Genomic DNA, 57,671 nt, shown 5'->3' on the forward strand with positions numbered 1-57,671 from the left:
ATAATCCTCAGAAGAATCAGCGATCAGCTCCGTCAGGCCCACATGGGTGAGGATGCTTTGACCGACCCGTGACACATGGTGATCGCCGGCAAGGGCGATAACCGGGACGCCCATCCAAAGGGCCTCACAGGTGGTCGTGGTGCCGTTGTAGGGAAAGGTGTCCAGGGCGATGTCCACGCTGCCGTAGAGCAGAAAATGCTCTTTCAGGGTGACCCGGTATCCTTCGAACCAGATGCGTTCGGACGGGATGCCGTGGTCTTCGAACCCTTCAAGAACGGCCTTGCGGGTTTCGAAATCACCGAGAGACCGGGCCTTGAGCTTCAGCCTCGATCCGGGCACACGTTTGAGTATGGCGGCCCAGGTCGCGATGACCTTCGGGGCAATTTTCGAGTTGTTGTTGAATGACCCGAAGGTCACCCCCCCCGCATGGGCCATGGGAAGTCCGGACACCGGGTAGAACTCCCCGGCAGGACGGTAGCAGAGAAATCCCTGGGGCAGCCGGATCAGGGTTTCCGAATGGCGCTGATCGGCTTCGCCAACCGGGTCGGCGACGGCGTCGGTGAGCCGGTAATCCATGGCCGAAAGCCCGGTGGTGTCGGGATACCCCAGCCAGGTCACTTGAATCGGTGCGGGTCTGCGGGCACATACCAAAAGCCGGTTGTTCCGGGTATGACCGGCCAGATCCACCAGAATGTCGATCCGGTCCTTTCGGATCAGCTCCGCCGCGTCGGCATCGGACAGGGTTTTGATGTCCCGAAAGTGATCGGCCAGTTCACGGAACCGTTGGGTGTAATCGTCGGCCGCGGGGGTATTGGAATAGCAGAAAACCGTCACCTTGTTTCTGTCATGATGGGACAGCACCTCCTCGATGAAAAACGCCACCGAATGGGTGCAGAAATCCGGGGAAAGATATCCGATATTGAGTTTCCGGTCCGGATCGGGATCCGACGGTTCCACGGCACCGCCCCGCCCCCCCTGCTCTTCCACGCGGCGCGCCCAGCTCTGATGCTCACGCCAGATGTCCTGCGGGGTATAGGTGTCTGTAAAATGCAGGGTGTAGAGCAGGTTGGAATGGGCCTCAAAAAAATCCGGATTGATGGCCAGAGCTTTTTGGTAGGCAGCGACGGCGGCGGGAATCCTGCCCTGATCGCACAGGACCGTTCCAAGATTGTAGTAGGCCACCGAAAAACCGGTATTGAGCCTGACGGCGGTTTCAAAACAGCGGATTGCTCCCGTGAGGTCGATCTTGTCCTTGAGAAGCGTCCCCAGGTTGTTGTGGGCCTCGGGGTAATCAGGATCGATCTCAAGAGCTTTTCGGTACGCCGTCACAGCCTCGTCACGCTGTCCCTTTTTCAGGAGTACCGTCCCCAGGTTATTATAATAAGGTGCGGCTTTGGGATAAACACGGATGGCCCGGGTAATCAGGCTGAGTGCCGTATCGAACTGCTCCCGCTCAAGGGCGATGAGGCCCGCCAGATGAAGGGCGTCCGGATGATTCGGCTGTCTTCCCAGAATCATTCGGTACAACCGGTCGGCCTCGTCTGTCCGCCCGCGACGATGGAGATCGTAGGCCTTGTCGAACTCGTTTTCGATGGGCTCATGCCCCGGGTGTTTCTTGTTTTTTTTCTTTTTCGGCTTGGATTTTGTCCCCATGGTCCGCCTTATCGTTTATGGCTTTGGGTCATTGTTCGGAAAAGTGCCGGGGATGCCTACGATTTGATGGCCTGAAGAACAAACACAAAGGTCTTGTCCTTGATCTCACTGTACACCAGCTTGAAATGAGCCTTGTAAATATACCTGAAATCACTCATGCGTGTCTTTCCCACCTGGGCCTTGTATTCGTCCTGATCAAGATAAACGAAATTCTCGGCCTGGATCAGCCTCTTATGAGACGGATCACCCCATGCCCATTCCGAATGCCTGGCCGGACTCGATCCCAGAAAAAAACCCCGGTCCTTGAGTATTCGAAAGTATTCCGAAAATTCCGCGAAAAAAAATTCGTAATCCCCCTGATAAGCCAGGTGTTCCAGGACCTCATAGGCGTGAATCTCATTGAAGCTGTTATCGTCGAACGGAAGCGGGTGCCGTGTCAAATCCCAGACCACGTCGGGGTGATGTTCCGGATTATTGTCAAGACGAATCAGGTTCGAAAATTCCCTGCGTTCCCCGATAAACAAATCTTTTACCGTTCGGGAACCACACCCCATCAACAGTTCCGTATACTCATCCTTCAATTGCGCCCTCCCCTTCTATGACGATCGTATCGGGGGACCGACCCTCAACGAACCGGTTCCACATGACGGTGTACGCCTTCTCGATATTCTGTGCAAAACGGGCGGTATCGAACAGCGCGGACCGGGTCCTTTGGGTCCACACCTTCTGCCGCAGCCGATGAAGGGCCTCTCTGTTTCGGGCCAGCTCCACGGCAAGGGACACATAGGAGCCACGATCCGGAACGACCAGTTCGGGGAGCCCCGCAGCACGCAGGATCGATGCCGACACCCGTGACGCGAAATGGTTGCCGATCATGGAGATCACAGGCACACCGGCCCACAGGGAGTCACTGGTGGTGGTGTGCCCCGTATAGATCCGTGTATCCAGAGCAAGGTCGGCCAGCCGGATGCGTTTGAGATGGCGTTCCTTGCTCATGTGTTCCGCAAAGACAAGGCGATTGGACCGAACACCCCGCACTTCGGCCTCCCGGCAAAGGTTTTCGACCAGACAATCGCTGTCTTTCAACAACCAGAGAACACTTTCCGGCACCTGTTTCAGGATATCCATCCAGCAATCGAACATCACGGAGTCGATTTTGTAGGAGGTGTTGAACGAACAAAACACGCATCCCTGTTCGGGCAGCCCAAGATCCTTTCGCAAAAACAATTCATCGGAAACGGGTTGGCTCCGATTGGTCACCTGGTAACAATCCGGCATGAAAACAATGTGCTCGGAAAAATATGGCCTGTGCTCATCCGGAACGACCGTGGAGTCGGCGATCAGATAATCGAAAAAATCCGCCCCGGATGATCCCGGAAAACCCAGATAGACAACCTGGACCGGTGACGGCCTCATGGCGCAGACGCCCATCCGGTGTCCGGCGGTCTGTCCCCGGAGATCCACGAGAATATCCACGCCGTCCGTGTGGATGAGATCCGCAGCGGAACGATCGTCAAGCCCCCTGACATCCCGGAACAGATCGCATCCTTCCTCGGCTTTTTTTCTGAAATAGCTCCGGTCGTCCTGGCCGTATGAATAACAGATCACGCGAAAACGTTCGCGATTGTGGTATTCGAAAAGACCTGCGATCAGATGGCCTCCGGGGTGGTTCCTGAACGTGTTGGAAAAATACCCGATGGTGATTGTTTCCCTGGGATGTCGCAAATGGCTGTAGCTGCGTGCGAATGTCGAAACGCGCTTTTCAATGGCAGTGCTCCAGGCCCGAGCCACACGGAAGGCCCGCTCGGGGTCGTCACTCAGGCTCAGGGAATGATGGGCTGTTTCATCGACATCAGAGCCTGTCTCCAGAGCCTTCTGCGTCAAGGCCATAACCTGATCGATACGGATTCGCGCCTTGTCCCAGTCGCACACCCTCTGCAGAACATAGGCAAGCTGATCACAGGCTGCACCATAGTCAGGGTTTCGCTCAAGGGCTTTTTCATAATAGGATATCGCCGTCTGGTAATCCCCGGACTCCCGCGCCGTTTCACCCAGATAATAGTACGCATGGGGCAGGTTCGGATTCAGTTCCAGTGCACGATGATATTGCTCGGCGGCTTTTTCCGCATCGCCCATTTTTTTGTAAAGCGTTCCCTTGTTCAAGAATACATTGGGGTTTTCGAGGTGGAGGTCAATGGCTTTGTCATAGCATTCCAGCGCATTGTCCAGATCGTTCAACTCCATGTACAACAGGCCCAGGTTGGAATAGGCCTCGGCATAGCCCGGACAATACTCAATGGCCTTCAGATAGCAGAATTCGGCATCGACAAACAGATTCATCGCCCTGAAAATATTCCCGGAATTGTTGAATGCGCCGGGATGCTCCGGATTGATTGACAGGCAACGGTTATAGTATTTGGAGGCTTCTTCAAAATCACCCTTTTCATGATGAACCAGGCCCTTTAACAAAAACAAATCCGCATTTTCGGGGTCGATCGCCATGGCTTCGTCGATCACCGTTTCCGCGGTTTCGAAATCGCCCCGGCCCAGGCAGACATTGACGAGATGCTTATGAATATCGATGCATGCGGGGTGACGTTCCTTTGCCCGGTTTCCATGATAAAAGGCCTCATCGGGTTTTCCCGTTCGCCACAGGGCGATGGACAGGTTCAGCCGGGCCTCCGCACACTCGGGTTCGATGGAAAGAGCCCGTTCAAAATACGATAGGGCTTCCCGGGCCCGACCCTCGCTGAGCAGCACCTGACCCATGTTGTTCATCGTGAGATAAAACCGGGGATCAAGGCTCAGGGCTTTTTCGAAGTATGAGACGGCCCGGGCGCAATCCCCCCTGTCACGACAAAGCAGTCCCAGATTGTTATAAGGATGGGGATCGGCGGGATTGATCTCGATCTCCTTTAAAAAGCATGACTCGGCATGATCGTAGTCCTTCAAGCCCTGAAGGGCCAGTCCGAGCGTGTTCTGCACGCCCCTGGCCGAAGGCGAAAGAGACAGGACCTTACGGAAACAGGCTGCCGCCTCTTTGTAATTCCGGTTTTCCAGGTGAATCTGTCCCAGAAGGTTATGGCAATCAGGGCTGTCGTCCCCGACGGAAATGGCCGCACGGCATCGCTCGGCAGCTTTCCCGGGGTTTCCCGACTGATAGAGGGCAAGGGCCCAGAGGTACAGGTAGTCACTTTGATTCGGAGCGTTTGCGGCAAGACGTTCATAGGCGGCAACGGCGTCGTCGTACCGTCCCTGCCGGTGCAGGGCGAGGGCTTGGTCAAGGTCGCGCCGTTTCTGTCCTCCGACTGTTTTTCCTTCGTGAGATTTCTTCTTTTTCATCACTGTGTATAAAACGACCGACCGGTTCGTGTCGGCAACGGAAAAAAGCGGCATGACCGATTCGGCCCGCCCCTCGTCAAGACGGTTTTTTACCGCATGCCGCATGGATAAAAAAAATGAAACCCGGAATAAAATATTCTCAAGCCCGAGGGATGGCCGTCCGAAAAGATAACCGGTTATAACAGGATAACGGGTTCTTTGCCAGTATTGATTTATTTTCAACTATTTTCTCAAGGAATATGGAAACGATCCGATATGTAAATCAAGAACGAAAACAATAAGCCCATAAAGGAGGTGATGGTTTAACAAAGACAGGTAATTGAACTCCCAAACAATTTGATTGATGCTTTAAAAAACAGCAAGGATGCTGTAATTTTTACAACCAAGGAGGTACTTCATGGCCATTTCCGTTAACACCAACGTCGCTTCCCTCACCGCCCAGCGCAACCTGATGGGCACCAGCACCAAAATGAACACCGCACTCCAGAGACTGTCTTCGGGCTACCGAATCAACTCGGCGAAAGACGATGCCGCCGGTCTTGCCATCACCGACCGTATGACGTCCCAGATCCGCGGTCTGACCCAGGCCGCCCGGAACGCCAACGACGGTATTTCACTGGCCCAGACCGCAGAAGGCGCGCTCCAGGAAACCACCAACCTGCTCCAGCGCATGAGGGAACTGGCCGTTCAGTCGGCCAACGACACCAACAGCGACTCCGACCGTCAGTCCATCCAGGATGAAATCACCAACCTGAAGGCTGAAATCAACCGGATCGCCGAAACCACGTCATTCAACAACAGAAAACTTCTGGACGGCTCCTTCGGCAGCGCCAAGTTCCATGTCGGTTCCGAATCCGACCAGACCATCACCGTAACCACCGGTAACGCTTCCGGTACCAACCTGGGGTCGAACCGCGTGACCCTGAGATCCGAATTTGATGTCGCCACCGACGCCGCCACCTCCGTGACCGGGTACACCGGCACCAACATGGTGGTCAACGGTTCCGTGGGCAGCTCAACCGTGACTGTGGCCACCGGCGCCAGCGCCAAAGACGTGGCCAATGCCGTCAACGGCGCCACGGTGGACACGGGTGTAACCGCCAGCGCCTATACCAAGGCTGAAATAACGGTTTCAGCGACCGGCAACTACACCTTCAGCCTGGGAACCACCAGCGGCACCGCCACCATCTCTGCCAGCGTGACCGACACCAGCGACCTGTCGGACATGGTTGATGCCATCAACGATCAATCCGCAACCACGGGCGTTGTGGCAACCCTCAACGATTCCGGCGACACCGTTATCCTTGAAGATGCCGACGGCGATACCATTGCGATGACAAGGACCGACTCGGAAGCGGGGAACTTCAACGTTCGTTCAATGAACCAGGACGGCACCGCCGGTATTGACGGCGGCGTGACGGCCGTCACAGGGACAAGCACGGCGGCAACCGTTCATGCGGAATTCAAGGGCTACACCATGATGGAATCCGACAAGGCGTTCTCCATCGGAAGCACGGCCGGAACCATCGGTGCAACGTCAACGGATTTCCAGAGCGACGCGGTGACCTCAGACCTTGAGGCGGTCAGCGACATCGACCTGAAAACCCAGACCGGTGCCAACGACGCCCTGTCCGTCATCGACAAGGCCATTGCCAAGATCGACAGCATCCGAGGCAAGCTGGGTGCCGTACAGAACCGGTTCGAGTCCACCATCACCAACCTGACCAACGTTGCAGAAAACATCTCCGCATCACGGTCACGGATCCTTGACGCGGACTTCGCCAAGGAAACCGCTGAACTGACCAAGTATCAGATTATCCAGCAGGCAGGCCTGTCCATGCTGTCTCAGGCAAACCAGCTGCCTCAGGCGGCCCTGTCACTGCTCCAGTAGTCTGAAAAACCCGACTGACCTTCCGGGGGGCTCCGGGCCCCCCGGAAGTGTCGGTCACTCTTCGTAACGGAGGTGGACCATGGGTATTGCATCCAGTGTCGGATTGATATCCGGGCTTGAAACAGAATCGATCATCACGGCCATCATGAATGTCGAGAGGGCCCCGATCACCCAGCTTCAGCAGAAGCAGGCCGTGTTCCAGGCAAAAATCTCGTCATACGGCATGGTGAAAAGCGCCCTGTCCGGCATGAGCAGTTCCATATCCGCCCTGACCAAAACCGATACCTTCGAAGCCGGTCATACGTCGGCCTCAAGCAACAAGGATCTTCTCGGCGTCTCCATATCCGATTCGGATGCGGTTTCCGCCGGAACTTATAAAATCAAGGTCAATCAACTGGCCACTGCGGCCCAGATGACCAGCCGTTCTTTTACCGAAAACGACAGCACCGTGGGTGCCGGAACCCTTCATTTCCAGGTGGGGGACGGGGAAAAACAGTCCGTTTCGATCGATCCTTCCGCGACCTCTCTGTCCGAAATCGCCGGCGCCATCAATGATGCGGGTTTAGGTGTTTCCGCATCGGTCATCCGGGTGGCCGACAACGATTACCGCCTGGCGCTGACCGCCAACGACACAGGCAGGGACATCAGTTACACCTTCCAGGAAGAAGGGTTCACCTTCGAAACCACCACCCAGGCGGGAAGCACCACCGGCGAAACCATACAAAGCCAGAGTTTTTCAAGCGATTCCAACGCGCTTAACCTGACCGGCACCCTTTCCGTCAACGGAACCGACATCGCCCTCACCGGAACGGAAACCCTGAATGATATCCAGGCCTCCGTGGACGCCCTGGCCGATGTGACGGCCCGGGTCATCTTCGATGCCGAGTCCGGCACCTACAGCCTGGAGATCGAAAACGATACGGCCGAAGGCCGTGTGGATCTGACCTATTCCGACGCCGATGGCGGCACCGGACTGTCAAACCTGATGGATCCTGCGTCCTCCGTGGCGGCTAAAAAAGCACTGGTCACCATCAACAATATCGATGTGGAACGGGACAGCAACACCATCGACGATCTGGTCGAGGGCCTGACTCTTTCCCTTAACGATGAGGATCCCGCGGAAACCCTGACTGTTTCCGTAAGCGAAAACTACAATAACGCGAAAGGCCAGATCGAAAGCTTCGTCAAGGCATTCAACAGTGCCTTCGACACGCTTGACACCCTCCAGAGTTATAACAGTGACTCCGGAGCTGCGGGTGAACTTCTTGGTGACAGCACGACCAACATTTTAAGATCGGGTATGCGACGCATGATCTTCGCCTCGGTCAGCGGAGTCTCAAGCGACCTGAACGCTCTGAGCCGTCTGGGCATCGAAGTCGAAGAAACGGGAAAACTCAGCTTCGACAGCAGTGTTTTTACAGCGGCCATGAAAGAAAGCGCCGATGACGTGACAACCTTTTTCACCCGAAATGAAAGCGGCTCCAAGGGATTCGCGGTCCAGTTCGATGCTTTCCTTGATGGCTATCTGGACAGCACCGACGGTATTCTTGCTGCAAAAATCGACGGGTACACGAACTCATCGTCCAAAATCGATGACAACATCACGGCCATCGAAAACCGGCTGACCACCCGGGAAAATACCCTGAGGAGCCAGTACGCCGCCCTGGAACAGGTGATATCCACGTATTCAAGTACGGCGTCGTATCTGACAAGTCAGCTTTCGGTCATCTCGAACATGACCAGCAATTTTTATTCGAAATAGCCCCTATCATCGGGCTTGACGATACTGTTACAACACACAGACAGGAACTGGAGTCAATCATGGTACAGACAGGTCATCATGCATACAGACAAAACGCAAGCGTAACGGTGATGAGTCAGGAACAGTTGCTCTTCAAACTCTACGATGGTGCCGTCAACTTCACACGCCTGGCCAAACGGGGCATGGAAGAAAAAAACCCCAGGGTCAAAGGTGAGAACATTTCAAAGGTCATCGCCATTGTCAGCGAACTCGACTGCGCCCTGGACCGTCAGGTCGGCGGGGATATCGCGGCCAACCTTTCCTCTCTGTATCAGCATATCATCTTCAGGCTGGTCGATGCCAATCTGAAAAACGACCTGCCCGGTCTCGATGAGGTGGAAAGCATTCTCGTCAAGCTCAAGGAAGGTTTTTTCGAAGCGGCAAAAATCAACCGGACCGAACAGCTTGAAGCCCGGTGCGCCCAACCGACTGGCGTCGAACACAAGGGAGGAATGTGCCTTGCGATCTGATGAGACCATCATGCTTTATGAAAAAATGGCGACCATCGCCGATGACATGGCCCGTGCCCTGTCGGCCAATGATTTTGAAAAAATCGCAGGCCTGTTATCGGCACACACGGAGGTGTTAAAAACCCTCACGGCCTCAGGCATCTCTCCCGGGGTCGAGATGAAATCGGCCATTGAAGAAGCGGATCATAAGGTCCGATCGGTGATTACGACGATTCAGGGAATGCAGCTCGACATCAAACATCAGTTGTCGACCATGAACAACAAACGGCGGATTCATTCAGCCTACAACGTGTAAACACGGACAAGGAGGTCCGTATGGTACAGCCCATTGCAAACACAACCATTCCGAGACAGGCCTACGGAGCGGGCGCAAACAGAAATGCCAAGGCGACACCGGCCGGTCCAAAGCCCCTGCCGGATGATATCGTGACCCTGTCGATGGAGAAAGGGACATCCGCGGCCTACACGAAAAGGTCCGCTGCGGCCTATTCCTCCGACCCCGAATTCGACAGCCTGAAACGCATCGTTCAATCCCTGCTCGAACGTCAGGGCGTCACCTTTTCCGAGGCCATGGACGGCCGTGAGGTGGCCGTTGACGAGGAAGCCCGCCGGGAGGCCCTTGACCTGATTTCCGAAAACGGGTATTGGGGCGTGGAACAGACGTCCGAGAGGATTTTTCAATTTGCCGTGAACAGTGCGGGCGGTGATGTGTCCCGGCTTGAAGAGATCCGGGGCGCGATTGAAAAAGGCTTTCAGATGGCGCTGGACGCGTTTGGAGGCGAACTGCCCGACATTTCGTACCAGACCCACCAGGCCGTGATGGACAAGCTCGATGCCTGGGCCGAAAAAGCCGGCTCATCTGAAGCTTGATGGGTACAGAACAGATGCGATAAAACCCGAAACAGAGGGGTAAAACATATGATAAACCAGGTCAGCTCTGCCGTGATGCAGAATACGGAAGTCAAAAATGCGACGGTGGTTCCGTTCCGGGGGCCCTCATCGGACGGTGAGGAAAACGTTCAGGGTCGAAAAACGACCGAAAAAGCCATCGAAGACCAGAAACAGGCCGAGGCCCTGAAAAAAGCCCGGGAAAAGACGCCGCTCGAAGAAAAAAAGGAAAAGGATCAGGAAGTCAGCCAGCAGATGCTGGACGAGCTCTCCATGGATTTTGAAATCCTGCACAGCGTGGGGTTGAGTTTCTCCAAGCATGAGGAAACCGGTCGCACCTTCGTCAAAGTGATCAACAAGGACACCGATGAACTGATTCGCGAAATCCCTGCGGAAAAGGTTCTGGATATGGCGGCCAAGCTGGATGAGATGATCGGCATTCTGTTCGACGCCAAGGTTTGATCACACGTCGAACCTGATTTTTGCATGTGTAAATCGCCCTCCCCGACCGGGCACACCTGATTGTCGCCCGCTCCCTCTTTCTGTTTCATTTCTGGGAATCTGAATTTTTTTCATTAAAAATCAAATATTTACTTGAATACTGACGGTCATTGACCATCATCTGAACGCCCTGATTTTTTTTGACGTTGATCAGAAGGGGGCCCATCAGATTGGCTGTCATCTTTCGCGGGTCGGGATCCGCGGCGTTGATGATCACATACAGGTACAGGTCATCGACGGAGTCGTCCTCCCAGGCCATCTCCTTGAGATAGGGATCGATATCCACGGCATAATCACCCTTGAACAGAAAGGGATCCATGATGATGAACGAAAGTTCTTCCAGATCCACGCACTGAAACGAATGAAAGGGTCGGATATCATCATGATCCAGAATGATGAACCGTTTTGCATTCGAAAAGCCCGGAATGCCGCCAGGCATGGTGATGATTTTTGCTTCATCGATCTGAACCTTTCCAAACTGTCTGGTCAAAAGTTCCACAATGCCTACTCCTTCATCCCTTTGTTCTTCATCATATCCGCAGCCCTGAAGAGACCCGAAATACCGCCCTGGGCCGATTCGATGTTCTCTTCCCTGACACGTTCATAGACCTCCTCCCGGAGGATGGTGACGTCCGCAGGCGCGTCTATGCCCAATCGGACAAACCCCTTGCTGATCTCCATCACATGAAGCGTGATCTGATCACCGATTTTGATTACTTCGCCAACTTTTCGCGATAATATCAGCATTAATTGTTCACCATTTGAATAGTCGATCCATTGTGGTGGGTGATGGGCACGCGTTGCTTTGCCCATCCTACAAACCGCCGTCACCCGTAGGATGGGCAAAGCGCAGCGTGCCCATCAATCCACGAAATCACAAATAATCCATAAGACTCATGTTGATGATTTTGGCCGTGGCGCTCATGGCGGCGTTGTATGCGAATTCTTTCTGATCGAGTTTGGTAATTTCCGTGATCATATCCGCATCTTCGAGTCTCATCTTAGTGGTTTCATAGCTGATGTTCAAGTCGGAAATAATATTGTCGCGCACATCCAGGCGGTTTCCCCGGATACCGATCTGGGAAACGACCGAACCGATGTAGTCGAAATCGGCGGAAAGCCTGGAGATGGAGCGGTTGATGCCGTCTGCGTTGCCGGATTCCAGAAAGCCCTGAAGCTCGATGAGAGTTCGAAAAATACCCCATTCCACCCCCTCGTCACTTTCATGGGTCAGGCCGTCTGCAGGACCGGTCAGATCGGCGGAGGCATCGAATCCCATATCCATGCCGATACTCGACGCCGCGTTACTTCCCGTATCCCACATCAATTGCAGGTTATCCAAGACAGGACCTCCTGTTTGCGAAATGGTGTATTTTCGGGAACCGTCGTTATAATTCACCGAATAGACCACATCATTTCCGCCGTCGGCAGGATCGGTGATATCGAAGGTCACCACATCACCGTCGTTTGCAGGCGTGCCCAGACGCACCGTCACATCGGCAGTCTGATCGCCGGTAAAGTCCAGATCGATCAAATCGGAATCGCTGGTCAGTGTCAGGCTGTTCAGATTGGGATAGCCCGCGTTGTTGGCCACCGTCCAGGTGCCCGTCGCCGCTGAATAGGTCAGTTGAACAGCCGCAGCGGCCACGGTCAGGGCATCGTAATTGTCGACCGAAAAAATCGCATCATCCCGGGAGACGTTCACTATTTCAGCCTGGCCCACGGCCGCTGAACGGGTTGTCATCACCGTCTGCAAGGTGACGGCAAGTTCACTGGGGCTGTATCGGCCCACCGGGATTTCAGCCGTCAGTTCGGCGCCGTAGGTCCCTGCTGTTTCTTCCCGAAAATCGATTTTGTTGTTGGTGGTGTCGATGACCAAATACGGCGTCTGAAACACGTCGTTTCCACAATAGCCGACCTCGATATTCGAAAGCTCGGCCATTTTGACGCTGAACATGTCCGATCCGCCCTGGTACACCATGCGGGTGGGATTGTCCGGATCATCCGGCATAAATGACCTGATGTTTGTTTTCGTTCCGGAAAAGATATATTGTCCGTTGACCTGGGTATTGGCCAGATTGAGAATATGCTCCCGAATGCCCTCGATGGTGTCGGCGCCGGAAACATAATCTTCCGCGCTGATGATGCCGTTGAGCATCCCGATGGACGTGACCTTGGCTTCGGTGATCAGACTGGTGACGTTCGACAACGCCGTTTCACCACCCTCCAGCCACTGACGGCCCGTGGCGATATTGGCGCTGTACTGGGTCACGCTGGCGATGGAGGATTTGAGATTGAGGATGGGCGCAACAGCCACCGGATCATCGGACAGGGTGTTGACCTTTTTGCCGGTAGCCACCCGGGTGTTGGTTTCCAGAAGATCGTATTTCACCCGGTTGAGCCTGCTGGTGGATACGTTGTAAAGGGTATTTGAAGCGACTCTCATAGGTATTCCTCCGTTTCACACAGGACAAAGGCGGCATGCCGCCTGTTAGACCGTATGGTTATTTGACCGCCATCAGGGTCTGAAGCATCTCATCCACGGTACGGATCAGTTTGGATGCCGCCGTGTAGGATTGCTGATAGGCAATGAGCTTGACCATTTCCTCATCGATGGACACACCGGAGATCGTGTCCCGCTGCTGGGTGAGCTGTTCGACCATGATATCACCGAAGGCCACGCTCTGGGTCAGGGCCGCCCCCTTGACCCCCAGGCCGGACAGCATATCCTGATAAGCGCCCTCGATATGGGTGTTCACCGTATCGGAATAGTTGTCCTGCCCACGGGTGTAATTCCATTTGGCCATCTGAAGGTCGGTGTATTGTATTTCAGACAGCCGAAGCGAGTTGGCATTGTCATTGACTCCGTAATCCCCAAAAGGAGGCAGGTAGACCTTGTTTTCAGGCTTGAAACCCAATGCGTCCGCCGTGGTCGCGTTCTCGTTCCAGAAGATTTCGAGATTCTCCAGATTGGAGCCGTCGCCCTCTGAAATCACGATCTGATTGATATTGTCATCATAAATCACCTTAAACGTAGCAGGCGGCCCCAGGGTCGAGGCGAGATTCATGTGTTCCTGGATGTTGGCGGCCAGACTGTGAAGGTCCGTGGCCGAGGAATAGACCGCCGCATCGAGGGTCACGGTATGGGACTGCCCGTTTTCTTCGAATCGGAAAGTGTCGTTCACCCCAACGGCGATGGTCAGGGGCGTCACCGACGGATCGGGAATCTCCGCGTCGCCGATCATGCCGTTGGATTCGCCGCCGTCGATCCTCGCCGCCGCAATGTAATCCACAAATTCAAGTGTGTCTTTGACCCTAATGCTGCTGGCATCATCACCGACAAAAAACGTGTTCATGCCCAAGGCCGCCATTAAACCGGAATCCTCGGCGGTGTCATCGGAAAACGCGTAACTGTAACCGTAATCCGGCACGAATCTAAGACTGCCGTCATTGTTGGTATAGGCCGTGACATGGGCACCGGCGGCGGTGGACTGCACATTGAACTGATCGGTGAACGATTCCACGGTCCAATGCCATTCAGACGACGTCTCAATGGAAAAGGCCCCGGTATCATCGAGCTGGAAACCATGCTCATCGGTGGTGATGGAAAACACATCATCGTTAAACAGATAGCCCGCGTTGAAAGTCAGTTCCATGCCGTCCACCTCCACGACGGCAAGACCCGAAATCGGGTCAACCTCGTCCAGGGTGACGGTACTGATCTCATGACTGTTTTGCCACTCAATGACCATGGGACTGGCGGCACTTACCGCCGTTACGTCCCCACCGCCGGAAAGAACCCGGAACACATAATTGTCGAGCACACTGTTTGCCCTTCTGAGGGGGTCGTTGGTCACAGAAAGCGGGTTGGCCGTTCCGATTCCGTCCGTATTGATCGTATACGTATTGCCGGCCACAAGATATCCCGGATCGATATTGAAGGTCATCCCGTCGATAACGAAATTGCCCGTATCTCCAATGGTAGCCGTGGCGCCGCCCCCGGGAAGACCCGGCGGCGCGGTGCTGTGATCCGCCCGCTGCCAGGTGATGACGGGGTTGTCCGCCCCCGGTCCCACGGTGCCGGCCGTGGTCACGGTCAGATAGTATTTGCTCTGGGCCGTTCCCGCACCCCCCACATAGGTGACCGCAGCGTCCGAGATCCCCATGTCCACCTCGACGGACACGGCGTTTGGGGGATTGTCACTGTCTTTGGTCCACATCTTGAAATCTTTGGAATAATCGATCTTATGCCCGTAGGACAGGGTGGACAGCACGCCGCCCTCACTTCGGATCGGACCGTAGCTTCCGTTCTGTTCCGTGGACAAATAGGAGACCCCCACCCCCTGAGAATGGATGTAATTGACCTGCCAGATCAATTCCTTGGCCACGGTATCGACCTGGGTCCGCATTTTGACGATCTCTTCTTCCTTGATATCGAGCCAGCCGCTGATCTTGCCTCCCTGGATTTTGTCGGAGATGTCTATGATTCCACCACTGGACGTGGGCCAGAGAACGCGGCCATGATCTGTTTCAAGATGATAGGATTCATTGTCGATGACCATGGGATAACCACCGTCCGAAAGGATGGTCAGAAATCCGTTTGTCTGCTCGACCGTATTGACGCTCATCAACTCCTGAAGTTTCGTGACCAGAGTATCCCGGGAATCCCGTTGATCGTTGGCTGTTTTACCCAGGTTCTGCTGAAGATTGATCTCCACATTAAGCAGAGCGATTTTATCAAGGATATCGTTGACCTGCCCCACACCCGTATCGATTTCCTGATTGATGTGATCTTCAAGCTGGAGAAGGTCTTCATTAAGGATGTTCAGGCGTTCGGAAAGCTGGTTCCCATACTCGTAAACCACCGCCCGCTCCGAGACCCCCGAGGGGTTGTTGCTCAGGTCATGCCAGGTGTTCCAGAACTCAGCGATCATGGACCCGATTTCATTGTCGGATTGAATGTCAAACAGGGTTTCCAGGTTGTCCACGTAAAGCTGGGCCTGTTCGTCGGCCGCCAGAATGGATTTCTGTTCACGCAGGCGTTCGGCCAGCAGATCGTTGGCCTGACGCTGAACCGATTCCATGGTCACCCCGCGACCGAACTGAAGCCCTCCGATGCTCATGGGGTCGGAGGCCGCAAGGGAAGCGGTCTGCCGGCTGTACCCCTCGGTACTGACGTTGGAGATATTGTGGCCGGTGATCGCCAGGTTGTTCTGGGCCGCGCCCAGAGCGCCTTTGGCGATATCCAGGGTGACTCGGTATCCGCTCATCTCAGGCCTCCCCCCGGACCAGGGCGGCACGGGGTGCTGAACCCTGACGCAGGTAGCGATCCCGCCCGTAGCGTTCGTCCCGTTCGCAGTTCCGGATGATAATCTGAACCAGGTCCTCGACGGTTTTCATACTTTCTTCGAGAAACCGCCGGTTTTCACGGGCCATGGCGACGATGGTGTTTTTGATGGTATAAAGGGCCGAGCGGTAGTGCAACAGATTGGCTTTGCCGGAACCGGGAATCGCGGCGATCAGCCGGGAGAAGCTGTATGTTCCGGCCTGGCCCTCCTCAAGCAGCCCCCCGGACACGGCCGTTTCCATGATGTTGTTCCGAATGGCCTCGATGGCGTCCGCCAGTTCCTGTTTCCGCCGTGTAAAGGTCCACAACGACCCGATATCGGCCCTGATGATGGTTTCCCGCTCATCACGGACCACCGAAAGAACCTCGTCGAACAGACGGACCTTTTCCTGATACAAACGCTCGATTTCCAAAATGACATGTTCCATGGCCTTCTCCTTTAAATGCATGAGGGTCGACCCGGGGGTTCCGGCCGTTTTTTCCCGGTCACCGGGAATTCTTTGCCGGGTTTCCCGGTTAAACCGCCCGTTATACTGGGATTTTGCATGATACATGCCAGACGGGGCACGGGGATGAGCATGGAGATCGAGATGGGTTACATCAAGCGCGGAGACGGAACGTGTCCCTATTTCTTGTCGGCAGAAACCGTTTCGGACAGATGGTTGTAAAAGGTACCGGCCAAGCCCAGGGCTTTCTCGGAACGACTGATCTGTCGGGCCAGTTCCTGATCGAACATGGACTCAAACATCTCCTTCTGGTGACCGTCCACCCCCGGATTATCCTGATCAAGGGTTTTGCGCATGCTTTTCAGAACCTCGTTCCAGAACATAGCCTCGAAATCCGCGCAGGCTTCCCGCAGCTTCTTCTCCCGCTGGTCCCCATGCTGCAGCCGATTCCGAATCATCGGCATGGTCTCCGCCACCGTCGTCTTGATATCCATATCTTCCTCCGTATTCATTCGAAAACCCGCGCCGTTTCAGTTGATGGGCACGCGTTGCTTTGCCCGTCCTACACCCCGCCGTCCCCCGTAGGATGGGCAAAGCGCAGCGTGCCCATCATCCCGCAAAAACCCTTCGCCATCGTCATTCCCACCACCGCCCCTGGGAAGCGCAGATTTCGGTCTGAGGCAAGGCCGCAGGATTTTTTTGACCGGAGGCGTAGCAGCGCTACGTCGAGGATCAAAAAAATCCGAGAACGCCGCATCAGGCCGGAAGCTGCGCTTCCCTTTCAAATTATTTCGAGTTCGGCTTGCAAGGCCCCCGCCGCCCGAATCGTCTGAAAAATACTGATCAGATCCCGGGGCGTCACCCCGATGGCATTGAGAGCCTTGACCAGCTCGCCGATGGTGGTGCCCCGGGGCAGCACCATCACCTGAACCGGGTCTTCGGTCATCTGAACCTGACGATCCCGGGTGACGACCGTGTCCCCTTCACCGAAGGGATTGGGCTGGGTCACTTCCTGCTTGTCCCGGATGGTGACGGTCAAATTGCCGTGGGCCACGGCGACGGTGGAGATGCTGACATTCTCACCGATGATCACCGTACCGGTCTTTTCGTTGACCACCACCTTGGCTGATTGATCCGGCTCCACATGGAGTGTTTCAATCGCCGCGATAAACTCGGAGACGCGCCCTTTCATGGCCTCGGGAATCCGGATATTGAGGGCGCCGGAATCCACGGCTTTGGCCAGGGGCTGCTTCAGCGACCGGTTGATGGCATCGGCAATCCGGGTCACGGTGGTGAAATCCGCATTGAACACGGACATCAGAAGGTCTTCCCTCTCATTGATATGAACGGGGATTTCCCGTTCCACGGTGGCACCTCCGGCGATTCGACCCACCAGAAGATGATTCTTGGTGGTGCCGTCGCCCCCGGCACCGCCGATGGCCACGGCCCCCTGGGCCAGGGCGTAGACATTGCCGTCCACCCCGCGCAGCGGCGTCAGAAGAAGCGTCCCCCCGGCCAGACTCTTGGCGTCACCCAGCGAGGACACCACAATATCCAACTGATTGCCGGTCCGGGAAAAGGGCGGCATATCGGCGGTGATCATCACGGCCGCCACGTTTTTCGCCTTCAGCCCCGCCATGTCCACATGGACCCCCATGCGTTCGATCATGTTGCCCAACGATTGCATGGTAAAGGCCGTTCCGGATTTATCACCGGTTCCGTTGAGGCCCACCACCAGGCCGTATCCCACCAGCTGGTTGGACCGGATCCCCTTGATGGACGCGATATCCTTGATCCGAACGGCCCAGGCCGGGGTCGAAAGGGAAAGACAGAGCATCAACATAAGAAAAAAAGCCCCTGTCGTTTCACGCAGTCGTTTCATCGAAGCCTCCCTTTTCACGTGCATACAAGCCCTCAAAACGGCCAGACATGATCGAAAATACGCATCAGCCAGCCGACCTTCTGCTTGTCGGCCAGAACGCCCCGGCCCGAATACTCGATCCGTGCATCGGCCAGATAGGTGGATTTCACATGGTTCATCGCGTCGATATCGGCCTGCCGGATCATGCCGGAGACCGTGATATACTGGGTCTCGTTGTTAACCTTCATTTCACGACGGCCATAGACGGTAAAATTCCGGTTGGGAAACACCTCGGTAACCCGGGCCGCGATGGACGCCGTGATGCGTCCTTTCCGGTCGCTGGTGCCCTCCCCCTTGAAGCTGTTGGCCATCGACGCACCGATCAGTTTGCCGCTGGCATTCAGATCGGAGTTACGCCGCCTGAGATTTTCCATCACGCCCATGAAATCGGTTATACCCGCATCGATGCTGGAATCCCGGCTGGTTTCCGTGTTGACGTCCATGCTTGACGATGTGTTTTCAATGATGTCCACAATCACCGTGTCCCCCACCTGCCTGGCCTTGTGGTCGGCAAACAGCATCTGGGAGGATTCGGTCCACAGGGAGCCTTCTTCCGCCGGAGGCGGGGCGTAAAACGGGGTCACAGAAGGTTGAATCTGAATGGCGGGCGTCACCTTGGGGGCGCGTTTCGATGAAAACGCCGAACATCCCGCACACAGGGCCATTACCAGAACACAGGCCGCCACGATCAGAGTTCGATTCATACCCTTGCCTCCTTAAAAAATAACGTTCACCGTAAGGCGGTCCACCACCCGGGCGGCCATCGTCTTGTTCGATTCGGGGTTTTCGACTTCGATCTGATCCCCCATGCCGCCGTCTTCCCTGGACACACCGGTGGTCACCACGGTCAGAAGACCGCTGCGGGCGATGATCTTGACCACATCGCCCTTGCGTACCAGAGGCACGGCCTCGATCATGCTTTCACGAACGTATTTCCCTTTGCCGATCGGTGTCCGGGCCTGGGTTCCTTTGACCGTTTCCGGGTCAAACACCAGATCCCGGGGGGCACGTGCAAGATTCATCTTCTCGAGAACCAGATCTTCACCTGCGATCACCTCACCCCGACCGATGTCCCGGGTGGCGCACACCACCTGATCAAACACATCCACCCAGCCCGACACATACAGTTTCCGCGTTCGCTCCGAGGGCACCCGGGCCAGAACGGTGATGGTCACCCTCCCCCGGATAGTCCGAAGATTCCGGTCATCGATACGGTACGTGACAGGCCCTTTGGCCAGAAGACGGTTTCCTTTGATGCTGACGTCCCTGATTCGAAAGGCTCGATCTCCCGATTTTTTTTCGATGACGCCGAAAAACATTTTTTTCAGATCTGCCTCGGAGACCTCCTGGCTGTCACGCTCCACCAGGACATAATCCGGCACAACAAGGTTCACGGCCTTTAGTGTTTCACTGCGCAGGGCCGATCCGACCATGGACCCCGGAAAGCGTCTTTTGCGTCCCGGATGGGGGGCCGTGGTGATTTCAAGGTCTTCCAGCCGTTCCATCATCGGCGCAGGCCCGGACAATTCTGCGATGTCCTTCAGATAAACGGTCCGGCCTTCCACCCGGCTGTAGGGACGAACCCGGATCGACAGCCCGTCGTCTCCCGCCGCCGCCGCACCCGAGGGCAGGATCGAAAGAAAAAAAGCGGTCAGAATCCAAGTCGAAAGCCTGTTCATCGCCCTGTCCATCCTCACTGATTCACCGTCCTAACGCTTGAGCGCCGTGGCCGTTTCCAGCATGCGGTCCCCGGTGGTCAAGGCCTTGGAGTTTGCCTCGTAGGCCCGCTGTCCCACGATCATGGCCACCATTTCCTCGACGATATCCACATTGGACATCTCAAGGGTCTGATTGGTCAAAGACCCCACCCCGTCTTCGCCCGGAATCCCCTCGATGGGATCACCGGAGCCCTCGGTGGGCCGGAGCAGGTTCTGCCCAACCGCAAACAGGCCGGACGGGTTGATGAAGGTATAAAGGGGAATATCCGCTTCGAGCAGAATGGCGTCATCCTGGCCGTGAGCCGTCAGACGACCGTTGGCCTGGACCGTGACGAGGATGGTGCCTTCGGGGATGGCAATTTCAGGCTGAAGCCGATCCCCGTTGGAACTGGTGATAAATCCTTCGCTGTCCAGGGTGAAATTCCCCGCACGGGTGTAAAGCTCCGCATCGCCGTGAAGCACCCGGAAAAAACCGTCTCCCTGGATGGCCATATCCAGATCGTTACCCGTCTGAACATAATCCCCCTGGGTGAAAATCTTCTGGACGCTGGTGGGTTTCACGCCCATGCCGGCCTGAATGCCCGTGGGAATCTGGCCGCCTCCCGGAGTGACGGCCCCTGCGATCAGCAGGGTCTGATACATCAGGTCCTCGAAATTCGAGCGGCTTTTCTTGAATCCCGCGGTGTTGGCGTTGGCCAGGTTGTTCGCCACGGTGTCGATGTTGAGCTGCTGTGCGGACATACCCGTTGCCGCCGTCCATATCCCTCTGATCATACTGCCCTCCCGGTTTTTAGTATCCCTGCGTCGGCATGGTCACCCATGCCTTGTTCGTAACGGTGTCGTTTTAATCCGCCGAGCCCATGGTATTGACTTCGCCGTCCAGCTCGTCGATGGTTCGCATCATCTTGCTGATGGTTTCATACATCCGATGGGATTCGATCATTTTGGTCATTTCGGCGACCACCTGCAAATTGGCCGTCTCCAGACCGCCCTGCACCACCCGCGTATCCTGAACCTGTCTCTCGTCAAGGGGGTTTCCCTCGTAGCGAAAAAGATTGGCCTTTTCTTTGGCGAGGTTCGTGTAGGCGTCGAAATCCGCGATCGAAAGGGTGTCAACCAGTTCACCATCCGAATACACCTCACCGGCTTCATTGACGAACACATCCCGCCCCTCGATGACAACAGCACCGCCCTGGCCCTGGACCGGATCACCCTGACCGGTGACCAGCTGCCCCTGGGCATTGAGGGAAAAATTCCCGTTTCGGGTGTAGCGCATGCCCTCGGCCGTTTCGATTTTGAAAAACCCCTTGCCGGTAAGGGCCAGATCCAGTGCATTGCCTGTCATCCGAACGTCACCCTGGCTGTGATCGGTGGTAAGGGTCGCCTTCATCACCCGGTCGAACGACAGGACATCCTTTTTGAATCCCGTTGTCCCGGAATTGGCAAGGTGATTTGAGATCACTTCGTATTGTCGTTCCTGTCGTAATCCGGCTTGGGCGGCCCGTGTCATTTCAAGCAGCATATCGCTCACTCCCTGGTTGTTTAACAGGCTGAATTGCAACATAAATGCCAAGGATTGAATCCACTCGGGGCCTTGATTTGTAAATTTTAAATAAAAAAAGATAGTTATACGATTATTCCAGGTTTTTTCCCCGGCTGACGCAGGAAAGACAGAGGAACGGAACGCTGATTTCGTCAATATTTTGACGTTTGACCGGATGCCCATGCGGAAAAGATTGCCGGGTCTCCGGCAGATCGTCCCTCAGGCCTTGATAAGAACACAAAACAAATACAGTTCCCTTTCATGTCACCAAAAACGATTGACAAACCCTTGATGAAATCATCGGATCGTGGTATAAAAAAACACAGGTTTATCTCCCATTCCCGTACGCAATGCATTCACCATGACAATCGTTACTCATGTGTTTTTTCGTTCCGGTCCTGTCGTCGTCTTCCCTGCATCGGCCCTGATCCGAATGATGTCCACTGAAGCCGTCAAACCTGAAACACCCAACCGCTCAATCCTTTAACCAAGGAGGTGCATATGTCCATCTATAAAGATCAGCGAACCATGACCCGGACCCCCATCTCAGGCGAGATACAATACGCCAGAGGGATCCGGGGCGAACGTTTCGACGCCAGGTTGTTCGATTGCAGCCCCAAGGGGCTGGGCCTGATTTCCAACTACCCCTACCTCCGTGACACGGAATTGATCCTGCGTTCCAAAAACGATCGGGATGACACCATCCAGCGGGCCCGGGTCGCCTGGAGCAGGCCGCTTTCCAGGTCCATGGCTCATCACCCCCGCTACAGAGTCGGCGTCACCTTCGCCTGAGGAAGGAGGCCTGACGTGCAAGGGCATGAACGTTCACCGTGAGTGGGCGTTCATGCCCCCATTCCCTACCGGGCTCGGCCTGTTTAAAATGCGAACGTTCGTTCGTTTTTCTTCTTGACAATCCCTCCGGCCGGACGTAGTATCCCATTTAAAAATGATTATCCGCCCGTCTGCGACGCCTGCCGTCAAGACGAGACGACCGTATTTATCGACGATCACAACAACAGGGAGGAGCAATGAACATCGATGATATCCGCCGGGTACTTATTCTGGGCTCCGGCACCATGGGACAGCAGATCGGACTTTTGTGCGCCTTTTACGGCTATGACGTGGTTCTGTACGACCTGAACCGGGAGATTCTGGACAAGGCCTTCGAACGGATCAAGCGCAAGGCTCCCCGACTGGCCCAGACCTATCAGTTCACCGAAGAACAGACGACTCAGGCCCTTTCGCGGTTCACCCTGACCGACAATCCGGAAGAGGCCGCCAAGGATGTGGATATCATCAGTGAGTCCGTGCCCGAAGACCCGAAACTCAAGGGAAAAATCTTCGCCCAGTTCGATCGGCTCTGCAAAAAGGACACGATTTTCACAACCAACACCTCGTCCCTTCTGCCCTCCCAGTTCGCCGACGCCTGCGGCCGTCCGGACAAACTCTGCGCCCTGCACTTCCACGACACGACCATGACCAAGGTCGTCGATGTCATGCCCCATCCGGGGACATCTCAGGAAACCCTGGACCTGGTCAAGGACTTTGCCGAACGCATCGGCCAGATCGCCATCGTTCTCAACAAGGAGCACAACGGCTACGTGTTCAACAACATGTTCATGGCCCTTCTGGATTCCGCGCTGAAACTGGCCTCAAAAAACGTGGCCCCGGTTCAGGAAATCGACCGGGCCTGGATGGGTGTCATGCACACCTTCATCGGTCCCTTCGGCCTCATGGACAGCGTGGGCCTCGATACGGTTTACAAGATCACCGACTACTGGGCCCAGACCCTCAACAGCCCCCAGGCCAAAGCCAACGCCGCCTTCCTCAAGACCTATGTGGATGAGGGCAAGCTGGGCCTGAAAGCGGGCAAAGGCTTTTACACCTACCCCAACCCCGATTACATGAAACCCGACTTCGTCGCCGGAAAATAAGCGTCACGCCCGGGGGTGGCCGACACACCCCCGGATTCGAAAAAGAGCCGATTGCTCACCCCGAATGTCTTGCGAACACAAACCCACACGTTTCGATAGTGATCCCAATCCCGATAGCGACATCACGGCAATGTATGACGTTGTTTCAATTGACGGGTCAGCCCCTATGTCGCTGCAGGACAATCGCATGTGCCATTCGTTCACGTGCATGTTCACGTTAACGAGCACGAGCACGGCAGGCCGAGATCTGTTCGACCATCTCGTCCCACGCCGGTTAAACCATCTGTCGGCAGCGTTCAACATGTCGCCGACCACCATCGTGAACGTGCTCGTGCTCGTGACCGTAAACGTGAACGGCATGAATCCTTCCCGCAGGAAGAAGCCTATGTGTTTTATAAATCATACATGCGATTGCCCTGTTTATAATAGGTTTCCGGCTTGACAGCGCCTTCGGAATCCGGGATACTCGGCCCGATACCGACCGGGCGACCGGGGGCCTCGTTAACCGTCAACATACAAACAAAAAGCGGGTATTTTCATGGAAAGCACATCATCCCACACCACCTCGTCCGTAAACCCGGCTCGCACCATCGCCCTGACCGCCCTGCGTTTCTTTATTTACAGCCTGATCCTGGGGGCGGCGGTCCTTGCCCTGACCTGGGAGGCCAGACGCATCCCCATCGAGCGGCTGTTCAGCGAACAGTCCCTTCTGGAATATTTTCAGGAAGGAGCTCTTCTGATCACGGTGCTGCTGTGTGCGGCCGTGGGCCGGCTCAACCGTGACCAACGTAATCTGGCCTGGATTTTAGGCGGCGCGGCGCTGGTGGCTTTCATTCGGGAACTCGATGCCTTTCTGGACGCCAACCTCTTTGACGGGGCCTGGCAGACCCTGGCCGCCCTAACCCTCATCGCGGTTGCGATCCGCGTCTACATCCTTCGAAACGGCCTGAAAGAGACGATTGAACGGTTCATCAACCGTCCGAGTTTCGGAATCATGGCATCAGGGTTCATGACCGTGTTCGTGTTTTCACGGCTCTTCGGACGAACGGTTTTCTGGGAAGCGGTCATGGGCGATCACTACATCCGCGTGGTCAAGAACCTGGCCGAGGAAGGTACGGAACTGCTGGGCTACCTGCTGATTCTCATCGCCGTCACCGAACTGTTCGTGGATTTGATTTGTCGGAAAAAAAATTAAAAACCATTGTCCTTCCATATACAATAGGCTATAAGCACCCGTTGCGTGAGCCGCAGGTATCACTCCTGCGGCTTTTTTTTGTTGTGATGACTGTACCGAAAAAGGAAAAACCATGATCCATGCACTGAATATCGCCCTGGCCTACGGCAAACGGGTCCTCTTCAAGGATGTCGACATCAAGTTCACGCCGGGCAACTGCTACGGCCTGATCGGAGCCAACGGCGCCGGTAAATCCACCTTTCTCAAGATCCTTTCAGGCGAGGTCGAGGCCGACAAGGGTGATATCCTTTTAGGACCCGGGGAACGGATCGCCGTGCTGCGGCAGGACCAGTTCGCCTTTGACGAGGAAACGGTCTTCGACACGGTGATCATGGGACATGCCCGTCTTTTTGAGGTGATGCGCGAGCGGGACCTGATCTATGCCAAAGAGGAATTCACCGAAGAAGACGGCATCCGGTCCGGTGAACTGGAAGAACGTTTCGCTGAAATGAACGGATACGATATGGAATCCGAGGCGGCCGTTCTGCTCAACGGCCTGGGCATCCCCGAAGCCCTGCGGCAGAAAAAGATGAAAGAACTGGACGGCGGACAAAAAGTCCGCGTTCTCCTGGCCCAGGCATTGTTCGGCAATCCCGACGTGCTTCTTCTCGACGAGCCCACCAACCACCTGGATCATGCCTCCGTGGTCTGGCTTCAGGAGTTTCTGTACAGGTTTCAGAATACGGTCATCGTGGTGTCCCATGACCGTCACTTCCTCAACCAGGTCTGCACCCACATCGCCGACATCGACTTCGGCAAGATCCAGGTCTATGTGGGCAACTACGATTTCTGGTATCAGGCCAGTCAGCTGATGCTCCGTCAGAAACAGAACGAGAACCGGAAAATTGCCGAAAAAGCAGACGAACTCAAAGCATTTATCCAACGGTTCAGTTCCAACGCCTCCAAATCGAAGCAGGCCACCTCACGAAAAAAGCTGCTGGAAAAACTGACCATCGAGGACATGCCCGTGTCGTCACGGAAATACCCCTTCATCCAGTTCAAACCCGAGCGGCCCTGCGGCAACGTGATCCTTGAAATCCATCAGCTGTGCAAAAAGATCGACGGCATCGAGGTGCTGAACAAACTCACCTTCACCGTGAACAAGGGAGACAAAATCGCCTTCGTGGGAGGAAACAGCCAGGCAAAAACGGTGCTGTTCCGGATTCTGGCAGGCGAGATGGAACCGGACAGCGGGTATGTCAAATGGGGCACCACCATTTCGGCCGCCTACTTTCCCATGGACAACAGCCCGTATTTTAACCAGGATCTTAATCTGATCCAGTGGCTGGGGCAGTATTCGCCGCCCAACGAGGGAGAAATCTTCGCCCGGGGGTTTCTGGGTCGCATGCTGTTTTCCGGTGAAGAAGCGTTGAAAAAGGTATCGGTGCTTTCCGGGGGGGAGAAGGTGCGCTGCATGCTCTCGCGCATGATGCTCAGCAAGGCCAACGTGCTTTTGCTCGATGAACCGACCAACCATCTGGATCTTGAATCCATCACGGCCCTCAACGACGGTCTTGCGGCCTTTCCGGAGGTGGTCCTTTTCTCGTCCCATGACCATCAGCTGGTGGCCACCGTTGCAAGCCGGATGATCGAGATCGGAACCCGCGGCGTGATCGACCGGATCATGGCCTTTGACGACTATCTGAATGATCCGGAACTCACGGCCCTCAGGGAGACGATCAACCGGGCGTGACCGTTTGTGATTTGCCCAGAATTTTTTCCACAATGACCTTGGTGATCATGTAGGTGGGCTTGATTCCTTCCTCACCCATGCTGCCCGAGGCCAGGGTCTGACCGCTGATCAGGGGGTTGTCCGAGGCGTAGTAGGCATATCGGACCTTGATATCCCGCGGGATATGCCCCCTGATGATCGACGCGCTGATGGCTTTCTGGTAATGGGCTCCTTCCATTTCAAGGCCGATGGCCCGCCAGCTCGAGGCCTGGAAACGCTTGAGCAGGTCCTGATTCTGCAGGGAGGTCCCCACCACGGTGACCATGGGGCCCACGAAAACCGGCACGCCGGCGGCGATGTCCTCCGGCGTGATATCGTTTTCCACCAGGTAGTTGTCCGAGGTCCCCTCGCACACATGGGAGGTGGCCAGCATGATATCCCCTTTTTTGCCGTTGAGAATCCCGGCCTTGCCCATGATCGATATGGACCGTATGTCCAGACGGTAGCAGAATTCCTTGTCCTTGTAGGGGTCGAGCAGCTCATCCATCGCCTCGAAGGCCTGGGTTCCGAAGGCGTAATCCATCACGAACAGAACCGGCGCCGATTCGGGGTCTTGCGCAAGGTCAAGCGACAGGTCCGGATGAAGGGCCACCCCGGTGAGTCGGGCCGTGTCAATAAGTTGACAATCAATATATGTCCCCGATTTATCAATGATGTGATACAGGCCGTGACGCCCCGCATAGGCCCTGATCGTTTCGGTTTCCCCCTTCATCCGGACAATGAATTCAAACAGGTCCAGGGAGGGACCGGGCTCGTCGAGTTCACTCAGCGCGCCGTAGGCGTAGAGCAGGTTCACCACGCTGTGAAGGTTGGCACTGATGATGTGCAAAGGACGTTTGTGAAGGCCAAGCGAGTAAAGCTTGCGTTTGATGTCGTCGGCCCACTTGCGGCTGTAGCTCTGGTTTCCCAGGATGTCCTGAAGCGAGGGGGTGAAGGTGACCATCAGCTCGTTGTCCGGATCGTTCAGTTCCTCTTCCACCCGCATGCCCAGACCATAGATGATCTCGAGAAGCACATGCTTTCGGTCCGGTCGGGCGTATTTTTCCAGATAAAGATAGCTCTCCTTGGTCTCGTGCATGGTCCGTCCGAGAATGATCGAAAGGTTCCACAGGGCCTTGTCCAGGTCGTCGCCGGTCAGAGCCGTCTTGCCGAGCACGATTTCCTCGAGCCGTTTCCATTCGCGGGTGACGGCGCCGTGCCGGTCCTTCATCTGCCGGTTGATCTTTTCCGCCTCGTTGTTCAGGAAGGTGATGTGGGTGAGCATGTCATAGATCTCGCTGAACCCCCGGGTGATGACAAAGCAGATTTCCTTGTCGCTGATCAGGTAGCAGGACCGCCGCCGTTTAGGCGGGATAATCAGTTCAAAGGACGTATTTTCGAATTCCTCCCTGCCTGTCAGGATAATCCGGTTGCATTTTTCGATGCCCCAGGGCAGACGTTCGATCACGTATTCCAGTCCCTTGATTTCGATGATACGGGGATCGTTCATGGTGCCGTAAATCTCCGGACTGAGCAGGCGCAGGGCCTCGGCCAGGGTCTGGCCGGATTTTCCCGTGGGTTTGTAGTAACCGCGGAGAGCCAGAGCGTCGATGGTGGTTTTGATGGTTCGGACGGAATGCCGGGCCTTCTGGGATTTGGTCAGGGTCTGCATGAATCGTCTCCGGTAATTGACGGCCTCCAACGGACAGGACCGCGTTCAATATTATAATCGGCCATGGTTATCGAACACCTTAGATACTAAACAAGGCGAAAAATCAAGTCAATTGGCAAATCCGGATCAACGGGCCTCCTTTTTCCATTATTGTTTCTACACATAGAAACAAAATCATTGACAGACCAAAACGGAACCGATATAACGCGATTCATGGAAAACATGACGACATATACACGGGCAGACAAGGACACACTCGGACGATGGTTTTGGCAACGCAACATCCTGCGGTTTGCCGACAGCCTTTTTTCGCCGAAACCCTGACGATACACACGGCACGGATAAAAGGATCGTAGGCAGCCACGCTTACGATCCTTTTTTTTTGCTTAAACACGAGGACGCACCCATGATTCTCAGAAAACATTATCCGGACAAAAAAACCTTCCGCACCCATGCGGAACACCACAACGTGCTGCCCCTGTGCACGGAAATCCTGGCCGACACCGACACGCCGGTTTCCCTCCTGAAAAAATTCTACACCGGAGACGGCCCCATGTTTCTGCTTGAAAGCGTGGAGGGCGGCGAGCGATGGGGGCGCTACAGTTTCCTGGGCACAGCCGCCAGGACCCAGATCCGGGTCTTCCGGGACCATGTGAGCATCACCGACAACGGCAACAGCGAAATCATCGACCACGACGGCGACCCCCTTGCCGTCCTCAAACGGTTCATGACCCGCTACCGTCCTGCCGAGATCGCCGATCTTCCCCGGTTCTGGGGCGGTATGACCGGGTTCATCACCTATGAAATGGTTTCCTTTTTCGAGAAGATTCCCAACCGGCTGCCCGAAGACAAGCCCCTGGCCCATTTCATGATCCCCGAGGAGCTGATCATCTTCGACAACGTCAGCAACACCATGACGGCGGTGGTGCTGTGTTTCTGCGATGATCCAAACAACGCCGACGCCGTCTACGACCAGGCGGCCTTTCGCATGGACCGGATGATCGAAAAAACCGGACGTCCCCTTCCGGCAAACCGGCCCGATCCCTGTGGGCGCGTATTCCGCCCGGAACCGGTGTATCCCGATGACCATTACACGGGCGGGGTCCGGAAGATCAAGGAATACATCCATGCCGGCGACGTGATCCAGACCGTTTTGTCCCAGCCCTTTGTCTGCGACGCTCCGGCGGATCCGGTTGAACTTTACCGGGCCCAGCGCTACGTCAATCCGTCACCTTATATGTACTTCATCCATCTGGACGGGACCGTGCTGGTGGGATCATCCCCCGAGGTAATGGTGCGCCTGGAAAACAAGGTGGCCTGCGTCAGGCCCATCGCCGGAACCCGGCCCAGGGGTAAAAACGAACAGGAGGACCGGGCCCTGGCCGACGAACTCCTGCGTGATGAAAAAGAAAAGGCCGAGCATCTGATGCTGGTGGATCTGGGCCGCAACGACCTGGGACGGGTGGCGGAAACCGGCACGGTCCAGGTCACCGACCTGATGATCGTCGAGCGGTATTCCCACGTCATGCACCTGGTGTCCAACGTGACCTGCCATATCCGGCCGGACACCGATGCCTTTGACCTGTTGCGGGCCACCTTTCCGGCGGGCACCCTGTCCGGGGCCCCGAAAATAAGGGCCATGGAAATCATCGCCGAACTGGAAAAGGAACCCCGGGGGACCTACGGCGGTGCCGTGGGCTATGTCTCGTTCAACGGCAACATGGATCTGGCCATCACCATACGGACCGCCTGCATCGAAGACGGCCGGCTGACCGTGCGGGCCGGAGCGGGCATCGTGGCCGATTCGGTGCCCGAGACGGAACGGCAGGAAACGGTCAACAAGGCCAAATCCATCGAAAAGGCCCTGTCCATGCTTGACAACGAAACACTTTCCACGAAGGAATAATACCATGCTGGTCATGATAGACAACTACGACTCGTTCACCTACAATCTGGTCCAGTATCTGCGGATGCTCGGCACGGAGATTCAGGTTTACCGAAACGACGCCCTGACCCTAACCGAACTGTTTGACCTTCAGCCCGAAGGCATCGTGATTTCACCGGGGCCGGGCCGTCCCGATACGGCGGGGATTTCCCTGGACGTGATCCGGACCTTCGCCGGAAAAATTCCCATTCTGGGGGTCTGCCTCGGCCATCAGAGTATTGCCCAGGCCTTCGGCGCAACCATCGTTTCGGCCAAAAAACTGATGCACGGCAAGACCTCCATGATAACAAACGACGGAAAACATTTATTCCACGGCATGAGCAAACCCTTCCAGGCCATGCGCTACCATTCCCTGGCCGTCTCCCGGGAGGGTTTCCCCGACTGCCTTGCCGTCACCGCCGAATCGGAAGATGGTGAAATCATGGGTATCCGGCACCGGGAACATCTGATCGAAGGCATCCAGTTCCACCCCGAATCCATCATGACCCCCACGGGCAAACGGCTTCTGCGGAATTTCCTGAACCTGTCCCGGGGACAACTCAGCGACTAATCATCCAAGGAGACGATCATGTTCAAGGAAAGCATCACCAAAATCATCAAACGCATCGACCTGACCGACGCCCAGATGGGCCAGATGATTTCAACGATTTTAGACGGCACGCTGACAGACACCCAGATCGCCGCCTTCATGGCAGCCCTGGCCACCAAGGGGGAAACCTACCAGGAACTGGCCGGGGCGGCCCAGGCCATGCGACGCCACGCCGTCCGCATTCATGTGAACGACACCACCGTCATCGACACCTGCGGCACCGGCGGCGACGGCATGAACACCTTCAACATCTCGACCACCACGGCCTTCGTGGTGGCGGGTTGCGGCGTCACCGTGGCCAAACACGGCAACCGGCGCGTGTCCAGCCAATGCGGCAGCGCCGATGTGCTCGAATGCCTGGGCGTCAACCTCGATGTGGACCCGGAGGTGGTCGAGGAAGCCATCGCCGAGGTGGGCATCGGCTTTTTGTTCGCGCCCAAATACCACGGCGCCATGCGCTTTGCAGCCAAAGCCCGCCAGGAAACCGGCATCCGGAGTATATTCAACATGCTGGGCCCCCTGTCCAATCCGGCGGCGGCCAACTGCCAGCTTTTGGGCGTCTACGCTCCGGAGCTGACCGAAATGTTCGCCCGGGCCCTGAACGCACTGGGAACCCGGCGGGCCTTCGTGGTCCACGGCCATGACGGGCTCGATGAAATCACGGTCTGCGCCCCCACACGGGTGTCGGAGCTCCACCAGGGGATGGTCAAAACCTACGACATCCATCCCGAAGAATTCTTCGAGGAAACGGCCGATCCCAAAGACCTTCTGGGCGGCGATGCAGAGGAAAACGCACGTATCACCGAGCGCATTCTGATGGGCAGCGAACACGGTCCCAAACGTCATGTGGTGCTGATCAACGCTGCTGCGGGCCTGGTCGCCGCCGACAAGGCAGGCACCCTCAAACAGGGACTCGAGCAGGCCGCCGACGCCATCGACAGCGGCCGTGCCATGGAAAAACTGAAGGCCCTCGCGGACTTCACACAAACCAACGGATAAGACCATGAGCCGGGATTTTTTGTCGATCATCGTCGACCACAAAAAAAAGGAAATCGAAGCCGCCCAAAAGGCCATTGATCTCAACGACCTGAAACGGGCGGCACACCAAAGGACCGAGTACCGCCCGTTCTACGACACCCTGAAACAGGGTAAGGGCCGGGGCGTCAACATCATCGCCGAGATCAAGCGGGCCTCCCCGTCCAAGGGCGATATCGCCCCGAACCTCAACCCGGCGGATCTGGCTGAAAAATACCAAAGGGGCGGCGCCGCCTGTTTATCCGTGCTGACCGACGAGCGGTTCTTCAAGGGCGGGTTTTCAGATTTCGACCAGGCCCGGGCGGCCTGCGACCTTCCCATGCTGCGCAAGGATTTCCTGATCTCCGTATACCAGATCTATGAAGCCGCGGCGCTGGGTGCCGACGCTGTCCTTCTGATCGCCCGGATTCTGACGGCGGATGCCTTGAAAACCCTGCTGGCCCTGAGCCGGGATCTGGGCATGGACGCTCTGGTGGAAATTCACAGTGAGAAGGATCTGGAAACGGCCCAGGGCGCGGGGGCCAGACTGATCGGCATCAACAACCGGAACCTTGCCTCTTTTGAAACCGATCTCGACACCGCCACCCGGCTCTGCAAGGCTCTGGACACGGACCAGATCCCCGTGGCGGCCAGCGGCATCGCCAATCGGAACGACATCGACCGGAACCTTGCCGCCGGCATTCACCACTTCCTGATCGGCGAAAGCCTGGTCAAGGCCGACGACACGGTGGCCTTCATGCAGAGCCTGATTCATGGGGAGGCATTGTCATGATCTGCCCCCAGATCAAAATCTGCGGCCTGACCCGGGTGGACCAGGCCCTTGCCTGCGCCCGCCTGGGAGCCGACGCCATCGGTCTGGTGTTTTACCCCAAAAGCCCCCGGAACGTCAGCGACGAAACGGCCCGCGACATCTGCCGGGCCCTGCCGGGCACGGCGACCCCCACCGGAGTCTTTGTCAACGAGACCTTTGATGTCATCATGGATAAAGTCAATCGCTGCGGACTTAAGGCGGTTCAGCTTCACGGCAGCGAAAGCCCGGATCTGGTGCGTCGTCTTATCGATGAGCACCTGCCGGTGATCAAGGTTCTTTACATGGAAAGCGAGCCCGCCGTCGACCGGGTCGATGACTATCCGGCCACGGCCTTTCTGGTGGAATGCGCCAAGGGCATTTTGCCCGGAGGCAACGCCCTTTCCTGGAATTTCGAACGGGTCCGGGAACTCAAAACGGACAAACCCATCCTGATCGCAGGGGGCCTTTCACCGGACAACATCATCCAGGCCGTCACCGCGGCCCGCCCCCTGGGCGTAGATGTCAGCACAGGTGTTGAAAAAAGCCCGGGCATCAAGGATTTATCCAAAGTCGACGCCTTTATCATGGCCGTCAAACAGACGGCCCTTGACAGACCTTCAAGGAGAATTTTCTAAATGGCAACACACCAGAACCAGCCAGACGAACGGGGACATTTCGGAATCTACGGGGGGCGCTACGTGGGAGAGACCCTGATGCCCGCCATCCTCGAACTCGAGACGGCCTACCGGGACATCTGCGGTCGGCCCGAATTCATCGAAGAACTCAAAAAACTGTTCACGGATTATGTGGGGCGCCCCACGCCGCTGTACCATGCAAAGCGCCTTTCCGAGCATCTCGGCGGGGCCGCCGTTTACCTGAAACGGGAAGACCTGGCCCACACCGGGGCCCACAAGATCAACAACACTCTGGGTCAGGCCCTTCTGGCACGATTCATGGGCAAAACCAAACTGATCGCCGAAACCGGCGCCGGTCAGCACGGGGTGGCCACCGCCACCGTGGCGGCCCTGTTCGGCATGGAATGCCGGGTGTTCATGGGTGTGGAAGACATACGGCGTCAGGCCCCCAACGTGCAGCGGATGAAACTTCTGGGCTCGACTGTGATCCCCGTGGAGTCCGGAACGGGCACCTTGAAGGACGCCATGAACGAAGCCTTACGTTACTGGGTGGGTGCCGTCGAAGACACCTTTTACGTGATCGGTTCCGTGGCCGGTCCCCATCCCTACCCCGCCATGGTTCGGGATTTCCAGAAAATCATCGGAGAAGAAGCCCGGGCCCAGATCCTGGCCGACGCAGGACGGCTGCCCGATCTTCTGGTGGCCTGTGTGGGCGGGGGCAGCAACGCCATGGGTTTGTTCTACCCCTTTCTCGATGATCCGGTTACCATCCTCGGCGTGGAAGCGGCGGGCCGGGGCATCGAAACCGGCAAACACGCCGCCACCATCGGACACGGCAGCGTGGGCGTGCTTCACGGCTCCAAATCCTACGTGCTTCAGGACGACGACGGCCAGATTTTAGAAGCCCACTCCATTTCGGCCGGGCTGGACTACCCCGGCGTGGGACCGGAGCATTCGTTTCTCAACGATCTGAAACGGGTCCGCTACGAATCCATCACCGACGATGAGGCCATGAACGCCCTTGAAACCCTCTGCCGACTGGAAGGCATCATCCCGGCCCTTGAAAGTTCCCATGCCCTGGCCCAGGCAATGATCTCCGCCCGAACCATGAGCAAAGACAAGATCATCCTGGTCAATCTGTCCGGCCGGGGAGACAAGGACCTGGGGACCGTGTTTTCCGTGCTCAACGAGAAAAAGGAGTAAGCGACCATGAATCGAATCGAACAAACATTCGCCTCACTGAAAGATAAAGGGGAAAAGGCCCTGGTGGGTTTCATCAGCGCCGGAGACCCCGATCCTCACACCTCCCTCACCCTGATCGACGCCATGGTCGACGGCGGCCTGGACGTACTTGAACTGGGCATCCCCTTTTCAGACCCCACGGCCGACGGGCCGGTGATTCAGCGCTCATCATCCCGGGCGTTGACGGCGGGCACCCGGCTTTCCACCGTGCTTGACATGACCCGGAAGCTCCGTGAACGCACACAGATTCCCATCATCTTGTTTTCCTATTACAACCCCATCCACCGCTACGGGGCCGAGGCGTTCTGCAACGACGCCCTTGCGGCCGGAGCCGACGGGGTACTGGTGGTGGATCTGCCTCCCGAGGAAGCCGACGAACTCACCCGGTTCATGGACCGGGACCGTTTTTCCATGATCCGGCTGGTGGCCCCCACCACGTCCGAAGACCGGATGGCCGCCATCGCGGGAGGCGCCTCGGGATTTATCTATCTGGTATCCAAAACCGGGGTCACCGGCAGTGACGGCCTGGACACGACGGATATCGGCGATCTCTGCCGGCGTCTCAAAACGAAAACCGACCTGCCGGTCTGCATCGGATTCGGCATTTCCACGGCCTCCGATGTGTCGGCCATCGCCCGGGTCGCCGACGGCGTGGTCATCGGCAGCGCCTTTGAACGCACCATTGAAACCCATATCGGCCATGTCGAACTGCCTTCGATATTACGTGAGCAGGTGCGTGATTATAAAAAAGCGACACGCTGTTAAAAAAATGCTTGCATCCAATGACGTCCAGATATATTGTTCTGCCACAATTCACCAGGCAAAGCCTCCCAAGCCGGTTTGGCCTGTGGATTGTTCATTGTCCCCACAGTGAATGATGCCGCCCCGGAATTCGTTTCGGTTCATGTCGAAACACATCGCGGCCATGACCGACTCCAACGGCTGTGATACCGATGATCCCGGGCCCCGGAAACCGATCCCCTCCCTTCACCGGGAGGGCCGGAACGTGGAGGGTGCTGATTGATATATCCTTTCCTGTATTCAATCACCCCCCCCCGCACCCTCCACTTCCGGATATCTTCTCCCCCGATCAACACACCTGAATCACAACCCAATGTCATTAATCTGGTTATGCACTTCCCTCAAGTTGGAGGTGATCTTCCTATTGTTAAACCACCCGTTCGCGTTGCTCACTGAAGGGCACGAAGAGCACGAAGAAGGGCGTAAATAGGGGGCTTTTCTTCGTGATCCTTCGTGTTCTTCAGTGAGCGCAGCGAACGGGTGGTTAATAAACCTGTAGCTTTTCTCAAGGGGAAAGCCTCTCACCTTATAGACACACCGAAAAAACCAAAACCAAAGCCATAACCAACCCAATGTCATTATTTTAAGTAAGACCTTGATGGGCACGCTTTGCTTTGCACATCAACTGAACTATTCGTTCACGTTCACGAGCACGTGCACGGCAGGCCGAGACCTGTTTGACCGTCTCGTCCCACGCCGGTTGAACCATCTGACGACAGCGGTCAACGTGTCGTCGGCCACCATCGTGCTCGTGACCGTAAACGTGAACGGCATGAATCCGTCCCGCAGGAAAAAAGATCATACATGCGATTTCCCGGGACATCCCCCGTCCTGATTTGACGGTTTCACACTTTTCCGGTATATATTCAATCAGATTGCGAAAACGCCCTCCCGGATTGAATCACGGGTGGGTGGTAGACCTCCGATGGCAGAATTCCAATCCGGCCGTCACCAACCGATCAGGGACAGGAGCGACATGCGTGTTTCAGCCGAAAAAATCATAGGTTTTCTTCTTTTGACCGCCCTGTGCGGCCTTGTCCCGGGAACAGTTCAGGCCGCCTCCTCTTCCTTCGACGCCACCGCCGCCCGGATCCGGGTGCTCAAGCAGGAATTCGACAGGAAAAACAAAGCCGTCGACGACCGGTACCGGGAAAGCTTCAACGCCATCGAAAAAGATTATTACCTGCTGATCAACAAAGCCGAACTGGACGTGCCCAAACCGCCTGAGCCCAAGGACCTGTTCGAGACCCAGGCGGAATACGCCAGGCGGCTCGATGATTACAAACTGGCCTTCGACAAGGCCGAAAAGAAAAAAAACCGCACCATCAAAAAAATCAAGCAGGAGTACAACCTCAACTTTTACATGTCCCGGGAAGAGGTCCGTTTGCTCAAGGAAAAGATCCAGGTTCTCCAACCCCTGATCGATGAATTACAGACCATCCAGAACACCCGGCATCCTGTCCATGACGAGGCGGTTCAGGTCATTCTCTTCGAACCCGAACCGGAGAAGAACCGTTTTCCCATTCATCTTGTTGTCGGCGAGACGCGATACACCGAATACTGGTCCTACAGCGACCGAGAAACGGCACGAATCTTCTGGAAAAACAAATCCGCCCTGAAAGGAGAAAAACTTGTTCAATGCGTCAGCCCGGACGGGGCCACCATCACCTGGCCGCTGACCGCCATTCGGGTAACCAACACACATACCGGCGACCGCCGCGATTTTCTCATCGAAGAGCCGGTCCCCTTCCATGAAATCACCCTTTTCAACGACATGAAAAACGAAGCTCTGCCCGCCGCCGAATTGATGGTCGCCCTGAAGGATGTGATCACGGGGCCGGTGGCCGACATGCAGTTCATTTTCATCTCACCCCGTTCGTTCATGATGGGCAGCCCCCGTCAGGAAATCGGACGCTGGGCCAACGAAACCCGGCACAAGGTCAGGCTCACCCGGGGATTTTATATTCAGACCACCGAAGTGACCCAGGGGCAATGGCGTGATATCATGGGTGACAACCCGTCCGTCTTTTCGCGGTGCGGCTCCGACTGCCCCGTTGAAAATGTCTTCTGGGGTGATGCCCTGGAATTCATTGACCGGCTCAACAAACGGGAAGGCACGGACAAGTACCGGCTGCCCACCGAAGCCGAGTGGGAATTCGCCTGCCGGGCCGGAACCACGACCATGGGGGCCTACGGGGATGATCCCGCAAAGCTCCCCGAATACGGATGGTTCAAGGACAATGCAGACGGCACGCCCCATCCCGTGGCCCAGCTCAAGCCCAACGCCTGGGGCCTCTACGACATGCACGGCAATGTATCCGAGTGGTGCAGCGACTGGTTCGGCCCCTATCCCGACCATGAGGTCACCGACCCCAAGGGTCCCTACTCCGGAAAATTCCGTGTCGCCCGGGGCGGCAACTGGTTCATGCCTGCCCGAAACGCCCGATCGGCGGATCGTAACGAAAACCTGCCCGGCGATCGAAGCGAATACATCGGATTCAGGGTAGTGAAGTCCCCATGAGAAGGCCCAATGTTTTTTTCCCGACCCGTCCGGGATCAACCTGGATCGGATATCATTTCTTATGCGAATGATTGTAACGACTTGACGTTCGATAAAAAAAATTTATAGGAAATTCCCCCAAAGATCAGGGACAAATTCACAGGAAAATGAATCGTAAGCTTCATGGACAAGCCCTTTCCTTCCTTCTTATAATCGGGTTAACCTTTTGGCTATGACATAAAATTTACATCATTATTTCAGATGGTTATATATCAGCACTTCGCTTTTTGCCGTCGCCGCCTTCCTGTCCGGGCCGGTGCCGGCGATCGGGAGCGTCTCGTGAAAGCGACCCGTTTCCGTTGATTGTTTTTATCAACACATATGAATGCATGAGGTGTAAAAATGATCAGAAAACAAACTGTTCAATCATTGAACCTGAGGCCATACACCAAGAACGGGTGCAACGATCTGTTCAGTGAAATCCACCGGAAGTACTCCACCCTGGACGATCTGGAAAATGATCTGAAAACCGGACACAACGACCCGGAAACGCTCAACAAAATCTGGTGGGTACTCAACTACCACTCGGAAATGATGGACCAGTCCCGCCGCCTCAGGGCCATCGTGGAAACCAAGCTGGACACCCTGGCCGACATGGGTTGAGGGCTTTGATCGTTCATCTGATCTCCGTGACGCCTGCTCGAACAACGATCCCCTTGCCCTTCGCCTTCAATCGCATTGTTTTCCCCGCCGTAACGCTTTTTTAATTTTGTTTTGCTTCCATCGTGTATATAATCCCCGATCAAGGACCGGTCGGGAGCGTACACCGCGCTTCCGACCCGCGTCGTTTGACCATGCCGTGGCGACACCGTCAGCCGACAACGCATCGGCTGATCGGTTCACGGCATTTCGACGAGACGTTGAAACCATTCACCGACCTCGACAAGGACAGCCCATGAGCCGAAAAAATCCCAAATCCTTCGAAGAGATGATCGTCAGCCCCAAAGAGGCCATCGAGCACATCGAACCGGGCATGAGCATTTTCATCGGAACCGGGGCGGCCGAGCCCCGGACCCTGGTCAAACACCTGATGGATTCCCATGAACCGAATCTTCAGGATCTGGAATTGATCCAGATCATCAGTTTCGGAGACGCCATCTCCATCAAGGAACTGTCTCACCTGAAATTCCGTCTGAAAACCTTCTTTTCAGGCTGGATCGCCGATGAGGCCATCACCTCGGGGCGTGTCGACTACATTCCCAGCCGCTATTCGGAAATCCCCAACCTCATCGAATCGGGTCTTTTGACCATCGACGCCGCCTTCATCCAGGTGACCCCGCCCAATGAAGCAGGGTATTGCAGCCTTGGCGTGGCCGTGGACGTGGCCCGGCAGGTCATGGCCAAGGCCTCGATCATCATTGGAGAAATCAACCCCGACGTGCCCCAGACCTTCGGAGACACCTTCATTCATATCAGTGATTTCGACTATTTCGTCCAGTCAACCGAAAAGCCCATCTGCTTCGACCGCTGGCCCGAAGATCCGGTCTTTGACATCATCGCCCGAAACGTGGCGTCAGTGATCGAAGACGGAAGCTGCCTGGTCTATTCCATCGGCCCCCTGTTCGAAGCCCTGAGCAAAACCCTGGTCGACAAAAAAGACCTGGGCATCCATTCTCCGTTCATCACGGACGCCCTGATGGATCTGATCCGCAGCGGCGCAGTCACCAACCGCAAAAAAAGGATCTTCAAAGGAAAAACCCTGGTGTCCTACGCCCTGGGAACCCCCGCGCTGATGAAATGGCTGGACGCCAACCCCCTCATCGAATTCCAGGCCATCAACGAAGTGTTCAGCCCGGTCTTGATCGGCAAGAACCCCAACTTCGTGGCCATCATCCACACGCGCAAGGTGGATCTTTACGGCAACGTGGCGCTCCATGTGGGCAAAGGCAACGTGGCCACCGGCCCGGTGGAGGTCATCGATTTCTTTAACGGAGCCGAACTGTCCCGGGGGGGACGGACCATCTTCGCCCTGTCCAGCCGGAACCTCAAGGGCGAACCCAACATCAAGCTGTCCGTGGACACCTACCCCAACTGCCTGAACGTCAAGGAATCCGTGGATCTGGTGGTCACCGAATACGGCGCGGCCAGTCTCAAGGGACGCACCGTAAGGGAACGTGCCCAGGCTCTCATCGAAATCGCCCATCCCGAGGACCGTGCCGCGCTGATTCGACAGGCCAAGGAGCACAAACTGATTTATCAGGATCAGATCTTTCTCGAACACAGCAGCCACCTTTACCCCGAAGACATCTCCACCCGGGAAACGTTCAAGAACAACACCGTGGTAAGGTTCCGCGCCATCAGGCCCTCGGACGAGGAAGGCATGCGGCGTCTGTTTTACCGGTTTTCGGATACGGCAGTGTATTACCGGTATTTCACTCCGGTGACTGCCATGCCCCACACCAAGATGCAGAGTTACGTGAACATCGACTACGGTACCACCATGTCCATCGTGGGGCTTGTGGGGGATGTGGGCCATGGCCGGATCATTGCCGAGGCCCGCTTCGTGATGAACACGGACAAGACCTTCGCGGATGTCGCCTTTGTCGTGGACGAGGAATACCAGAATCTCGGCATCGCCTCCTACCTGTACAAACGGCTGATCGAACTGGCCAAAGAACAGGGGCTCAAAGGATTCACGGCGGACGTTCTGTCCTCCAATCGGGAAATGATGAAGGTACTGGGAAAATTCGGCGTGGACCTCAAGTCACGCATGGAAGACGGCGTGTATGCCTTAACCATTTTATTCAAGCAGGACTGAAAAAACATGATTTTAAAGCTGTTTCTTGCGTTTACCCTGATTCCGATGATCGAAATTTTTCTTCTGATTAAAATCAGCTCCATTTTAGGCCCCCTGACCGCCATCATTCTGGTGATCGCCACCGGTTTCGCCGGAGCCAACCTGGCCAAGATCCAGGGCGTCCAGACCGTGAAGCGTATCAATGAATCGCTGCATCAGGGCATTATGCCCGGCGACGACATCATCGACGCCTTTTTGATCCTCATCGCCGGCATCGTCCTCATCACCCCCGGCCTGTTGACCGACATCGCCGGCATTCTGCTCCTGATCCCCGGCACCCGGAACCGCGCCAAGGCCTGGCTCAAACACACCCTCGACCGCCTGATCCGAAGCGGCCGCTTCCAGATCAGGCGGTATTGAAAACCCCGGAAGGAGGCCCCGTGACCGCCGACGAACTTCGCGCCATTATGAGTTACCTGAGAGACAACGTACATCTGGAAACCGAATCCCCGGACGAACCGGTACGGATCATGTTCGAGCGACCCGACCGGGATACGATGATCGCGGACGGCCTCAACCCCGCCGGAACGGACCTGGTCCTTTCGGCCCCCTGGTACGAGGACATGATCACGGACATCGTCGAAACCCCCGATTTCTGTGAGCCCGACGACAGCCCCGACCAGATCCTCGAATACGCCCGGGACGTGGTCACCGACACCCTGCGCAAGCGGGTGCCCCTGGGATAAATTCTATGAAAAAAGTTTTTGAACCGCACTGGCCGGGGACAGGAAGCCCTGTTCCACGTCTTTCATGATCTTGGGAAGGAGGGTCTGGATGCGGGGGTCGGTGTGGAAGCGGCGATGGAGTTCGGATTCGATCATCTGGTTCAGCCAGGAAAGGGTCTGTTTGCGGCGTTTGGCGGTAAGGGCGCCGTGGGCGCTAAGGGCATGGTGATGGCGCAGGACCGTGTCCCAGACATCGCCGATGCCCCGGTTTTCAAGGGCGCTCACCGTATGGACCACGGGCGTCCAAAGCGGGGATTCGGGGGCCAGGTAATGAAGGGCGTTTTCGTAATCCTGCCGTGCTGTTTCCGCCTGGGCGACGGTGTCGCCGTCGGCCTTGGTGATGACGACGGCATCGGCCACCTCCATGATGCCCCGTTTGATGCCCTGGAGTTCGTCTCCGGCTCCGGCCAGCATCAACAACAGAAAAAAATCCACCATGGAAGCCACGGCGGTTTCAGACTGCCCCACCCCCACGGTTTCCACGATCACCACATCGAACCCGGCGGCTTCGCACACGATCATGGTTTCACGGGTCCGGGCCGCGACCCCGCCCAGGGTCCGTCCGGCGGGTGACGGCCTGATAAACGCCATGGGATGACAAGCCAGTTGCTCCATACGGGTCTTGTCCCCCAGGATGCTTCCCCCGCTGCGAACGCTGGACGGGTCCACGGCCAGAACAGCCACCCGGTGATTCAGTCCGATCAGCGCAAGCCCAAGACGTTCGATGAAGGTGGACTTGCCCACGCCGGGGACTCCGCTGATGCCCAGACGGATGGCCCTGCCGGCATGGGGCAGAAGGCGGTCGACCAGCATCCGTGCCGGCTCCTGATGGTCCGGATGAACGCTTTCGACCAGGGTGATGGCCCGGCCCAGACGACGCAGATCGCGTCTTAGCACCCCGTCTTTTAAATCGTCGATATCAACCGTTACCATGGAGAATCTTTTCCAGGGCATCCAGTACCCGGTCAGCGGCGTCGGGTACGGGAGTGCCGGGACCGAACACGCAGATAACCCCGCATTGATAGAGGAATTCGTAGTCGGACGGCGGGATGACGCCGCCCACCGCCACCTTGATGTCGGAGGCCCCCATGGCCGACAGATGACGGATCAGCTCGGGAACCAGCACCTTGTGCCCGGCGGCCAGGCTGGAGACCCCCACCATGTGCACATCGTTCTCCACCGCCATTTTCGCGGCCTCTTCAGGGGTCATGAACATGGGACCAAGGTCCACGTCAAAGCCGAAATCGGCAAAGGCCGTGGCAATGACCTTGATGCCCCGGTCATGGCCGTCCTGTCCCATTTTCACCAGAAGCCCCCTGGGCCTCCGGCCTTCCCGGGCCAGAAAATCGTCACAGCGTTTGCGAAGCCGGGAAAGGGTATCGGACGTATCGCATTCCGCCGCATACACGCCGGAGATGCACCGTGTGGTGGCCACATACCGTCCGAAGACCTTTTCCACGGCCTCGGACACCTCGCCCACCGTGGCCCGGACCCGGACCGCTTCGATGGCGGCCTCAAGGAGATTCCCGTCGGTTTCGGCGGCCCGGGTCAGATCGGCCAGGGTCTTCTGCACGCGGGTGTTGTCCCTCTTCTCCCGAAGGGTCTTCAGCCGTGCGATCTGCTCGTCGCGCACCGTGGACGATACCTCGCGGACCGCAAGGGGAGGCTCGCCGTCGATCCGGTATTTGTTGACCCCCACGATCACGTCCCTGCCCATGTCGATGCGGGCCTGCCGCTTTGCCGCCGACTCCTCGATTCTCATTTTCGGCATGCCCGTTTCAATGGCTTTGGCCATGCCGCCCAAATCCTCGACGTCCTGAATGATCTTACGGGCCTGGATGACAATGTCGTTGGTCAAGGCTTCCACATAATACGATCCGCCCAGGGGATCCACCACCCGGCAGACCTGGGATTCCTCCTGAACGAGGATCTGGGTGTTGCGTGCAATGCGGGCCGACAGCTCGGTGGGCAGGCTCACGGCCTCGTCGAAGGCGTTGGTGTGCAGGGACTGGGTCCCGCCCAACACGGCGGACAGGCATTCCAGGGTGGTCCGCACGATGTTGTTGTAGGGGTCCTGTTCGGTCAGGCTCCAGCCCGAGGTCTGGCAATGGGTTCGCAGCATGCGGGAGGCGGTTTTTTTCGGGTTGAACCGCCCCATCAGCTCGTTCCACAGAAACCGGGCCGCCCTCAGCATGGCGATCTCCATGAAAAAATTCATCCCGATGCCGAAGAAAAACGACAGGCGGGGGGCGAAGTCGTCGATGTCCAGACCGGCTGCAAGGGCCGCCTTAACGTATTCCAGGCCGTCGGCCAGGGTAAAGGCCGTCTGGAGCACCGAGTCGGCGCCGGCTTCCATCATGTGATAACCGCTGATGCTCACCGAATTGTATTTCGGCATATGCCTTGAACAGTAGCCGATGATATCGGATACGATCCGCATGGACGGGCCCGGCGGATAGATGTAGGTGTTCCGGGTCAGGTATTCCTTGAGAATGTCGTTCTGGATGGTACCGGTGAGTTTTTCCTTCGAAACGCCCTGCTCTTCCGCCGCCACAATGTACCCGGCCATGACCGGCAGAACGGCCCCGTTCATGGTCATGGACACGGACATTTCGTCAAGGGGAATCCGGTCGAACAGGATCTTCATGTCCTCCACCGAATCCACGGCCACGCCGGCCTTGCCCACGTCGCCGGTCACCCGGGGGTGATCCGAATCATAGCCCCGGTGGGTGGCCAGGTCAAAGGCCACGGAAAGCCCCTTCTGCCCGGCGGCCAGGTTTTTCCGGTAAAAATCGTTGGACTCCCGGGCCGTGGAAAAACCGGCGTACTGACGGATGGTCCAGGGACGTCCGGCATACATGGTGGCCTTGGGCCCCCGCACAAAGGGTTCAAGGCCCGGCAGGGTGTTCACGCCGGGCAGGTCCTCGATATCCTCCGCCGTGTACAGGGGCTTGACGGTGATACCCTCGGGGGTCTGCCAGTCCAGTGACGACAGCGGTTTGCCGCGTAGTTCCTTTTCCGCCAGACGGGTCCAGGTTTCTTTCAGGGGATGATCTGCCATGGGTTTCTCCTTTTCTTGGATCAATCGTCACACCGCTCGCACAATTCCACCAGAACGCCCTGGGTGGCTTTGGGATGAATAAAGGCGATCCGGGCGCCGCCGGCACCGATCCTCGGCGTCTGATCGATCAGCGGAACGCCCTTTTCCTTGAGTTCGCGAAGACTTTCGTCAATGTCCTCGACCCGAAAGGCGATGTGCTGGATTCCCTGTCCCCGTTTTTCGATGTAACGGGCCACGGGACCGTCGGGAGCGGTGGATTCCAGCAGTTCTACCTCGCTGTCTCCCACCGGGAAAAACGCCGTGGTCACCTTCTGCTCGGCCACGGTCTCCTGCCCCTCCATGGGCAGCCCCAGGATGTCGGACCAGAAATGACGGCCCTCGTCGATGGCGTTGACGGCGATGCCGATGTGATCGATCTTGAGCACCTTCATGGATCCTCCTCACGAAATGAATGCATCGTTTATGATTTTTTTATCTTGTATGGTGGTGATGGCGTGCAACAATTCTGAACGAGCGCTCAGTCAGATCACCCGTACCATGGCGGCGTTTTTATTGTCAAGCGGTTTTGATGTTCGCAGGCTAACGCAGACCAATTATGACGGCTTCGAAAAAAGTCCGATTTCTGCGTTGCGCTTCATCCCTCGTCACTGCGGCGTACCTTTAGTACGCCTCATTCCTCGGGATTCGCGACGCCTTGAACTCGAACGTTTTTCTTTGCCGTCATGTGATGACATTATACAGGATCATCAATTATGAGATCGTTACTTGATCCTCATGGAAAGGTCCACGGCGCGGGCCTGGTGGGTCAGGGCGCCGGAGGAGATGATGTCGACGCCGGTTTCGGCAAGGGCTTTAAGCTGCTCCTTGACCACGGAGCCGGACACCTCGACCAGGGCGCGTCTGTCGATGACGGCCACGGCGTCGCGGATCTGATCGAGATCCATATTATCGAGCATGATCACGTCGGCGCCGGCGGCAAGGGCCTCGCGGACCTCATCCATGGTGGTGACCTCCACCTCGATTTTCACCAGGTGGGAGACGTGGCGGCGGATCCGGTCCACGGCGTGTTGAATGCCGCCGCAGGCCGCGATGTGGTTGTCCTTGATCAGGACTCCGTCGTACAGGGCCATGCGATGGTTGTAAGCCCCGCCCACCCGGACGGCGTATTTTTCAAGGGTGCGAAATCCGGGAATGGTTTTCCGGGTGTCGACCAGACGGGCTGTGCTGCCTTTCATTTCCTCGGCGTAGGATCTGACATTGGTGGCGATGCCCGACAGACGCTGAAGGAAATTGAGGGCGGTCCGCTCGCCTTTGAGCAGGGCCCTCAGGTTGCCCGCAAAGGTCATGACGGTCTCACCCTTTTTCACGGCGTCCCCGTCGGAAAACACGGTGGAAATGACGACGTCCGGATCGAGCATGCGAAACACGTCCTCAGCCACGGCGGTGCCGCACACGATAAGATCCTCTTTGGCCACGATATACCCTTCGCCCCGGGTTTCGGCCTCGATGGCGTAATCGGAGGTGATGTCCCCCGACCCGATATCCTCGGCAAAGGCCAGTTCGATCAAATGCCTGACTGTCAAATCCATCCTCAACCTGCCTATGCCATCGTTTTAATTTTATTTAAATTTTCTAGATACTTATCGAGTTTTTCACGGGCTTCCCGATGCTGGGCGCGGACTTTTTCGACCACATCCTCGGGGGCCTTGCCGACGAAGCCGGGGTTATCGAGTTTTTTGGCGATGCCGTCCACCTCTTTCTCCAGCTTGGCGATGGCTTTTTCCAGGCGGGCCGCTTCCTTGTCGAAATCGATGACGCCCTTGAGGTTCACGAAAACACTGGCCTCACCCACGATGGCCGTGGCCGAGGATTTGGGTTTCTCACCGACGGGCGTTATGTCGAAGGCGTCGAGCCGGGAGAGAATCATGATCAGATCCTTGTGGGCGGCGGCCGTCTCCCGAACCGGCGAATCGTCGCTCTGGAACTGGACCGAAAGATTAAGTGACGGCGCGATATTCATTTCCCCCCGGATGTTCCGGATGCCTGAAATCACACCCATGACCAGATCCATGTCCTTTTCTGCAGTGTCGTCGATCACAAGATCGTCCCGGTCGCCGGGATAGACGGCGGTCATGATCGAGCCGTCGGTGCCGGGAATCCGGCTCCAGATCTCTTCGGTCACGAATGGAATCAGGGGATGGAGCAGGACCAGGGTATCGCGAAGCACCCGGTAGAGGACGGCCTTGGACGCCGTCATGCAGGCATCGCCGTTTTTGCCGTAGAGCGCCGGTTTGGAGGCTTCCAGATACCAGTCGCAGAATTCGTTCCAGACGAATTTATAAAGGGCCGCAGCGGTTTCATTGAAATGGTAGCCGTCGAGGGTTCGGGTGACCTCGTCGGTAACTTTTTTGAGGCGCGATAGAATCCAGTGATCGCAAAGCCCCATGTGCTCGGGGGCCAGATCGGGATAGGCTTTGTCAAGATGCATGAAGGAAAAACGGGCCGCATTCCAGAGTTTGTTGATGAAGTGCCGGTAGCCCTCGACCCGCGCCAGACTAAGCTTGATGTCCCGACCCTGGGCCGCGAAGGCCGTCAGGGTAAACCGGAAGGCGTCGGTACCGTAGGTGTCGATGACCGTCAGAGGGTCGATGACATTGCCCTTGGACTTGCTCATTTTCTGGCCGTCCTCATCCCGGACCAGGGCGTGGATGTAGACATCCTTAAACGGTACCTCGTCCATGAAATGAAGGCCCATCATCATCATGCGGGCCACCCAGAAAAAGAGGATGTCAAACCCCGTCACCAGGGTTGCCGTGGGGTAGAAGGTTTTCAAGAGATCGGTGTCATCGGGCCAGCCCATGGTGGAAAAAGGCCAGAGGGCCGAGCTGAACCAGGTGTCCAGCACATCGGTATCCTGTGTCAGACGGGTTTTCCCGCAGGCCGGGCAGACCGTGGGATCGTCCATCTCCACGATGACCTCGCCGCAGTCTTCGCAGGTCCAGACCGGAATACGGTGGCCCCACCAGATCTGGCGAGAGATGCACCAATCGCGGATATTGTTCATCCATTCGTAATAGGTTTTGGCCCAGTGTTCGGGAATGATGCGCGTCCTGCCCTCTTCCACGGCCTTGATCGCTTTTTCGGCCAGGGGCTTGGTGCTGACAAACCACTGGAGGGAGAGGTTGGGCTCGATGATGGTTTTGCAGCGGTAGCAATGACCCACACTGTGGGCATGATCGTCGACCTTGACCAGAAGCCCTTCCTGTTCCAGGGCGGCCACGGCCTGTTTGCGGCACTCTTCCCGGGAAAGACCGGCAAAGCGTCCGGCCCCGTCGAGCATGATGCCTTCGTCGCTGATCACCTTGGGGCTGTCCAGGTTGTGGCGGCGGCCGATATGGAAGTCGTTGGGGTCATGGGCCGGGGTCACCTTCAGGGCGCCGGTGCCGAAGCCCATTTCCACGTAAGAATCACGGATGATGGGGATGTCGCGGTCGGTCAGGGGAAGCTTGACCGTTTTGGCGGAGATGTTCTTATAGCGTTCGTCATCGGGATTGACCGCCACGGCCGTGTCGCCAAACATGGTTTCGGGCCGGGTGGTGGCCACCACGAAGAAGCCGGACCCGTCCGAAAAGGGATATTTGATATGATAGAGCTTGCCCTGCATGTCCTCGTAATCGACTTCCAGGTCGGCAAGGGCCGTGTTGCAGCGGGGACACCAGTTGATGATGTAGTCGCCGCGATAGATCAGCCCCTGCTTGTAGAGGGACACGAACACCTTGCGCACGGCCCGGGACAGGCCTTCATCCATGGTGAACCGTTCCCGGTCCCAGTCGCAGGAGGCACCCAGGCGTTTGAGCTGGTTGATGATGGCGCTGCCGGATTCCTCTTTCCATTGCCAGACCCGCTCGATAAATTTTTCCCGACCGATTTCATGGCGGGAGATGCCTTCGGAGGCCAGTTTCTTCTCGACCACGTTCTGGGTGGCAATACCCGCATGATCGGTGCCGGGCATCCAGAGAACGTTGTCTCCGCGAAGGCGCCGGTAGCGGCACAGGATATCCTGGAGGGTGTTGTTGAGGGCATGCCCCATGTGCAGAACCCCGGTGACGTTCGGGGGTGGAATGACAATGGCGTAAGGTGTTTTTTCACTTTTTTCATCAGCGCTGAACCGTTTTTCCCTGATCCAGACGTCGTACCATTTCTGTTCCACATCCCGGGGCTCGTACCCCTTGTCCAGCTGCTCTGTGCTCATTGCCGAAACCCTCGTCTTGTCTGATAATCACCGCACCATAACAAAAACTGGGAACTATGTGATAATTCCCAGTTTTCATTGAAAAAGAAAGCGTTATAGTATGTTTTGACGGATTTTACAATTCCATATTATCCCGTTTTTCATCATTCATCGGCCAGCAGGCCTTTAAGCCGTTCGATATCAGCGGACACGGCCCTGCCGAGAACCTCGGTGAGGATGGCGTCGATCTTTTCACCATAGAGTTTCCGGATCACCCGTTCCACGGCCTCATCGAGCATCTCCCGGCTGACGGAAAGGATCGGCTCGGAAGCGTCGCCGGTCGTGTCCTCGTCCAGTTCAAGCCCCAGGGAGGCGGCGATATGTTTAGCATCGTCCGCATGATGGGCACCGAGTTCCTTTTCGATTTCCGCTTCCAGCACTGAGAAGTCCGAACTGTCTTCCGGCTCAAGCTCCACGGTCCGGTCCCCGTCCCAGGTCATGTCCAGTAGATCGTCGTCCTTTGAATCCATGGGGGCATCCGCCTCATCGACAACGATATCGGAAAGATCCAGCAGATCTTCGTCCTCGTCGTCCCCGGCCCCAGCCGGAGACAGTTCAAGGGTTTCATCCAGCCCCTCACCGGATGGTTCGGCCTGGAGGGTCAGGTCAACGATGTCACTGTCGTCGGACGGCTCGGGCGGCGTCATCCGGAGATTATCGGCGGTCTGTTCGGCAAAGCTGTCGAAATCGAAATCTTCACCCACCGGTTCCGCTCCGAGAATCGTGGGGGAATGCTTACTTGAGGCCAATTCAAACTGAAGGTTTTCACAGGTCTGTTCGGCAAAATGCGAGAAATCACGCTCAGCGTCGGTTTCTTCCGGCTGGGCATCGAGATCGGCAACCGCCTCTTCCACCGCGGGCTCGGTCAGGTCCAGAACCGCTTCATCCTCGTCCAGCACCTGGGTGGCCGGTTCGGAAAGCTCCAGAATATCCTCGCCCTCCTCATCCGCCGGCTCGGTCAGATCCAGGACCGCTTCATCCTCGTCCAGCACCTGGGTCGCCGGTTCGGAAAGTTCCAGAATATCCTCGCCCTCCTCATCCGCGGGCTCGGTCAGCTCCAGGACCGATTCATCCTCGTCCAGCACCTGGGTCGCCGGCTCGGAAAGCTCCAGAATATCCTCGTCCTCCTCATCCGCAGGCTCGGTCAGCTCCAGGACCGATTCATCCTCGTCCAGCACCTGGGTGGCCGGTTCGGAAAGCTCCAGAATATCCTCGTCCTCCTCATCCGCAGGCTCGGTCAGCTCCAGGACCGATTCATCCTCGTCCAGCACCTGGGTCGCCGGTTCGGAAAGCTCCAGAATATCCTCGTCGTCCTCATCCGCAGGCTCGGTCAGCTCCAGGACCGCTTCATCCTCATCCAGAACCTGGGTCGCCGGTTCGGAAAGTTCCAGAATATCCTCGTCGTCCTCATCCGCGGGCTCGGTCAGCTCCAGGACCGCCTCATCCTCGTCCAGCACCTGGGTCGCCGGTTCGGAAAGCTCCAGAATATCCTCGTCGTCCTCATCCGCGGGCTCGGTCAGATCCAGGACCGCTTCATCCTCGTCCAGCACCTGGGTGGCCGGTTCGGAAAGCTCCAGAATATCGTCGTCGTCCTCATCCGCGGGCTCGGTCAGATCCAGGACCGCTTCATCCTCGTCCAGCACCTGGGTGGCCGGTTCGGAAAGCTCCAGAATATCGTCGTCGTCCTCATCCGCAGGCTCGGTCAGATCCAACACGTCCTCATCCCCGTCTATCCCCTGGGTGACCGGTTCGGACAAATCAAGAATATCATCGTCTTCCAGGAAGTTATCCATAAGCTCAATGATGTCGTCGTCCATGGTGCGGGTCACGGAATCGGTCAGATCCAGAATATCCTCATCCGTTCCATTTTCTTCGCCCTGAATTTCATGATCGGATTCATTGGCAACCAGAGGCAGGCTGTCTTCGGTGGAATCCTCCAGATCCGGAATCAATAAGTCGTCGTCCAGGGTCTCCGGATCCGGAGTCAGGGTCTCCGTCTTTCCAGAAGAAACAGGCTCCATCAGATCAATCACGGCGTCTTCGGTTTCATCAAACTCATTCAGATCGATGGTCGGCTGGGTGGGGTGGGACTGGGTCGGGCTTGAAAAATCATCAACGTCATCGGCGGGGATTGTCAAATCGATGGTTTTATCATCAAAAACAGGGTCATTCAGATCAATCGGTTCGTCATCATCGTGGCCAAACACGTCTTTTTCAGACTGTTTTTTTTCATCCATAAGGGATCGTCTCCAGTAAATAAACGATTCAACAACGTCGCCAAAGATAACAAAAATCAGATAAGCATTTTAAATCACTAAAGAAAAATAGTTCCAGTAAAAATACCACACGGCAAGATACCTGTCAAGACATTTGATATTATTGGCTTTAGCGCATTTCTAGCGATTCCGATGAAAAAACATCGCTCGCATCAACCACGCCTTAACGAGTTATTCAAGGATGATACAACCTCTTGAAATTTAGATGGTACGGGGATTGATCGGGGTTTCTCTCCCAACGGATTAACATCAACCATAAAGGAACATTCATAAACCTGTTCGAGAATTCCCCGGGTGATGACCTCATGAACCGTTCCTTCGTGAATCGATTTTCCGTTTTTGAGAACAAGTATTCTGTCCGCATACATGGCCGCCAGATTGATATCGTGCATGACCATGACCAGCGTCATGTTTTTTTCAATTTTCAAACGTTCCATCAGATCCATAATCCGGATCTGATGGGCCGGGTCCAGGGCCGAGGTGGGTTCATCCATCAGCACCACGGACGGCTCCTGGCAGATGGCCGAAGCGATGAAGACCCGCTGCCGCTCTCCGCCGCTTAGGCAGCAGACGGGCTGGCCGGCCAGATGGCCCACATCGGTAAACCCCATGGCTTCGTCAACCACGGCACAATCCCGCCGTGTTTCCATGCCCAGCAGGCCCTGGTGGGGAGCCCGGCCGCTCATCACCACTTCCCGAACGGTAAAGGGAAAATCCGTTGCCGTGAGCTGGGGGACAAAGGCGATTTTCCGGGCCAGTTCCCGGCGGGAATACCGGCCCATCGGACGCCCCTCAAGATAAACAGACCCGGTCTTTTCTTTTTCAATCCCCGCCAAACCCCTGAGCAGGGTACTTTTCCCCGCTCCGTTGGGACCGATGATCATAAAGCACTCACCCTGTTTAACGGCAAGGGAAAGATCATCGATGACGGGCCTGCCTCCGAATGAAAAGCGCAGTCCTTCGGCACATATCGCCACCGGTCGCGATATCGTCATGACAGCCCGTTCCCCTTTTGTTTTTTCAGGAGCACGATGAACACAGGCGCACCGATCATGGCGGTGATCACCCCCACGGGCATTTCTCCCTGATCGGGCAGTACCCGGGCCAGAAGATCGCAGACCACCAGGTAGGCCGCCCCGCCCAGCAGGCACGACGGCACGAGTATCCGATGATCCGGGCCCAGCATCATTCTGAAAATATGAGGAATCACCAGCCCGACGAAGCCCAGAAGACCGCCCTGGCACACCGTGGCGCTGACCATGAAGGAGGTGGTGACCAGAAGAACCAGACCCACCAACTGAACATTGACGCCCAGAGACATGGCCGTTTCATCCCCCAGAAGCAAAAGGTTCAGCGTATGGGCGAAAAGAAAGATCAGAACGAAACAAGGCAGCACGCTGACGGCCAGGATGCCCGTCTGGGTCATATCCGCCGAGGACAGGTCCCCCATCAGCCAGAACATGATGGTGTGGATCTTGCTGTCCTGAGTCAGGGAAATCAGAAACATGATCAGGGCCGAACAGAAGGCGTTGACCATGACCCCCGATAATATCACCGATTCTTTTTTCAGAGCGTTTTTCCGGGACGCCATCAGCACCACCAGAGTCAGGGTGATCATGCTGCCGAAAAAGGCGGTAAGACCCACGCCGGGGAACCGGGACAGGCCGATCATGATACCGATAATCGCACCGATGGCCGAGCCCCCCGACACACCCAGGATATAGGGTTCGGCCAGAGGATTCCGAAGCAGGGCCTGGAACACCAGGCCGCCCAGGGACAGAACGGCCCCGGAAAGGGCCGCCATCAGCACCCGGGGCAGTCGAATCCGCCAGAGGATGGACTCCATCATGGCACTTCCCTCGCCACGGAGGACCTGAATCAGATCACCAAGATGAATGGCCGACGATCCCGTGGACAGACCAAGAATCACGGCAAGGACCAACATGACACAAAGAGTCGGGATCACGAACATCAGGGTCTGGTTTACGGACAGCTTCACGGCGATGCCTCGAAAGGGGTTGAAAGGGGCACAAAGGCCGGATGAATCAGCGCCGTCAGCATTTCAAGACCCGAAACCAGCCTGGGTGTGGGCCGGTCAAGCACATCGGAATCCACGATATGGACCCGGTTCTGCCTGACCGCGGCCAGATCCGGCCAGGAAGACCACTGTTTTTTGACCTCTTCGAAAACCTGACCCCGGGCCATGGAGGTGATGATGATCACGTCGGGGTTCAGATGAAGCACCTCCTCGATGGAAAAACGCGGATAACCCGGCGTGATGCCCGCGATGTTGTCGGCCCCGGACAGGCGGATCAGTTCATCCAGAAAGGTTCCCCGGCCCACGCTGACAATGGGGGCCACCCCGATCTGGAAAAAGACCCGGGGCCGGTGCTTTAAACGGTCCGTAAAGGCTTTGACGTGCCGGATGCGATCGGAAAAGTCCCGGACCAGCCGGGCCGCACGTTCCTCTGCGCCCAGCACCTTGCCGATATCGGTCAGGGCGCCGATCACCGAGTTCAGATCATGGGGATCGACCACGAAGACAGGAATGCCCATGGCCTCAAGGCGAAGCACCGTTTCCTTGGGGTTGCCGTCCTTGATGCCGATGCAAAGATCCGGAGAAAGACTGACGATCCGTTCCAGATCCAGACGGATATAGGATCCCACCTTGGGCAGGTCGCGGATGGACGGCGGATAGTCGCTGAAACGGGTCACCCCTGTTAGCAGAGACTCCCGGCCTAAGGCACAGACGATTTCCGTGATACTCGGTGCCAGGGATATCACACGTTTCGGTGCATCCGGAATCAGACAGCGCCGGCCCAGCTGATCCACATGCTCGGTCAACGCGGCGGTTGCCTTAACCGCACAGACCGACAGAAGCAGGCAAAGCGTGAAAACGCGCACGAAGGTCAGCCTCGATGCGTTGTTCGTCATCAGGCCCCCTCCAACTGAAAGACAACGGGAACCTTGACCCACATTTCCAGATGCTCGTCACCGCGAAGACCCGGTTCGAAACGCCACCGCGACACGCTTTTCAAAGCCGATCGGTCCAGCAGGGAAAAACCGCTGGACCGATCGACCCTCACATCCTTCACATGGCCGTCCCGTCCCACCAGCACGTCGAGTTCCACCCGGCCTTCCCAGTTCCGCTTGCGGGCCAGGGCGGGATAATCGGGCGGCGGATTGTCCTGATACAGGGGAAACGCCTCTCGGACCCGTGCCTGAAACGGGTGGGGCTCCTCCCTTACGGCCTGGGTCTCCCGGGCAGGATCATCCGGGACCGTGTCCGCTGCCGACGCCGTTTCCGGCATAGGGGCCGGTTCTACCGCAGGAACCGTTTGATTTTCCGGAACCGGTGCCGGACGTTTCACCGTTTTTGGGGGAGACGTCTTTTTCTTCAACGGCTCAGGGGGTTTTGGGACAACCGGAGGCGGATCGGTTGTGACCGGGGCCTCGATCAGGCAAAGATCCATGCTCATCACCCGGACCTTTGGGGTTTCAACTACCGGACGGATCAGATGATCCACCGATGCGGCGCAGAGAATGCCATGAAGCAAAAGCGACACAGCGGCCGGAACGATCAGTCGTTTCATGGCCCCGGAACCTCCGCCTGAAGGGACAGCCGGGAAACACCCAGCCCCCGTACCGTGTCGATCACCTCGAACAGCATCTGGTAGGATATCTCCCGATCCCCGAAAATCAGAACTCCGGCTTCTTCCGGCCTTGCGATACGCCGCCCGAGTTCCTCGGCCAGACGGGTTTTGTCAACGGGCTCCTTGTCCACATAAATATTGCCGTTGTTCTTCAGGGTCAGGGAGACCAGGTTATCCCGGCTCGTCTCCAGATGGTTCCCGCTGGGCAAGTCCACGGGCACCCCGTGGTGCACGGCCATGGACATCATGGCATAGATAAAAAAGACAAGAAGCAGAAACACCACATCGATCATGGGCAGCATGTCCAGTCTGATTTTTTTGCGCGGGCGAAAAACCTTCATCGCTGGGCACCGCTCCCCCCGTCGGTCGGCACGTTTTGTTTTTCCCAGACGATTTCCAGGCTGGTGGCGTATTTTTCGATGAACAACGCCGCATTTTCGATTTTCGCGTGGAAAAAATTATAGGGAAACACCGTGAAAATGGAAATCGTCAACCCGGCCGCCGTGGTGAGAAGCGCCTCGGCGATGCCGGAGGTCACGGCCCGGGGATCACCGATGCCCGATTGCCCAAGCACATCGAAGGACACGATGATGCCCGTCACCGTTCCCAGAATGCCCAAAAGAGGGGCCACGGTGATCATGGTATCGAGAACCCCCATGTAGCGGTTCATTCTCTTCACTTCATCGGCCGCCGCCGCCTCCATGGCCTTTTGCATGGAAAAATCCCGATGCAGAATACCGGCGGCCAGAATCCGGATCATGTAGTTGCTTCGCCCGGCACAGATGGCCCGGACACCGTCCCAGTCCGCCTGCCTGACGCGTTCCAGAACCTCGAACACCTGTTCCTTGTTCATGCCGCCATGGAGCCTTGCCCAGAAAATCAGCCGCTCGATGATCACGGTCACCGAAACCAGGGAACAGATCAGAAGGGGGACCATCACCGGCCCCCCGTTTTTGAGCATCTCGATCAGCATGGCCTGTCCTTATATAAACCGATTGTCCGCCCGACGCGTTTGAACATCCCCCGTGGACGCCGCCACCCAGCCCGATCTTACCTCGCCGCGGGGTAGGTCGAATACCGGAACATAGGGTTTGATATCCAGAAGCGGCGTTTTATCGACCACATCGATGCCTTCCACGTCCAGAACCGGGCCCCGTACGCCGGTCAGCCGGACGATGGACAATCCGATGGGATTGGGGCGTCGCGGCGCCCGGGTTGCGAACAGCCCCCGGGGCGTCGTATCCATGAAAGGCGTCACGGTCAGCGTGAAGGTATCCGACAAATGGAACTGATACAAAAGGATGATATGGGAAAACCCGTCAAGATCGTTAAGGCCTTCGACATACTGAGGCATCAGCTCGACGGTGCCCCGGGTCTGTTCGGCCCCGGTGGGCTGAATGGGCATGCCTTCCCTGTTCTGAAACGGTGTACGGATCACCCCGATGGGATGCAGTTCGACCATAGTACCTCCATGGGCCACGCCCCGTGGCCTTATCCCCCGAAATAAAAAACCCCGGACCGACGTGATGCCGCGATCCGGGGATATCCCTGTTCATCCATAAGATCCGCTTTAACCGGCCTTCCGTCCTCGAAGGACCCGGTGCGTCCATTCAGGCAGGTCTTCTGACTCTCCTCCCCTTTCAGCCGCCTTCCCAATTCGTGCGATCAGTGGCATTGATGGCCGAAACGTTTCTTTCACAAAAAAGACAAGAGGATTACAGCGGCGGGCCCGCTCCCGATTTTCACGGGATTCCCGATTAAGCCTTTCGGCACCTGAACATGTCTGTTTGTGCTACCCCATGGCCCATCCGATGTCAATATGTTTTTCCGGCCGGCCCCGTCAGCGGCACGATCATTTCTTCGGGAGCAGGTGCCCCTTGTTCAGGGTTTTCCTTCCCTCGAGTATCGCAGGTCCCACCGGCACATGGAGGGGCTTCACGGGGTCGACGGTCGTCATATCGTGAACTTCCTGATCGGAAAGCGCCCGTCTCCAGAGCGTCACCTCGTCGATGCAGCCCCGGAACAGGAGGTTTCCGCCGTCGCCGACACAGATGTAGTCGCCACTGTTTACGTCCCCCGACAGACCGGTCCGTTGTCCCACGCGATTGCCGTTCACATAGAGACGGATGGTGTTTTCCCCGGCGTCCCTGACGGCAAGAATATCGTACCAGACACCCACATTAACAGGATGGGCGAGAAAGGTGGTTTGTTTTTCCTTGTCTCCGATGAAAAAGGTCACCTGATCACTGCCGTAAAAGAGCCCCCACTTCTGATAAGGTGAACCGGCATTGGTCACCAGCCCCTGACGAATGCCCTGGGCCGGTTCATTGATCTTGACACGGCAGGCCACGGAAAAGGACCCCCGGGAAAACGTGTTGGTGGCCGTCAGCGGAATTTTGATCCGATCGCTTCGGTTGTAAAAGCAGTAAGCCCGGTTGTCGTTCCCGAAACGGTCCTGGGACAATGCGGCGCCATAGACGACGGCATGGTTCTGTTCAGACGATGAATCGGTCGCATCGCCGTCAAAATGATACACACCCACCGGCTCCTGCCTGCTGTCCTCGTCCGGGGAGAGGGAGGCGGTCTGAACGAGCTGAAGGCTTTCCTGATGAAAGGCCGCCATGTTATCATCGCTCATGGCGCGATCCCACAGCGTGATCTCGTCCATGCGCCCGACAAACAGGAGGTTCCCGTGATCCCCGGCGTAAATCGGCCCCAGGCTGTCCACGCTGCCGGACACGGCGGGGCCGGTATGAACCGGCAGACCGTCGACGAACAGGGTCATGGTGCGGGTCGCCGCGTTTCGCGTTCCCATGACATGATGCCAGGCCCCGGGGCTGAGGGGTGCCTGAAGAGACGAAGCGTCCCCTTCCTGGTTCCGGAGATAGAAATTAACCCGGCCCTCATGGGTGTAACGGAAGGCCCAGAACGGTGTGCCGCCCGCGGCATTGCTCAAAAGCTCCACCACTCCGACCGGCTCATCGGCGGGACGGACCCAGAACGAGGCCGTGAAACTGCCCGACGCAAAAGTCACGGCATCCGTTCTGGGAATTTTGATTTTGTGGGGGCGATTGTAAAACAGATAGGCCCGTTCCGGATTGCCCACCCGATCCTCGATCAGCTCCGCACCGCTCACGACGCCGTGATTTCCCCGTCCCGAACTGTCCTCGGCGTTGCCGTCACACAGATAGCGGGCCAC

At 56.7% G+C, this 57,671-nt stretch carries 52 protein-coding genes and 1 riboswitch (2 of these 53 running past the window's edge); of the genes, 23 read left to right on the forward strand and 29 right to left on the reverse strand.

Annotated elements, in window-relative coordinates:
* The 3 genes in view from ACYQ11_RS02685 to ACYQ11_RS02695 are tightly spaced (at most 56 nt apart) and all read right to left on the reverse strand, a layout consistent with a single transcriptional unit that may run on beyond the window.
* Positions 1-1,653 carry the start of an O-linked N-acetylglucosamine transferase family protein gene (locus ACYQ11_RS02685; RefSeq protein WP_459922193.1) on the reverse strand. Its footprint begins 3,948 nt before the window's first position, so the window shows 1,653 of its 5,601 coding nt (coding positions 1-1,653); the start codon lies at positions 1,651-1,653; the stop codon falls past the left edge of the window.
* 56 nt (positions 1,654-1,709) lie between these two features.
* Positions 1,710-2,207 (reverse strand): class I SAM-dependent methyltransferase, encoded by a 498-nt coding sequence (locus tag ACYQ11_RS02690; RefSeq protein WP_459922194.1) that lies wholly within the window; start codon positions 2,205-2,207, stop codon positions 1,710-1,712.
* A 16-nt stretch (positions 2,208-2,223) separates the two neighbouring features.
* Entirely contained in the window at positions 2,224-5,049 is a 2,826-nt protein-coding gene (locus ACYQ11_RS02695) for a tetratricopeptide repeat protein (protein ID WP_459922195.1), read from the reverse strand.
* A gap of 343 nt (positions 5,050-5,392) precedes the next feature.
* Here ACYQ11_RS02695 and ACYQ11_RS02700 point away from each other — a divergent pair, with 343 nt between their 5' ends.
* The 6 genes from ACYQ11_RS02700 (at position 5,393) to ACYQ11_RS02725 (ending at position 10,507) form a co-directional block, all read left to right on the forward strand.
* On the forward strand, positions 5,393-6,886 hold the full coding sequence (locus ACYQ11_RS02700; protein WP_459922196.1) for a flagellin N-terminal helical domain-containing protein: 1,494 nt from the start codon (positions 5,393-5,395) through the stop codon (positions 6,884-6,886).
* Between the two features lie 79 nt (positions 6,887-6,965).
* On the forward strand, positions 6,966-8,648 hold the full coding sequence (fliD, locus tag ACYQ11_RS02705; RefSeq protein WP_459922197.1) for a flagellar filament capping protein FliD: 1,683 nt from the start codon (positions 6,966-6,968) through the stop codon (positions 8,646-8,648).
* A gap of 59 nt (positions 8,649-8,707) precedes the next feature.
* Positions 8,708-9,157, forward strand: coding sequence for a flagellar export chaperone FliS (gene fliS, locus ACYQ11_RS02710; protein WP_459922198.1), 450 nt, complete (start codon positions 8,708-8,710; stop codon positions 9,155-9,157).
* Between the two features lie 10 nt (positions 9,158-9,167).
* The gene (locus ACYQ11_RS02715; protein ID WP_459922199.1) at positions 9,168-9,452 is read left to right on the forward strand and encodes a hypothetical protein; all 285 of its coding nucleotides are present in this window, start codon (positions 9,168-9,170) and stop codon (positions 9,450-9,452) included.
* A gap of 20 nt (positions 9,453-9,472) precedes the next feature.
* Entirely contained in the window at positions 9,473-10,027 is a 555-nt protein-coding gene (locus ACYQ11_RS02720; protein WP_459922200.1) for a hypothetical protein, read from the forward strand.
* A 48-nt stretch (positions 10,028-10,075) separates the two neighbouring features.
* On the forward strand, positions 10,076-10,507 hold the full coding sequence (locus ACYQ11_RS02725) for a flagellar protein FlaG (protein WP_459922201.1): 432 nt from the start codon (positions 10,076-10,078) through the stop codon (positions 10,505-10,507).
* Between the two features lie 85 nt (positions 10,508-10,592).
* On the opposite strand, the gene fliW is transcribed toward ACYQ11_RS02725, so the two are convergent.
* From fliW to ACYQ11_RS02780, 11 genes are all read right to left on the reverse strand, one after another.
* Positions 10,593-11,045 (reverse strand): flagellar assembly protein FliW, encoded by a 453-nt coding sequence (gene fliW / locus ACYQ11_RS02730; RefSeq protein ID WP_459922202.1) that lies wholly within the window; start codon positions 11,043-11,045, stop codon positions 10,593-10,595.
* 5 nt (positions 11,046-11,050) lie between these two features.
* Complete coding sequence (gene csrA / locus ACYQ11_RS02735; protein ID WP_459922203.1) at positions 11,051-11,293, reverse strand: carbon storage regulator CsrA; 243 nt, start codon at positions 11,291-11,293, stop codon at positions 11,051-11,053.
* A 127-nt stretch (positions 11,294-11,420) separates the two neighbouring features.
* A complete protein-coding gene (gene flgL / locus ACYQ11_RS02740; RefSeq protein WP_459922204.1) occupies positions 11,421-12,992 on the reverse strand; it encodes a flagellar hook-associated protein FlgL in 1,572 nt (523 codons plus the stop codon).
* A 58-nt stretch (positions 12,993-13,050) separates the two neighbouring features.
* The gene (gene flgK, locus ACYQ11_RS02745; RefSeq protein WP_459922205.1) at positions 13,051-15,816 is read right to left on the reverse strand and encodes a flagellar hook-associated protein FlgK; all 2,766 of its coding nucleotides are present in this window, start codon (positions 15,814-15,816) and stop codon (positions 13,051-13,053) included.
* Between the two features lies 1 nt (position 15,817).
* Positions 15,818-16,321 (reverse strand): flagellar protein FlgN, encoded by a 504-nt coding sequence (locus ACYQ11_RS02750; RefSeq protein WP_459922206.1) that lies wholly within the window; start codon positions 16,319-16,321, stop codon positions 15,818-15,820.
* A gap of 197 nt (positions 16,322-16,518) precedes the next feature.
* Positions 16,519-16,833: a rod-binding protein gene (locus ACYQ11_RS02755; RefSeq protein ID WP_459922207.1), complete on the reverse strand. Its 315-nt coding sequence runs from the start codon at positions 16,831-16,833 to the stop codon at positions 16,519-16,521.
* 287 nt (positions 16,834-17,120) lie between these two features.
* Positions 17,121-18,221, reverse strand: a complete 1,101-nt coding sequence (locus ACYQ11_RS02760; protein ID WP_459922208.1) for a flagellar basal body P-ring protein FlgI — start codon at positions 18,219-18,221, stop codon at positions 17,121-17,123.
* Between the two features lie 32 nt (positions 18,222-18,253).
* The gene (locus tag ACYQ11_RS02765) at positions 18,254-18,964 is read right to left on the reverse strand and encodes a flagellar basal body L-ring protein FlgH (protein WP_459922209.1); all 711 of its coding nucleotides are present in this window, start codon (positions 18,962-18,964) and stop codon (positions 18,254-18,256) included.
* A gap of 12 nt (positions 18,965-18,976) precedes the next feature.
* On the reverse strand, positions 18,977-19,939 hold the full coding sequence (gene flgA, locus ACYQ11_RS02770; RefSeq protein WP_459922210.1) for a flagellar basal body P-ring formation chaperone FlgA: 963 nt from the start codon (positions 19,937-19,939) through the stop codon (positions 18,977-18,979).
* Between the two features lie 30 nt (positions 19,940-19,969).
* Positions 19,970-20,752, reverse strand: coding sequence for a flagellar basal-body rod protein FlgG (flgG, locus tag ACYQ11_RS02775; RefSeq protein WP_459922211.1), 783 nt, complete (start codon positions 20,750-20,752; stop codon positions 19,970-19,972).
* 70 nt (positions 20,753-20,822) lie between these two features.
* Positions 20,823-21,500 carry a flagellar hook-basal body protein gene (locus tag ACYQ11_RS02780; RefSeq protein ID WP_459922212.1) on the reverse strand — a complete coding sequence of 226 codons (678 nt, stop codon included), beginning with the start codon at positions 21,498-21,500 and terminating at the stop codon, positions 20,823-20,825.
* A 522-nt stretch (positions 21,501-22,022) separates the two neighbouring features.
* Between ACYQ11_RS02780 and ACYQ11_RS02785 the strand changes: the two genes are divergently transcribed.
* The 4 genes from ACYQ11_RS02785 to ACYQ11_RS02800 all read left to right on the forward strand — a co-directional run bounded on the left by ACYQ11_RS02785 (position 22,023) and on the right by ACYQ11_RS02800 (position 26,382).
* Complete coding sequence (locus tag ACYQ11_RS02785) at positions 22,023-22,313, forward strand: hypothetical protein (RefSeq protein WP_459922213.1); 291 nt, start codon at positions 22,023-22,025, stop codon at positions 22,311-22,313.
* Between the two features lie 236 nt (positions 22,314-22,549).
* Positions 22,550-23,455 carry a 3-hydroxyacyl-CoA dehydrogenase gene (locus tag ACYQ11_RS02790; RefSeq protein ID WP_459922214.1) on the forward strand — a complete coding sequence of 302 codons (906 nt, stop codon included), beginning with the start codon at positions 22,550-22,552 and terminating at the stop codon, positions 23,453-23,455.
* 538 nt (positions 23,456-23,993) lie between these two features.
* On the forward strand, positions 23,994-24,650 hold the full coding sequence (locus ACYQ11_RS02795) for a hypothetical protein (protein WP_459922215.1): 657 nt from the start codon (positions 23,994-23,996) through the stop codon (positions 24,648-24,650).
* A gap of 112 nt (positions 24,651-24,762) precedes the next feature.
* A complete protein-coding gene (locus tag ACYQ11_RS02800; RefSeq protein WP_459922216.1) occupies positions 24,763-26,382 on the forward strand; it encodes an ABC-F family ATP-binding cassette domain-containing protein in 1,620 nt (539 codons plus the stop codon).
* On the opposite strand, the gene ACYQ11_RS02805 is transcribed toward ACYQ11_RS02800, so the two are convergent.
* The gene (locus tag ACYQ11_RS02805; protein WP_459922217.1) at positions 26,369-28,072 is read right to left on the reverse strand and encodes a DUF6909 family protein; all 1,704 of its coding nucleotides are present in this window, start codon (positions 28,070-28,072) and stop codon (positions 26,369-26,371) included. The two genes, ACYQ11_RS02800 and ACYQ11_RS02805, sit on opposite strands and share 14 nt — an antisense overlap.
* 406 nt (positions 28,073-28,478) lie before the next feature.
* On the opposite strand from ACYQ11_RS02805, the gene ACYQ11_RS02810 reads away from it, so the two are divergent.
* The 12 genes from ACYQ11_RS02810 to ACYQ11_RS02865 all read left to right on the forward strand — a co-directional run bounded on the left by ACYQ11_RS02810 (position 28,479) and on the right by ACYQ11_RS02865 (position 41,152).
* Positions 28,479-29,978, forward strand: a complete 1,500-nt coding sequence (locus ACYQ11_RS02810) for an anthranilate synthase component I family protein (protein WP_459922218.1) — start codon at positions 28,479-28,481, stop codon at positions 29,976-29,978.
* A gap of 4 nt (positions 29,979-29,982) precedes the next feature.
* Positions 29,983-30,567 (forward strand): anthranilate synthase component II, encoded by a 585-nt coding sequence (locus ACYQ11_RS02815; protein ID WP_459922219.1) that lies wholly within the window; start codon positions 29,983-29,985, stop codon positions 30,565-30,567.
* 15 nt (positions 30,568-30,582) lie between these two features.
* Positions 30,583-31,605 carry an anthranilate phosphoribosyltransferase gene (trpD, locus tag ACYQ11_RS02820; protein WP_459922291.1) on the forward strand — a complete coding sequence of 341 codons (1,023 nt, stop codon included), beginning with the start codon at positions 30,583-30,585 and terminating at the stop codon, positions 31,603-31,605.
* A gap of 4 nt (positions 31,606-31,609) precedes the next feature.
* Positions 31,610-32,413, forward strand: coding sequence for an indole-3-glycerol phosphate synthase TrpC (trpC, locus tag ACYQ11_RS02825; RefSeq protein ID WP_459922220.1), 804 nt, complete (start codon positions 31,610-31,612; stop codon positions 32,411-32,413).
* Entirely contained in the window at positions 32,410-33,066 is a 657-nt protein-coding gene (locus ACYQ11_RS02830) for a phosphoribosylanthranilate isomerase (RefSeq protein WP_459922221.1), read from the forward strand. Before trpC ends, ACYQ11_RS02830 begins: the two co-directional genes overlap by 4 nt.
* Entirely contained in the window at positions 33,067-34,269 is a 1,203-nt protein-coding gene (trpB, locus tag ACYQ11_RS02835) for a tryptophan synthase subunit beta (RefSeq protein WP_459922222.1), read from the forward strand.
* A gap of 6 nt (positions 34,270-34,275) precedes the next feature.
* Positions 34,276-35,073 (forward strand): tryptophan synthase subunit alpha, encoded by a 798-nt coding sequence (gene trpA, locus ACYQ11_RS02840; protein ID WP_459922223.1) that lies wholly within the window; start codon positions 34,276-34,278, stop codon positions 35,071-35,073.
* A 1,012-nt stretch (positions 35,074-36,085) separates the two neighbouring features.
* On the forward strand, positions 36,086-37,630 hold the full coding sequence (locus tag ACYQ11_RS02845; RefSeq protein ID WP_459922224.1) for a formylglycine-generating enzyme family protein: 1,545 nt from the start codon (positions 36,086-36,088) through the stop codon (positions 37,628-37,630).
* A 381-nt stretch (positions 37,631-38,011) separates the two neighbouring features.
* Positions 38,012-38,272 carry a hypothetical protein gene (locus ACYQ11_RS02850; protein ID WP_459922225.1) on the forward strand — a complete coding sequence of 87 codons (261 nt, stop codon included), beginning with the start codon at positions 38,012-38,014 and terminating at the stop codon, positions 38,270-38,272.
* A gap of 292 nt (positions 38,273-38,564) precedes the next feature.
* Positions 38,565-40,427 carry a GNAT family N-acetyltransferase gene (locus ACYQ11_RS02855; protein ID WP_459922226.1) on the forward strand — a complete coding sequence of 621 codons (1,863 nt, stop codon included), beginning with the start codon at positions 38,565-38,567 and terminating at the stop codon, positions 40,425-40,427.
* 6 nt (positions 40,428-40,433) lie between these two features.
* The gene (locus ACYQ11_RS02860; protein WP_459922227.1) at positions 40,434-40,826 is read left to right on the forward strand and encodes an FxsA family protein; all 393 of its coding nucleotides are present in this window, start codon (positions 40,434-40,436) and stop codon (positions 40,824-40,826) included.
* A 20-nt stretch (positions 40,827-40,846) separates the two neighbouring features.
* A complete protein-coding gene (locus ACYQ11_RS02865) occupies positions 40,847-41,152 on the forward strand; it encodes a hypothetical protein (protein ID WP_459922228.1) in 306 nt (101 codons plus the stop codon).
* 3 nt (positions 41,153-41,155) lie between these two features.
* Here ACYQ11_RS02865 and meaB read toward each other — a convergent pair whose 3' ends face one another.
* From meaB to mce, 3 genes are read right to left on the reverse strand one after another with little or no spacing between them, the layout of a single operon-like run.
* A complete protein-coding gene (gene meaB / locus ACYQ11_RS02870) occupies positions 41,156-42,124 on the reverse strand; it encodes a methylmalonyl Co-A mutase-associated GTPase MeaB (protein WP_459922229.1) in 969 nt (322 codons plus the stop codon).
* Positions 42,111-44,252, reverse strand: coding sequence for a methylmalonyl-CoA mutase (gene scpA / locus ACYQ11_RS02875; protein ID WP_459922230.1), 2,142 nt, complete (start codon positions 44,250-44,252; stop codon positions 42,111-42,113). Before scpA ends, meaB begins: the two co-directional genes overlap by 14 nt.
* A 20-nt stretch (positions 44,253-44,272) precedes the next feature.
* The gene (mce, locus tag ACYQ11_RS02880; RefSeq protein ID WP_459922231.1) at positions 44,273-44,683 is read right to left on the reverse strand and encodes a methylmalonyl-CoA epimerase; all 411 of its coding nucleotides are present in this window, start codon (positions 44,681-44,683) and stop codon (positions 44,273-44,275) included.
* On the opposite strand from mce, the gene ACYQ11_RS02885 reads away from it, so the two are divergent.
* The gene (locus ACYQ11_RS02885; RefSeq protein ID WP_459922232.1) at positions 44,682-45,008 is read left to right on the forward strand and encodes a hypothetical protein; all 327 of its coding nucleotides are present in this window, start codon (positions 44,682-44,684) and stop codon (positions 45,006-45,008) included. The genes mce and ACYQ11_RS02885 overlap by 2 nt on opposite strands.
* Positions 45,009-45,013: 5 nt before the next feature.
* On the opposite strand, the gene nadC is transcribed toward ACYQ11_RS02885, so the two are convergent.
* From nadC to ACYQ11_RS02940, 11 genes are all read right to left on the reverse strand, one after another.
* A complete protein-coding gene (gene nadC / locus ACYQ11_RS02890) occupies positions 45,014-45,841 on the reverse strand; it encodes a carboxylating nicotinate-nucleotide diphosphorylase (RefSeq protein ID WP_459922233.1) in 828 nt (275 codons plus the stop codon).
* An 11-nt stretch (positions 45,842-45,852) separates the two neighbouring features.
* The gene (locus ACYQ11_RS02895) at positions 45,853-48,504 is read right to left on the reverse strand and encodes a valine--tRNA ligase (RefSeq protein WP_459922234.1); all 2,652 of its coding nucleotides are present in this window, start codon (positions 48,502-48,504) and stop codon (positions 45,853-45,855) included.
* A 143-nt stretch (positions 48,505-48,647) separates the two neighbouring features.
* On the reverse strand, positions 48,648-50,780 hold the full coding sequence (locus ACYQ11_RS02900) for a midas domain-containing protein (RefSeq protein WP_459922235.1): 2,133 nt from the start codon (positions 50,778-50,780) through the stop codon (positions 48,648-48,650).
* Positions 50,781-50,971: 191 nt separating this feature from the next.
* Positions 50,972-51,814 carry an ABC transporter ATP-binding protein gene (locus tag ACYQ11_RS02905; RefSeq protein WP_459922236.1) on the reverse strand — a complete coding sequence of 281 codons (843 nt, stop codon included), beginning with the start codon at positions 51,812-51,814 and terminating at the stop codon, positions 50,972-50,974.
* On the reverse strand, positions 51,811-52,818 hold the full coding sequence (locus tag ACYQ11_RS02910) for a FecCD family ABC transporter permease (RefSeq protein ID WP_459922237.1): 1,008 nt from the start codon (positions 52,816-52,818) through the stop codon (positions 51,811-51,813). The genes ACYQ11_RS02905 and ACYQ11_RS02910 overlap by 4 nt, the downstream gene beginning before the upstream one ends.
* Complete coding sequence (locus tag ACYQ11_RS02915) at positions 52,815-53,753, reverse strand: ABC transporter substrate-binding protein (protein WP_459922238.1); 939 nt, start codon at positions 53,751-53,753, stop codon at positions 52,815-52,817. The genes ACYQ11_RS02910 and ACYQ11_RS02915 overlap by 4 nt, the downstream gene beginning before the upstream one ends.
* Positions 53,753-54,412 (reverse strand): energy transducer TonB, encoded by a 660-nt coding sequence (locus ACYQ11_RS02920; protein ID WP_459922239.1) that lies wholly within the window; start codon positions 54,410-54,412, stop codon positions 53,753-53,755. Before ACYQ11_RS02920 ends, ACYQ11_RS02915 begins: the two co-directional genes overlap by 1 nt.
* Positions 54,409-54,813, reverse strand: a complete 405-nt coding sequence (locus tag ACYQ11_RS02925; RefSeq protein ID WP_459922240.1) for an ExbD/TolR family protein — start codon at positions 54,811-54,813, stop codon at positions 54,409-54,411. The genes ACYQ11_RS02920 and ACYQ11_RS02925 overlap by 4 nt, the downstream gene beginning before the upstream one ends.
* A complete protein-coding gene (locus ACYQ11_RS02930; RefSeq protein WP_459922241.1) occupies positions 54,810-55,445 on the reverse strand; it encodes a MotA/TolQ/ExbB proton channel family protein in 636 nt (211 codons plus the stop codon). Before ACYQ11_RS02930 ends, ACYQ11_RS02925 begins: the two co-directional genes overlap by 4 nt.
* A 9-nt stretch (positions 55,446-55,454) precedes the next feature.
* Positions 55,455-55,934, reverse strand: a complete 480-nt coding sequence (tsaA, locus tag ACYQ11_RS02935) for a tRNA (N6-threonylcarbamoyladenosine(37)-N6)-methyltransferase TrmO (RefSeq protein WP_459922242.1) — start codon at positions 55,932-55,934, stop codon at positions 55,455-55,457.
* A 134-nt stretch (positions 55,935-56,068) separates the two neighbouring features.
* Positions 56,069-56,264, reverse strand: a riboswitch (cobalamin riboswitch).
* Between the two features lie 60 nt (positions 56,265-56,324).
* On the reverse strand, positions 56,325-57,671 hold the 3' portion of the coding sequence (locus tag ACYQ11_RS02940) for a LamG domain-containing protein (RefSeq protein WP_459922243.1). 906 nt of this gene lie beyond the right edge of the window; the window shows 1,347 of its 2,253 coding nt (coding positions 907-2,253); the start codon falls outside the window, past its right edge — the gene reads right to left on this strand; it ends in the stop codon at positions 56,325-56,327.

Source organism: Desulfatiferula olefinivorans, assembly GCF_054657895.1.

Excerpts from the sequence above, each read along its gene's own strand:
- ACYQ11_RS02925 (WP_459922240.1), bottom strand. The coding sequence starts at position 54,813 with ATGAAGGTTTTTCGCCCGCGCAAAAAAATCAGACTGGACATGCTGCCC.
- ACYQ11_RS02790 (WP_459922214.1), top strand. The coding sequence starts at position 22,550 with ATGAACATCGATGATATCCGCCGGGTACTTATTCTGGGCTCCGGCACC.
- ACYQ11_RS02860 (WP_459922227.1), top strand. The coding sequence starts at position 40,434 with ATGATTTTAAAGCTGTTTCTTGCGTTTACCCTGATTCCGATGATCGAA.
- trpA (WP_459922223.1), top strand. The coding sequence starts at position 34,276 with ATGAATCGAATCGAACAAACATTCGCCTCACTGAAAGATAAAGGGGAA.
- ACYQ11_RS02725 (WP_459922201.1), top strand. The coding sequence starts at position 10,076 with ATGATAAACCAGGTCAGCTCTGCCGTGATGCAGAATACGGAAGTCAAA.
- ACYQ11_RS02830 (WP_459922221.1), top strand. The coding sequence starts at position 32,410 with ATGATCTGCCCCCAGATCAAAATCTGCGGCCTGACCCGGGTGGACCAG.
- ACYQ11_RS02905 (WP_459922236.1), bottom strand. The coding sequence starts at position 51,814 with ATGACGATATCGCGACCGGTGGCGATATGTGCCGAAGGACTGCGCTTT.
- ACYQ11_RS02720 (WP_459922200.1), top strand. The coding sequence starts at position 9,473 with ATGGTACAGCCCATTGCAAACACAACCATTCCGAGACAGGCCTACGGA.
- ACYQ11_RS02780 (WP_459922212.1), bottom strand. The coding sequence starts at position 21,500 with ATGCTGCTTGAAATGACACGGGCCGCCCAAGCCGGATTACGACAGGAA.
- ACYQ11_RS02815 (WP_459922219.1), top strand. The coding sequence starts at position 29,983 with ATGCTGGTCATGATAGACAACTACGACTCGTTCACCTACAATCTGGTC.
- fliS (WP_459922198.1), top strand. The coding sequence starts at position 8,708 with ATGGTACAGACAGGTCATCATGCATACAGACAAAACGCAAGCGTAACG.
- ACYQ11_RS02755 (WP_459922207.1), bottom strand. The coding sequence starts at position 16,833 with ATGGATATCAAGACGACGGTGGCGGAGACCATGCCGATGATTCGGAAT.
- csrA (WP_459922203.1), bottom strand. The coding sequence starts at position 11,293 with ATGCTGATATTATCGCGAAAAGTTGGCGAAGTAATCAAAATCGGTGAT.
- ACYQ11_RS02765 (WP_459922209.1), bottom strand. The coding sequence starts at position 18,964 with ATGAATCGAACTCTGATCGTGGCGGCCTGTGTTCTGGTAATGGCCCTG.
- ACYQ11_RS02845 (WP_459922224.1), top strand. The coding sequence starts at position 36,086 with ATGCGTGTTTCAGCCGAAAAAATCATAGGTTTTCTTCTTTTGACCGCC.
- ACYQ11_RS02915 (WP_459922238.1), bottom strand. The coding sequence starts at position 53,753 with ATGACGAACAACGCATCGAGGCTGACCTTCGTGCGCGTTTTCACGCTT.
- ACYQ11_RS02885 (WP_459922232.1), top strand. The coding sequence starts at position 44,682 with ATGGATCCTCCTCACGAAATGAATGCATCGTTTATGATTTTTTTATCT.
- ACYQ11_RS02695 (WP_459922195.1), bottom strand. The coding sequence starts at position 5,049 with ATGCCGCTTTTTTCCGTTGCCGACACGAACCGGTCGGTCGTTTTATAC.
- tsaA (WP_459922242.1), bottom strand. The coding sequence starts at position 55,934 with ATGGTCGAACTGCATCCCATCGGGGTGATCCGTACACCGTTTCAGAAC.
- ACYQ11_RS02810 (WP_459922218.1), top strand. The coding sequence starts at position 28,479 with ATGATTCTCAGAAAACATTATCCGGACAAAAAAACCTTCCGCACCCAT.
- ACYQ11_RS02690 (WP_459922194.1), bottom strand. The coding sequence starts at position 2,207 with ATGGGGTGTGGTTCCCGAACGGTAAAAGATTTGTTTATCGGGGAACGC.
- ACYQ11_RS02930 (WP_459922241.1), bottom strand. The coding sequence starts at position 55,445 with ATGCTGATCGAGATGCTCAAAAACGGGGGGCCGGTGATGGTCCCCCTT.
- flgG (WP_459922211.1), bottom strand. The coding sequence starts at position 20,752 with ATGATCAGAGGGATATGGACGGCGGCAACGGGTATGTCCGCACAGCAG.
- ACYQ11_RS02920 (WP_459922239.1), bottom strand. The coding sequence starts at position 54,412 with ATGAAACGACTGATCGTTCCGGCCGCTGTGTCGCTTTTGCTTCATGGC.
- trpB (WP_459922222.1), top strand. The coding sequence starts at position 33,067 with ATGGCAACACACCAGAACCAGCCAGACGAACGGGGACATTTCGGAATC.
- mce (WP_459922231.1), bottom strand. The coding sequence starts at position 44,683 with ATGAAGGTGCTCAAGATCGATCACATCGGCATCGCCGTCAACGCCATC.
- ACYQ11_RS02795 (WP_459922215.1), top strand. The coding sequence starts at position 23,994 with ATGGAAAGCACATCATCCCACACCACCTCGTCCGTAAACCCGGCTCGC.
- ACYQ11_RS02750 (WP_459922206.1), bottom strand. The coding sequence starts at position 16,321 with ATGGAACATGTCATTTTGGAAATCGAGCGTTTGTATCAGGAAAAGGTC.
- ACYQ11_RS02785 (WP_459922213.1), top strand. The coding sequence starts at position 22,023 with ATGTCCATCTATAAAGATCAGCGAACCATGACCCGGACCCCCATCTCA.
- ACYQ11_RS02715 (WP_459922199.1), top strand. The coding sequence starts at position 9,168 with ATGCTTTATGAAAAAATGGCGACCATCGCCGATGACATGGCCCGTGCC.
- ACYQ11_RS02855 (WP_459922226.1), top strand. The coding sequence starts at position 38,565 with ATGAGCCGAAAAAATCCCAAATCCTTCGAAGAGATGATCGTCAGCCCC.
- ACYQ11_RS02800 (WP_459922216.1), top strand. The coding sequence starts at position 24,763 with ATGATCCATGCACTGAATATCGCCCTGGCCTACGGCAAACGGGTCCTC.
- flgA (WP_459922210.1), bottom strand. The coding sequence starts at position 19,939 with ATGAACAGGCTTTCGACTTGGATTCTGACCGCTTTTTTTCTTTCGATC.
- flgK (WP_459922205.1), bottom strand. The coding sequence starts at position 15,816 with ATGAGCGGATACCGAGTCACCCTGGATATCGCCAAAGGCGCTCTGGGC.
- nadC (WP_459922233.1), bottom strand. The coding sequence starts at position 45,841 with ATGGATTTGACAGTCAGGCATTTGATCGAACTGGCCTTTGCCGAGGAT.
- fliD (WP_459922197.1), top strand. The coding sequence starts at position 6,966 with ATGGGTATTGCATCCAGTGTCGGATTGATATCCGGGCTTGAAACAGAA.
- scpA (WP_459922230.1), bottom strand. The coding sequence starts at position 44,252 with ATGGCAGATCATCCCCTGAAAGAAACCTGGACCCGTCTGGCGGAAAAG.
- ACYQ11_RS02900 (WP_459922235.1), bottom strand. The coding sequence starts at position 50,780 with ATGGATGAAAAAAAACAGTCTGAAAAAGACGTGTTTGGCCACGATGAT.
- ACYQ11_RS02805 (WP_459922217.1), bottom strand. The coding sequence starts at position 28,072 with ATGCAGACCCTGACCAAATCCCAGAAGGCCCGGCATTCCGTCCGAACC.
- ACYQ11_RS02850 (WP_459922225.1), top strand. The coding sequence starts at position 38,012 with ATGATCAGAAAACAAACTGTTCAATCATTGAACCTGAGGCCATACACC.
- meaB (WP_459922229.1), bottom strand. The coding sequence starts at position 42,124 with ATGGTAACGGTTGATATCGACGATTTAAAAGACGGGGTGCTAAGACGC.
- ACYQ11_RS02760 (WP_459922208.1), bottom strand. The coding sequence starts at position 18,221 with ATGAAACGACTGCGTGAAACGACAGGGGCTTTTTTTCTTATGTTGATG.
- ACYQ11_RS02700 (WP_459922196.1), top strand. The coding sequence starts at position 5,393 with ATGGCCATTTCCGTTAACACCAACGTCGCTTCCCTCACCGCCCAGCGC.
- trpC (WP_459922220.1), top strand. The coding sequence starts at position 31,610 with ATGAGCCGGGATTTTTTGTCGATCATCGTCGACCACAAAAAAAAGGAA.
- ACYQ11_RS02895 (WP_459922234.1), bottom strand. The coding sequence starts at position 48,504 with ATGAGCACAGAGCAGCTGGACAAGGGGTACGAGCCCCGGGATGTGGAA.
- flgL (WP_459922204.1), bottom strand. The coding sequence starts at position 12,992 with ATGAGAGTCGCTTCAAATACCCTTTACAACGTATCCACCAGCAGGCTC.